The organism is Romboutsia sedimentorum (genome assembly GCF_030131845.1).
GTDB classification, from domain to species: Bacteria; Bacillota; Clostridia; order Peptostreptococcales; family Peptostreptococcaceae; genus Romboutsia_D; species Romboutsia_D sedimentorum.
Window position 1 is genome coordinate 1 of sequence record NZ_JASKYM010000012.1, and the last position, 57,671, is coordinate 57,671.

Annotated in this window: 49 protein-coding genes and 1 tRNA gene (1 of these 50 running past the window's edge); 5 read left to right on the forward strand and 45 right to left on the reverse strand. The window is 28.0% G+C overall.

The window, feature by feature from the left end; all coding sequences use genetic code 11:
- Positions 1-296: 296 nt before the first annotated feature.
- The 14 genes from QOZ84_RS14880 to QOZ84_RS14945 form a co-directional block, all read right to left on the reverse strand.
- The gene (locus QOZ84_RS14880; RefSeq protein ID WP_284133722.1) at positions 297-935 is read right to left on the reverse strand and encodes a glycoside hydrolase family 73 protein; all 639 of its coding nucleotides are present in this window, start codon (positions 933-935) and stop codon (positions 297-299) included.
- Between the two features lie 170 nt (positions 936-1,105).
- Complete coding sequence (locus QOZ84_RS14885; RefSeq protein ID WP_284133723.1) at positions 1,106-2,158, reverse strand: ABC transporter substrate-binding protein; 1,053 nt, start codon at positions 2,156-2,158, stop codon at positions 1,106-1,108.
- Positions 2,158-2,832 (reverse strand): ABC transporter permease, encoded by a 675-nt coding sequence (locus QOZ84_RS14890; protein ID WP_331496605.1) that lies wholly within the window; start codon positions 2,830-2,832, stop codon positions 2,158-2,160. The genes QOZ84_RS14885 and QOZ84_RS14890 overlap by 1 nt, the downstream gene beginning before the upstream one ends.
- Positions 2,833-2,936: 104 nt before the next feature.
- Positions 2,937-3,773 carry an ABC transporter permease gene (locus QOZ84_RS14895; protein WP_284133724.1) on the reverse strand — a complete coding sequence of 279 codons (837 nt, stop codon included), beginning with the start codon at positions 3,771-3,773 and terminating at the stop codon, positions 2,937-2,939.
- A 1-nt stretch (position 3,774) separates the two neighbouring features.
- On the reverse strand, positions 3,775-4,818 hold the full coding sequence (potA, locus tag QOZ84_RS14900) for a spermidine/putrescine ABC transporter ATP-binding protein (RefSeq protein ID WP_026902028.1): 1,044 nt from the start codon (positions 4,816-4,818) through the stop codon (positions 3,775-3,777).
- A gap of 17 nt (positions 4,819-4,835) precedes the next feature.
- Positions 4,836-5,375: a helix-turn-helix domain-containing protein gene (locus QOZ84_RS14905; RefSeq protein ID WP_026902029.1), complete on the reverse strand. Its 540-nt coding sequence runs from the start codon at positions 5,373-5,375 to the stop codon at positions 4,836-4,838.
- 388 nt (positions 5,376-5,763) lie between these two features.
- Positions 5,764-7,107: an MATE family efflux transporter gene (locus QOZ84_RS14910; protein WP_284133725.1), complete on the reverse strand. Its 1,344-nt coding sequence runs from the start codon at positions 7,105-7,107 to the stop codon at positions 5,764-5,766.
- 11 nt (positions 7,108-7,118) lie between these two features.
- Entirely contained in the window at positions 7,119-7,901 is a 783-nt protein-coding gene (locus tag QOZ84_RS14915) for an ABC transporter ATP-binding protein (protein ID WP_026902031.1), read from the reverse strand.
- A gap of 15 nt (positions 7,902-7,916) precedes the next feature.
- On the reverse strand, positions 7,917-8,930 hold the full coding sequence (locus QOZ84_RS14920; protein WP_284133726.1) for a FecCD family ABC transporter permease: 1,014 nt from the start codon (positions 8,928-8,930) through the stop codon (positions 7,917-7,919).
- A 3-nt stretch (positions 8,931-8,933) separates the two neighbouring features.
- On the reverse strand, positions 8,934-9,947 hold the full coding sequence (locus tag QOZ84_RS14925; protein ID WP_284133727.1) for a FecCD family ABC transporter permease: 1,014 nt from the start codon (positions 9,945-9,947) through the stop codon (positions 8,934-8,936).
- 139 nt (positions 9,948-10,086) lie between these two features.
- A complete protein-coding gene (locus QOZ84_RS14930; RefSeq protein ID WP_284133728.1) occupies positions 10,087-11,025 on the reverse strand; it encodes an ABC transporter substrate-binding protein in 939 nt (312 codons plus the stop codon).
- 204 nt (positions 11,026-11,229) lie between these two features.
- A complete protein-coding gene (gene nagB / locus QOZ84_RS14935; RefSeq protein ID WP_284133729.1) occupies positions 11,230-11,979 on the reverse strand; it encodes a glucosamine-6-phosphate deaminase in 750 nt (249 codons plus the stop codon).
- 21 nt (positions 11,980-12,000) lie between these two features.
- Positions 12,001-13,131 (reverse strand): N-acetylglucosamine-6-phosphate deacetylase, encoded by a 1,131-nt coding sequence (gene nagA / locus QOZ84_RS14940; RefSeq protein WP_284133730.1) that lies wholly within the window; start codon positions 13,129-13,131, stop codon positions 12,001-12,003.
- An 11-nt stretch (positions 13,132-13,142) separates the two neighbouring features.
- A complete protein-coding gene (locus QOZ84_RS14945) occupies positions 13,143-13,877 on the reverse strand; it encodes a GntR family transcriptional regulator (protein WP_284133731.1) in 735 nt (244 codons plus the stop codon).
- A gap of 186 nt (positions 13,878-14,063) precedes the next feature.
- On the opposite strand from QOZ84_RS14945, the gene QOZ84_RS14950 reads away from it, so the two are divergent.
- Entirely contained in the window at positions 14,064-14,903 is an 840-nt protein-coding gene (locus QOZ84_RS14950; protein ID WP_284133732.1) for a CvfB family protein, read from the forward strand.
- A gap of 142 nt (positions 14,904-15,045) precedes the next feature.
- A complete protein-coding gene (locus tag QOZ84_RS14955; protein WP_284133733.1) occupies positions 15,046-15,258 on the forward strand; it encodes a DUF378 domain-containing protein in 213 nt (70 codons plus the stop codon).
- 50 nt (positions 15,259-15,308) lie between these two features.
- Here the strand turns inward: QOZ84_RS14955 and ybaK are convergent, their stop codons facing one another.
- The 12 genes from ybaK to hcp all read right to left on the reverse strand — a co-directional run bounded on the left by ybaK (position 15,309) and on the right by hcp (position 29,748).
- Positions 15,309-15,788: a Cys-tRNA(Pro) deacylase gene (gene ybaK, locus QOZ84_RS14960; protein ID WP_284133734.1), complete on the reverse strand. Its 480-nt coding sequence runs from the start codon at positions 15,786-15,788 to the stop codon at positions 15,309-15,311.
- 39 nt (positions 15,789-15,827) lie between these two features.
- Entirely contained in the window at positions 15,828-17,618 is a 1,791-nt protein-coding gene (locus tag QOZ84_RS14965) for an aminopeptidase P family protein (RefSeq protein WP_284133735.1), read from the reverse strand.
- Between the two features lie 122 nt (positions 17,619-17,740).
- Positions 17,741-18,418 carry an ABC transporter ATP-binding protein gene (locus tag QOZ84_RS14970; protein WP_284133736.1) on the reverse strand — a complete coding sequence of 226 codons (678 nt, stop codon included), beginning with the start codon at positions 18,416-18,418 and terminating at the stop codon, positions 17,741-17,743.
- Positions 18,406-19,179: an ABC transporter permease gene (locus QOZ84_RS14975; protein ID WP_284133737.1), complete on the reverse strand. Its 774-nt coding sequence runs from the start codon at positions 19,177-19,179 to the stop codon at positions 18,406-18,408. Before QOZ84_RS14975 ends, QOZ84_RS14970 begins: the two co-directional genes overlap by 13 nt.
- The gene (locus tag QOZ84_RS14980) at positions 19,151-20,149 is read right to left on the reverse strand and encodes an ABC transporter substrate-binding protein (protein ID WP_284133738.1); all 999 of its coding nucleotides are present in this window, start codon (positions 20,147-20,149) and stop codon (positions 19,151-19,153) included. The genes QOZ84_RS14975 and QOZ84_RS14980 overlap by 29 nt, the downstream gene beginning before the upstream one ends.
- A gap of 191 nt (positions 20,150-20,340) precedes the next feature.
- Entirely contained in the window at positions 20,341-22,296 is a 1,956-nt protein-coding gene (locus tag QOZ84_RS14985) for a YgiQ family radical SAM protein (protein ID WP_284133739.1), read from the reverse strand.
- Positions 22,297-22,557: 261 nt separating this feature from the next.
- Positions 22,558-23,424 carry a YitT family protein gene (locus QOZ84_RS14990; RefSeq protein WP_284133740.1) on the reverse strand — a complete coding sequence of 289 codons (867 nt, stop codon included), beginning with the start codon at positions 23,422-23,424 and terminating at the stop codon, positions 22,558-22,560.
- A 594-nt stretch (positions 23,425-24,018) separates the two neighbouring features.
- A complete protein-coding gene (locus QOZ84_RS14995; RefSeq protein ID WP_284133741.1) occupies positions 24,019-24,729 on the reverse strand; it encodes a phosphatase in 711 nt (236 codons plus the stop codon).
- Between the two features lie 73 nt (positions 24,730-24,802).
- The gene (locus QOZ84_RS15000) at positions 24,803-26,068 is read right to left on the reverse strand and encodes a 30S ribosomal protein S1 (protein WP_284133742.1); all 1,266 of its coding nucleotides are present in this window, start codon (positions 26,066-26,068) and stop codon (positions 24,803-24,805) included.
- A 143-nt stretch (positions 26,069-26,211) separates the two neighbouring features.
- Positions 26,212-27,585, reverse strand: coding sequence for an MATE family efflux transporter (locus QOZ84_RS15005; protein WP_284133743.1), 1,374 nt, complete (start codon positions 27,583-27,585; stop codon positions 26,212-26,214).
- A gap of 258 nt (positions 27,586-27,843) precedes the next feature.
- Positions 27,844-27,917: transfer RNA gene (locus QOZ84_RS15010), tRNA-Cys, on the reverse strand.
- A 112-nt stretch (positions 27,918-28,029) separates the two neighbouring features.
- A complete protein-coding gene (hcp, locus tag QOZ84_RS15015) occupies positions 28,030-29,748 on the reverse strand; it encodes a hydroxylamine reductase (protein ID WP_284133744.1) in 1,719 nt (572 codons plus the stop codon).
- 115 nt (positions 29,749-29,863) lie between these two features.
- On the opposite strand from hcp, the gene QOZ84_RS15020 reads away from it, so the two are divergent.
- Together QOZ84_RS15020 and QOZ84_RS15025 are read left to right on the forward strand one after the other, a co-directional pair.
- Positions 29,864-30,502 carry a Crp/Fnr family transcriptional regulator gene (locus QOZ84_RS15020; RefSeq protein WP_284133745.1) on the forward strand — a complete coding sequence of 213 codons (639 nt, stop codon included), beginning with the start codon at positions 29,864-29,866 and terminating at the stop codon, positions 30,500-30,502.
- Between the two features lie 141 nt (positions 30,503-30,643).
- Positions 30,644-31,255 (forward strand): acetate uptake transporter, encoded by a 612-nt coding sequence (locus QOZ84_RS15025; protein ID WP_284133746.1) that lies wholly within the window; start codon positions 30,644-30,646, stop codon positions 31,253-31,255.
- Positions 31,256-31,307: 52 nt separating this feature from the next.
- On the opposite strand, the gene QOZ84_RS15030 is transcribed toward QOZ84_RS15025, so the two are convergent.
- The 9 genes from QOZ84_RS15030 to QOZ84_RS15070 form a co-directional block, all read right to left on the reverse strand.
- Positions 31,308-32,183 carry a cation diffusion facilitator family transporter gene (locus QOZ84_RS15030; RefSeq protein ID WP_284133747.1) on the reverse strand — a complete coding sequence of 292 codons (876 nt, stop codon included), beginning with the start codon at positions 32,181-32,183 and terminating at the stop codon, positions 31,308-31,310.
- A 134-nt stretch (positions 32,184-32,317) separates the two neighbouring features.
- Positions 32,318-33,430, reverse strand: a complete 1,113-nt coding sequence (dinB, locus tag QOZ84_RS15035) for a DNA polymerase IV (RefSeq protein ID WP_284133775.1) — start codon at positions 33,428-33,430, stop codon at positions 32,318-32,320.
- A 271-nt stretch (positions 33,431-33,701) separates the two neighbouring features.
- Positions 33,702-35,210 (reverse strand): DUF1846 domain-containing protein, encoded by a 1,509-nt coding sequence (locus QOZ84_RS15040; protein ID WP_284133748.1) that lies wholly within the window; start codon positions 35,208-35,210, stop codon positions 33,702-33,704.
- A gap of 336 nt (positions 35,211-35,546) precedes the next feature.
- Positions 35,547-35,729: a hypothetical protein gene (locus QOZ84_RS15045; protein ID WP_284133749.1), complete on the reverse strand. Its 183-nt coding sequence runs from the start codon at positions 35,727-35,729 to the stop codon at positions 35,547-35,549.
- Positions 35,730-35,836: 107 nt separating this feature from the next.
- Complete coding sequence (locus QOZ84_RS15050) at positions 35,837-39,085, reverse strand: FtsX-like permease family protein (RefSeq protein ID WP_284133776.1); 3,249 nt, start codon at positions 39,083-39,085, stop codon at positions 35,837-35,839.
- A 2-nt stretch (positions 39,086-39,087) separates the two neighbouring features.
- Complete coding sequence (locus QOZ84_RS15055; protein ID WP_334305505.1) at positions 39,088-39,747, reverse strand: ABC transporter ATP-binding protein; 660 nt, start codon at positions 39,745-39,747, stop codon at positions 39,088-39,090.
- 214 nt (positions 39,748-39,961) lie between these two features.
- Entirely contained in the window at positions 39,962-41,623 is a 1,662-nt protein-coding gene (locus tag QOZ84_RS15060; protein ID WP_284133751.1) for a ribonuclease J, read from the reverse strand.
- 214 nt (positions 41,624-41,837) lie between these two features.
- Entirely contained in the window at positions 41,838-42,863 is a 1,026-nt protein-coding gene (locus tag QOZ84_RS15065) for a BMP family lipoprotein (protein ID WP_284133752.1), read from the reverse strand.
- A 218-nt stretch (positions 42,864-43,081) separates the two neighbouring features.
- On the reverse strand, positions 43,082-44,263 hold the full coding sequence (locus QOZ84_RS15070) for a M20 metallopeptidase family protein (RefSeq protein ID WP_284133753.1): 1,182 nt from the start codon (positions 44,261-44,263) through the stop codon (positions 43,082-43,084).
- A gap of 290 nt (positions 44,264-44,553) precedes the next feature.
- Between QOZ84_RS15070 and QOZ84_RS15075 the strand changes: the two genes are divergently transcribed.
- Entirely contained in the window at positions 44,554-44,880 is a 327-nt protein-coding gene (locus QOZ84_RS15075; protein ID WP_284133754.1) for a hypothetical protein, read from the forward strand.
- A gap of 49 nt (positions 44,881-44,929) precedes the next feature.
- Here the strand turns inward: QOZ84_RS15075 and QOZ84_RS15080 are convergent, their stop codons facing one another.
- From QOZ84_RS15080 to glgB, 10 genes are all read right to left on the reverse strand, one after another.
- Positions 44,930-45,799 (reverse strand): hypothetical protein, encoded by an 870-nt coding sequence (locus QOZ84_RS15080; RefSeq protein WP_284133755.1) that lies wholly within the window; start codon positions 45,797-45,799, stop codon positions 44,930-44,932.
- A 71-nt stretch (positions 45,800-45,870) separates the two neighbouring features.
- A complete protein-coding gene (locus QOZ84_RS15085) occupies positions 45,871-46,968 on the reverse strand; it encodes a YkvI family membrane protein (protein WP_284133756.1) in 1,098 nt (365 codons plus the stop codon).
- Between the two features lie 170 nt (positions 46,969-47,138).
- The gene (locus QOZ84_RS15090) at positions 47,139-48,407 is read right to left on the reverse strand and encodes a dicarboxylate/amino acid:cation symporter (RefSeq protein ID WP_284133757.1); all 1,269 of its coding nucleotides are present in this window, start codon (positions 48,405-48,407) and stop codon (positions 47,139-47,141) included.
- A gap of 398 nt (positions 48,408-48,805) precedes the next feature.
- A complete protein-coding gene (locus tag QOZ84_RS15095; protein WP_284133758.1) occupies positions 48,806-49,210 on the reverse strand; it encodes a single-stranded DNA-binding protein in 405 nt (134 codons plus the stop codon).
- A 185-nt stretch (positions 49,211-49,395) separates the two neighbouring features.
- Positions 49,396-51,255: a glycoside hydrolase family 13 protein gene (locus QOZ84_RS15100; RefSeq protein WP_284133759.1), complete on the reverse strand. Its 1,860-nt coding sequence runs from the start codon at positions 51,253-51,255 to the stop codon at positions 49,396-49,398.
- Complete coding sequence (locus tag QOZ84_RS15105; RefSeq protein ID WP_284133760.1) at positions 51,256-53,679, reverse strand: glycogen/starch/alpha-glucan phosphorylase; 2,424 nt, start codon at positions 53,677-53,679, stop codon at positions 51,256-51,258.
- A 12-nt stretch (positions 53,680-53,691) separates the two neighbouring features.
- Positions 53,692-55,134 carry a glycogen synthase GlgA gene (glgA, locus tag QOZ84_RS15110; RefSeq protein WP_284133761.1) on the reverse strand — a complete coding sequence of 481 codons (1,443 nt, stop codon included), beginning with the start codon at positions 55,132-55,134 and terminating at the stop codon, positions 53,692-53,694.
- Between the two features lie 19 nt (positions 55,135-55,153).
- On the reverse strand, positions 55,154-56,284 hold the full coding sequence (gene glgD / locus QOZ84_RS15115; protein WP_284133762.1) for a glucose-1-phosphate adenylyltransferase subunit GlgD: 1,131 nt from the start codon (positions 56,282-56,284) through the stop codon (positions 55,154-55,156).
- Positions 56,284-57,441: a glucose-1-phosphate adenylyltransferase gene (locus tag QOZ84_RS15120; RefSeq protein WP_284133763.1), complete on the reverse strand. Its 1,158-nt coding sequence runs from the start codon at positions 57,439-57,441 to the stop codon at positions 56,284-56,286. Before QOZ84_RS15120 ends, glgD begins: the two co-directional genes overlap by 1 nt.
- 53 nt (positions 57,442-57,494) lie before the next feature.
- On the reverse strand, positions 57,495-57,671 hold the 3' portion of the coding sequence (gene glgB / locus QOZ84_RS15125; RefSeq protein WP_284133764.1) for a 1,4-alpha-glucan branching protein GlgB. Its footprint extends 1,845 nt past the window's final position; 177 of the gene's 2,022 nt are visible here — the last part of the coding sequence; its start codon lies beyond the right edge, outside the window; the stop codon is at positions 57,495-57,497.

Genomic DNA, 57,671 nt, shown 5'->3' on the forward strand with positions numbered 1-57,671 from the left:
ACTCTTAAATAAAAGTTTATCTAGGGCTCAGATACTGTTATATATCTGGCTTTATGTTTCTTGGTTGTTTCAAATTCTATAAATTAACCTACTGTTTAATTTTCAAAGTTCTTTTGTACTCCTCTTGAGTACTTTATAATATTATCACGCCTAAAAAAATAAGTCAACACTTTTTATATTTTTTTGTAATAATTTGAAAATAATTAGTTCTTTCAAATATATATTAACCATTTATTTAATTTTAATTCATATTTTATATAGCTAAATAATAGTATATTTTCAATACTATTATTTAGCTATAATTTACTATCTAGTTCTTGTAAATTATATTTTTCTATTAACTGTATTAACATATTTGCATACATCAACTCCCCTTTTTCATTTTTCTTAGTGCTATATCCAGCATCTTGAAGAGCTTTTGCTTGTTTCTTATAGTCCCTAGCCTTAAACACTCCATTTTTTTCATATCGTTGATTCTCAACTAAAAATTTAGCATGATCTTCTATAGAACTTTCTAAACTATCATATTTACGAAACTTAGCTTTTATTTTGTCATCATAATTTTCAGATGTTATTGCTTCTACATATTCACCTTTCCAACGACTATCAGCTTTTATTCCAAATAAGTTATTGCTATTTTTAGTTAATTCAGATTCTCCCCATCCTGATTCAAGTATTGCCTGTGCTATTGTTATTGATGGGAATATTTCATATTGTCTATAACTTTTTTTAGCGCCCTTTTCTACTTTGTTTATAAAATCAATTTTACTATTCTCTGTATATATTTCTTTTGATTCATTTGTATTTTTTATGTAATTAACTATATTTAAAATTACACTTATACTTATAATTACACAAACCACACTTCCAATTTTTTTAATATTTTTTTTCATTTTTTTATATCTGCCTAGATGTTTAAGCTTTTTTCTCCCCATCACTTCCTCCTAATATTTTTCTACTATTATTATATTACTGTAATATAATAATATCTTCTATTGATTTTTTTATTTCTATATTTATACGCAAAAATAACATTACATAGTATTTTAATGTCATTATATTTTTCCAATAAAAAAAGAGTAGAAATCTATCTACTCTTTTTTGTTTATTTAGATTTTAACTCAATCCACGCTCTATCATATATTTTTATATTTGAGCCTATATCTATAAAAGTTTCACTTTTCTCTAATATATCTTTTGATGGATATGCTACTTTATTATCAGTTATTTCTTTATCCAATAATTTTAAAGCTCCTGTATTAGGTATAGAATAACCTATATACTCAGCATTTACTTTTGCATTTTCCGGGTCTAATAAAAAGTTTATAAACATTTCAGATTCTTTTTTATTTTGAGCTGTTTTAGGTATACACATAGCATCTACCCATTTATTAGTACCTTCTTTAGGTATAGCGTATCTTAGATTTGGGTTTTGATCCATTAAAGTTACTGCATCTCCAGAGTAAATTATACCCATAGCTACTTCTTCAGCTAAAAGTCTATCCTTACCTTCATCATTTACATAAGCCATAACTAAATCTTTTTGTTTCATTAGAAGTTCTTTGGCTTCATTAACTTCTTTTGGATTAGTTGTATTGATACTATAACCTAATTTTTTCAAGGCAATTCCCATAGTATCTCTAACTGAATCAAACATCATTATATTACCCCTATATTTAGGGTTCCATAATATATCCCAACTGTCTACAGGATCTTTTACCAACTTTGTATTATATAATATACCAAAAGTTCCCCACATATAAGGTACACTGTATTCATTATTTTTATCATATATAGGATTTAAAAAACTTTTATCTATATATTCTAAGTTAGGTATACTTTTAAAATCTATTTTTTGAAGAAGATTTTCACTATTCATTTTTTCAACCATATAATCTGATGGAAAAACTAAATCATAGTTAGTACTTCCACTTTTAACTTTTTGATACATCATTTCATTAGTATCATAGGTTTCATAAAGTACATCTATGCCAGTCTCATCTTCAAACTTAGTTATAAGTTCTTCATCTATATAATCTCCGACATTATATACATTAAGAACCTTCGTCGAATCACTAGATTTGTTACATCCTGTCATCATACCTATAATCAATGCACCTATAGTCAAAAGTGCTACTATTTTTTTAGATATATTCATTATTTATCACCTCTTACTATAGATTGCTTCTTATTAGATAGTAAAAGCAATCCTAAAACTGTAACAAACATTATAGTTGATAATGCGTTTATTTCAGGTTTTATACCTCTTCTAGCCATTCCATAGATTTCTATAGAAAGATTACTAACTCCATTTCCTGTATTGAAAAAACTTATTATAAAATCATCTACAGACATAGTAAAGGCAATTAAAAACCCTGATACTATTCCAGGTTTAATTTGAGGTAATATTACTTTTCTAAGGGCATACATTGGAGTTGCTCCTAAATCTAGAGCTGCTTCTTCTATATTTTGAGGCATTTGCTTTATCTTAGGAAGCACCGATAATATAACATAAGGTATGTTAAACATTATATGAGCCAAAAGCATTGTAGTAAAACCAAACTCAATATTTATAAATGCGAATAAACTCATAAGTGCAACTGCTGTTACTATATCTGGATTTAATACTGGAAGATAGTTAACATTTAAAATCAACTTTCTTCGTTTTGATTTCATCTTGTGTATACCGATAGCACTAATAGTTCCTATAATTGTAGCTATTACAGATGAAAGTATTGCAACTACAATAGTATAATAAAGAGCACTCATAATACTTTCATTATGAATCAATCTTTCGTACCACTTGAAAGTAAATCCGCCCCAGCGAGCCATTGATTTAGAATCATTGAAAGAAAATACAACTAGTGCAAATATTGGTGCATATAAAAATAAAAATACTAAAAATAAATATATATTAGAAACCCATTTCTTTAACTTTAAAATAATAACCCACCGCCTTCTTTGTCAGATTCATCTTCGAATTTAGACATAACAGCCATAGATATAAGTATTACTATCATCATAAATATAGATACTGCAGACCCAAAGTTCCAATCACCTACTGTTGTGAATTGTTGTTCTATTAAATCTCCAAGTAGCATAAACTTTCCTCCACCTAACAGTCTTGATATTGCAAATGTAGTAACAGCTGGCATAAATACCATTGTTATTCCAGATACAACCCCAGGCAAACTAAGAGGGAATATAACTTTAGTAAATACTTGCAAACTGTTAGCACCTAAATCACGCGCTGCATTAACTAAATCATCATCCATTTTTGATAATGAAGTGTATATTGGTAAGACCATAAATGGTAAAAAATTGTAAACCATACCAAGCAATATTGCAAAATTAGTATATAATATTGCTACTGGCTCTACTCCAAATATACCTAAGAATGAATTTAGCAATCCATTTTTACCAAGTATAGCTACCCATGCATATGTTCTTAAAAGAAAATTCATCCACATAGGAAGTATGAATAGTAATATCAACGTTCCTCTTTTACTTATATGTGCTTTTGAAATTATATAAGCTACTGGGTATCCAACTATAAGGCATATTAAAGTTGATGCTCCAGCTAACATAATAGATCTAAAGAATACTTTTAAGTATATCGGATCCATTAATTCTTTATAGTTTGCTAAAGAAAATACTTGTTTTCCATCTACTTCTACTGTAAAACTAAAAATCACTACTAATATTAAAGGGATTATTATAAATATCGCACTCCATATAACATATGGATATGCTAAGATAGATTTTTTCTTCATGTTAGTTTTTCTCTTTTCTCATTATATGGATATCTTCTGGATATATATCCATGCCTAGTTGTGAACCGACTTCTGCATTTTTAGTGTTGTGAAGTATCCACTTTCTATCATTTTCTTTCACTTCTATTTCGTAATGAACTCCTTTAAATACTGTAGATGTAACTATTCCCTTTAACATGCCGTGTTGTGGTTCAACCATTTTAATATCTTCTGGTCTTATTACAACTTCAATATTTTCATTTTTTTCAAAACCTTTATCTACACAATCAAACTTAGTATTACAAAACTCTACTTTAAAGTCTTCATGCATTATTCCATCAAATATATTACTTTCTCCTATAAATCTAGCTACAAATGAGTTTTCAGGTTCATTATATATATCTTGCGGACTTCCCATTTGTTGTATTTTACCTTTATTTATTACTATTATTGTATCCGACATGCTAAGAGCTTCTTCTTGGTCATGAGTTACAAATATAAATGTTATTCCAAGTTTTTGTTGCATTCTCTTTAACTCTAATTGCATTTCTTGTCTTAATTTTAAGTCCAAGGCTCCTAAAGGTTCATCTAATAAAAGAACTTTTGGTTCATTAACTAAAGCTCTCGCTATAGCTATTCTTTGTTGTTGACCTCCACTTAAAGAATCAACTTTTCTATTTTCTTTGCCTTCTAGTGCAACTAGCTTTAACATTTCTCTTACTTTTTTATCTATTTGATCTTTAGGCATTTTCTTTATTTTTAGCCCAAAAGCAATATTTTCATATACATTCATATGTGGAAATAAAGCATACTTTTGGAATACTGTATTTACTGGTCTTTGATGTGGCGAAAGGTTACTTATATTCTTTTCTTCAAATAAAACTTTTCCATCATCTGCATATTCAAATCCAGCTATTATCTTTAATATCGTAGTTTTCCCACATCCACTTGGTCCTAGAAGTGTAAAAAACTCATTTTTCTTTATATCTAATGATAAATTATCTAAAACTGTTAAATCATCATATGTTTTAGATAGATTTTTTAATTCTATTATATTTTCGCTCAATTATTAACACCTCTTTCCTAAAATGACGGCGGGGTACTAACCCAAATTACTTTTGCAGTTGTTTTGCCTGCATTTGATATATAATGATTCGCCCTTGGTTTAAAATAGAAACTTTCACCTTTTCTCACTTTATTTTTTTTATCTCCTATATAAACATATACAGATCCCGTCAATACATAACCGAATTCCTCACCTTCATGAGGTTTTTCTTCTTTATATTGCCCACCTGGATATAAAGTTATTATTACAGGTTCCATTTCATTTTTTTGAGAATTTGGTATCAACCATTTAAAAGTATATTTTAAATCTTCGTCCTCAGTCTCAAACATATCCTCTTTTGTGAATGAAATTCTTTCATCATCTATTTCATTAAAAAACTCCCTTAGATTTGTACCTAATATTTCAAGTATATCTATAAGGGTAGCTATGGATGGTGAAGTTAAATTATTTTCTAATTGAGATATAAATCCTTTTGATAATTCACATCTATTGGCCAGTTCTTCTTGAGTTAGTTGCTTTTCTATTCTCATTCGTTTTATTTTCTCACCAATTTCCACAATTCCACCTCCTATTTTTTTGTTATTATAACTAAACAATATGTTTAAAATATGTAAACAACAAAACCTATTATATAAAATTTGGCACTATAATTCAAGAGTTTTTAAATATTTTTTATTTTTTATTTATAGTGTTAATTCTAGTATTTTAAAGAGTTTGTACTAGTTGATCAATTATATGTGTTTATATTAATATTAAAAAAGTTTAGTATGTCTAATTTTTATAAATCAATTTTCAATTTATATAAATTACTTTTTATATTAATTTAATTTCACATTATTTAGATTTTTTATAATCTAAATTACCAAAATAAAGTTTATAATTATAAATATAACTTCTACACAATGTAGATTTTTTATACTACGTTATTGTATAAAAATAGCACCTCTACAAAGAGATGCCATTTTTAAATTCTTTTATTAAAAATAAAATTACTATTATCACTGCAAGTATATCTGCTATTGGTTGTGATATCCATACTCCATCTAACTTCCATATTTTTGGTAAAATCAAAACTAATGGCGCTAATATTATAAACTGTCTAAGTAAAGTTAAAAACATAGACTTCTTAGTTTTTCCAACCGATTGAAAATATACTGGACCAACTATAGCTATTCCCACGATCGGAAGTGCAAATAAATTTATGTTTATTCCTTTTATAGCTAGTTTTATAAGCTCTTCATCTTCGGTAAATATTCCTATGAAAAATTCAGGGAATATTTTAATAGCCAAAAATCCAAAAGTTAAAATTCCTACAGACATTATCATAGCTAAAATTAGCGTTTTTTTAGCTCTATCATGCTGTTTAGCTCCATAGTTATAAGCTATTATAGTTTGCATACCTTGGCTTAATCCAAATACAGGCATCATAAATAAAAGCACTATAGATGTGATTGCCGTCATAGCTCCTATAGCAAGGTCCCCTCCATATACTCTAAGCGCCGTATTTGACAATACGTGTATTAAACTAGTTGTAAGTTCCATAGCAAAAGGTGCTAACCCTACTGCAATAATAATTTTTACTATTTTAAAATCTAGCTTAAGGTTATGCCTGTGTAATTTTAAAATAGATTTACCTTTTATAAAGTAGGTAAATACCCATATAGATATTATTATCTGAGATATTACAGTTGCTATAGCAGCACCTTTTATACCTAGTCCAAAAACAAATATAAATATCGGGTCTAAAATAAGATTTAGTATACATCCTACTACCATAGTTTTGGCTGCTAACTTAGGATTTCCTTCCGACCTTATAGCATTGTTCAAAGAAAATGATATTAAATTAAATGGCGTTCCTATATAAATAATACCTATATAATCTCTTGCATAAGAAATTGTATGTTTGCTTGCTCCAAACAAATAAAGTATCTTATCCATAAATAAAGTTCCAACTATCATTATTATCAAAGAGATAATAATAACTAGGACAAAGGTGTTTCCTAAAACTTTCTCAGCTTCATTTTTATTGCGTTGCCCAAGTTTTATAGATATATTGGTACTTCCTCCAACTGCAATTAACACTCCAAAGCCTACTATTAATGTAAATATTGGCATAGTTACTCCAAGACCTGATATAGCTAAAGCTCCTACCCCTTCAATAGATCCTATAAATGCTCGATCCACAGTATTATATAAAGAAGTAACCATCATTGCAATTATTGCAGGTATTGAGTATTTTATTAGTAAAGTCTCTATCTTTTCACTTTTTAAAGCCTCTTGATTTTCCATTTTTTCACCATTTATACCATATCATAAGTTATACATACTGGCCTTTGAGTTCTAGGGTCTTTAACTATTTCTGCGTCTATATTAAATAATTCCCTAAGATTTTCTTTTGTCATAACTTTATCCGCGCTACCTTCGCAAACTACACTTCCTTTTTTAACGCCTATCATATGGTCTGCAAATCTAGCTGCATTATTAAGTTCATGTATAACCATAACTATGGTTCTTCCTTCTTTTTTGTTTAAGTTTTCTAATAACTTTAATATCTCTAATTGATGAGCTAGGTCTAAATAAGTTGTTGGTTCATCTAATAAAAGTATATCTGTTTCTTGAGCTAGGGCCATAGCTATCCAAGCTCTTTGTCTTTGACCTCCTGATAAATCATCAATATCTCTATCTTTAAATTCAAGTATCCCCGTTACTTCTAAAGCCCATTTTACTATATCTTTATCTTCTTTCTTAGATTTTCCAAATCCACTTTGATGAGGAAATCTTCCATAAGATATAAGTTCCTCTACAGTTAATCCACTTGGAGCTTGAGGACTTTGAGGGAGTACCGCCATTTCTTTTGCAAGATCCTTTGGATTTTGGGTATGAATGTCTTTTTCATTCACATAAATATTTCCACTTTTAGGATTTATAATTCTACCTATAGTTTTTAATATTGTAGATTTACCACATCCATTTGCTCCGATTATGGTAGTTATCTTACCTTTAGGTATACTTAAATTAAGATTTTTTACAATATCTATATTTCCATAACTTATGTTCAAATTTTTTGTAGTTATACAGTTCATGCTCATTACCTCTTTCTAATTTGATAACATTAAATAAATAAAATACGGTACTCCTATTATAGAAACAACTATTCCTACAGGTATCTCTATAGGAGCTAATAAATTTCTTGAGATTGTATCTGAAATCAACAGCATTAATGTACCTATAAGTGCAGCTGTTGGTATAAGCTTTTTATGCTTAGGCCCTACTAATTTTCTAGCTATGTGAGGTGAAACCAGTCCTAAAAATGAAATACTTCCAGCTACTGATGTTGCAACCCCGGATAGTATAACAGCATATATTATTAATTTTCTTCTTTCTCTCTCAACTTTTATACCCAATCCGGTAGATATTTCATCACCTAAATTAAGTACATCTAAATATCTTGCTTTATAAATAGTCAATATCATAAACAATAATATAAAAGGTAGTACTGCTATTACATATTTCCAGCTACTTCCCCATATACTACCCGCTGTCCATGCCATTACTCTATTAAATTCTTGTGTTGTAAACTTTAACTGAAATATTGTTAAAATAGATGTAAATGCTATATTTATACCTATCCCAATTAGTAACAATCTAGATGAGCTAATGCCATCTTTCCATGCAAGTATGTATATTAAAAATGCTCCAAATAATGCTCCACAAAGTGCAACTATTGGCATTGTAAATATAGTCAAGTTGCTTATCCCGTCATACACATTTCCATTCATAAAATAAATATATATTACTACAAATAATGCTGCACCTGAGTTTATACCTAATATACCCGAGTCTGCTAGGTCATTTTTTGTAACACCTTGAAGTATTGTTCCTGCTATTGCTAATGCACTACCTACTAATATACCTATAACAATTCTTGGTAATCTCAATTTAAATATAGCAATTTCATAGTTTCTTTGCCCTTGTCCAAATAATGTTTTTATAACATCTTTAGGACTTATTGCAAATGAACCTAAGTTTAAACTAACTAAAAACGTTATAAATATTAAAGCCAGCAATATAACACTTATAAGTATAAATTTCTTATTTTTATTTATCTTCATAATTTATCTAGTTTCCTTTCTTACAAGATAGATAAACACCGGCACTCCTAAAAGTGCTGTTAATGAACCTATCGGAGTCTCATATGGTGGATTTATCATCCTCGCAATAATATCACTATAAACTAATAATACTGACCCTAATACTAACGAACAAGGAATTATGTATTTATAGTTTGCTCCCACTATTGCCTTTACAATTTGAGGTATTATAAGACCTACAAACACTATATTACCTGCTACGGCTACAGATGATCCTGCTAAAAGTATCACTATAATTAAACATATAAATCTTACTAAATTAGTTTTTTGACCCAAACCTATAGCTACTTCTTCACCTAAACTTAGTATTGTTATTTTCGGGGCCATTATCATAGATAAAATCGTAGTTGCTCCTCCAACTAAAAATAATAATTTAACACCTTCCCACTTTGCACTTGTTAGTCCTCCTGAAATCCAAAAACTTAATTGTTGAGATAAATTAAAGTACATTGAAACTGCAGTTGCTAAAGAAACTAATAAAGTTCCTAGTGCCGTACCTGCTAATGCAAGTTTAACCGGATCTACTTTACCTCTTGATTTAGAACTTACAAAATAAACTAATATACCGCTTATACTAGCTCCTAAAAATGCAAATAACATTAATCCAAAACTACCTAATGCAAATCCAGGTACTAAAGTTTGTAAAACTAAAGCTATTGCTATTGTAAATGTTGCACCTTGAGTTATACCCATTACAGAAGGGTCTGCAATTGGGTTCCTAGTTATACCTTGCATTACAGCTCCAGAAACTGATAAAAAACCTCCAACCAGTGCTGCAGCTAATGCTCTTGGCAATCTTATATCTTTAATTATGCTTGTATTTATATCAACATCTGATGATAGCAAGCTTTTTATAGTTGTAGAAAAACTTATATCGTTAGCTCCTAAAGATATAGATAATAATAGTCCCGATATAAGCATAACTAAACCTATAAGTATTAATAAAAATGCCTTTTTCTTTTTACTTATATTAATCATTTTTTTCTCCTTTATTTCAACGTTCTTTCAATAACTTATTTTTATAAATATATTTTAATAATTTCATCAACTCTTACTTTATTAATAATAAAAATAGGTGTGAAAAATGTACAACATTATCCCACACCTAAATTATTAATTATTTTATTAAAGCGTCTTTAATTGATTCTAATAACATTTCTCTTCCTATTGGGTTATAACATTGTGTAAAGTATGGGCTAGCATCAAGTATTGTTACATTCCCGTCTTTTACTGCTCTTATTTTAGACCAAACACTACTATTTTCTAAGTCTTTTTTATCAGAATCAGTAGCAATTGCTATTATGTGATCTGCATCTATTTTAGTTAATCCCTCCATAGTAACTGTTGGTAATGTTATATTATCTTGAGCTGGCATATTTTTTGGTCTAGTTAATTTCATATCGTCATTAATCACTGTTCCTATACCTGCATTACTAAATACCATGAAGCTTCCTGAAGTAGATAAAACTGGTAAATATGACTTATTTCCATTTTTAGCTATTATTTCTTTGCCTAGTTTTTGTGCTTTTTCATCATAATTTTTTAGCCATTTATTTGCATCATCTTCTTGATTGAATAATTTTCCTGTATCTATTAATTTATTTCTCCAGTCATTTGCATAGTCTTTTACCATAACAACTGGTGCCATTTGTTTTAACTCATCATATATTTTTTCTTGTCTTTCATTCATTATTATTAAGTCTGGATTAACAGATAGTATTGCTTCCATATCCATTGTGTCCATCATAGAATGACCAACTATTTTAGATCCTTCTAACTTATCAGCTATGTATGATGAAAATTTATCTGTTTGATAAGAATCTACGTTAGCAGTTGCAACAGGCTTATGACCTAATATTAACAATTCTTCTGTAGACCCTGATATATCTACTATCTTCTTAGGATTTGCTGGTATTTCAACTTCCCCTTTTACACTTTGAACTTTTCTCATTTTATTACTTGAGCTTTCTTCTATATTTTTACTAGAGCATCCACTTAAAACACCTATCGCCAATATTGATGTTAAAAGTAAAGCTAATGATTTTCTTTTTCTCATGAACTTTCCTCCCAGTTGTTTTTTATTAATATTTGATATTAATTATCATTACTGTATCTTATTATATCACGTATATCTAATTAGTCAACATTTTTCATCGATTTTTTATCAAAATGATAATATATTTTTGATATAAATTTATATAAGCATAAAAAGGCTATGATGTATTATTTCCATCATAGCCTTTTTATATTTATATTTATGTTAAACTATTTTGTAATCTTCAGGTTTTAACTTACTTGCAGCTTCTTCATCTAATATTAAAACTATATCATTGTGAAATTGTAATATAGATGCAGGTACTTCTGGTACAACTTTACCATATACGGTATTATATATAGCTTGTGCTTTAGATTCTCCACAAGCTAGCAGCATTATCTTTCTAGCTTTAAATATAGAACCTGTTCCCATAGTTATTGCTTTTTTAGGTACATTTTCTTCTTTATCAAAAAATCTCGCATTAGCTTCTATAGTACTTTGTTTTAAATCTACTAGATGAGTCCCTCTTTCAAAGTTTATAGTAGGCTCATTGAATCCTATATGAGCATTGTGCCCGATTCCTAATACTTGTATATCTACGCCACCACAATCTTTTATACTTTTATCGTATCTTTCACATTCAGCTTCTACATCTTTAGCCATTCCATTTGGTATATTTATATTTTCCTTTGGTATATTTATATAATTAAATAGATTTTCTTTCATAAAATAATCATAACTTTGATTATTTTCTTTTGGCAAATTATAATATTCATCTAAATTGAAAGTTGATATTTCTGAAAAATCTATTTGTTTATCATTATACATTTTAACCAATTGCTTATACATTCCTACTGGTGTACTACCTGTTGCTAAACCTAAAACTGAATTTGGCTTTAATGTTACTTGGCTTAATATCATTTGAGCTGCTTTTTTGCTCATTTCATCATAATTTTTACATACTAATATTCTCATTGAATCAAACCCTCTCCTAACCTATTTTTTATAAATTATTTCCCCGTTATTTATACTCATATAGCAATTTAATTTTTCATCAAATATAGCTATATCTGCATCTTTACCTATTTCTAAACTACCTTTTTTATCATCTATTTTTATTGATTTTGCAGGATTTATAGACGCAAATTTTATAACCTTATTTATATCCAAATTTGTATTATTCATGAAATTATAAACCATCTTGTTAAGCGGCATAACACTTCCAGCTAGATTTCCACTTTCAAGTCTTGCTTGATTATCTTTTACTATGACCTTTTGACCGCCTAAAGAATATTCTCCATCATCTAAGCCTCCAGCCTCAATAGAATCAGTTATTAAAACTATTTTATCTTCGCCTTTGTTATTTAATATAAATTGGAACAAGTCCTTTAGTATATGTATCTCATCTGCTATCATTTCACAATATACATTAGTTGTAAGAGCTGCCCCTACTACACCAGGATCCCTATGATTTAATCCATTCATACCATTAAAAATATGAGTTATATTACTTGCACCTAAATTTATAGCTTCTCTAGCTTCTTCAAATGTAGCATTACTATGACCTATTGATAAAGCTATATCTGTATTTTTACGTATTTCTCTTGTAAATTCAAACTCTTTATCCGTTTCAGGTGCATAAGTAATAATCTTTATAACTTCATCATATTGCTTTATTAAATCATAACTTGGAGCTACTATAAATTGTGAATTTTGAGCTCCTTTATAATCATTATTTATAAACGGACCTTCTAAATGAGCACCTAAAATTTGTGAACCTTTTATTTTATTATTCATACAATCTTTTATTGATTTTAATGCATTATTTATCAATTCTTCATCCATAGTCATTGTTGTTGGTAGAAAAGATGTAACTCCATGTCTTGCTATGGACTTAGCTATAGTAGTTAGTGATTCTTCACTACCATCCATAGTATCTTTTCCCATATTTCCATGTATATGTATATCTATTAATCCAGGAGTAACAAATTTCCCTTTAGCATCAATTATTTCACATTCGTTAGGTACTTCATTAGCTATATCTACTATTTTATTGTCAAATATCAAAACCTTATTTTGTAAAATCTGATTTTCTAAAACTATTTTTCCATTGATTATGCATTTCATACTATAGCCTCCTACTCACTTAATATTATTTCATATTGATACTTATCGCTTCTAAATATTGATATAGTGTATTCTATAGGCTGACCTTCTATGGTATATGAATTTCTTTGAAGTTTAAGTGCTAATGCTCCTTCTTCTGCGCCTAATATATTGCACTCTTCTTCTGACATAATTATAGGTTCTATAACCTGTTCTGCTCTTTGTATTTTATAATTATAGTCTTCGCTTAACATCTTATATAACGAATTGTTATCTAACATTCTTTTAGTAAAACCTTTGCATGCATCTTCTGATAAATATACTGTTTCTATACCCAAAGGCTCACTCTCTATATATCTTAATCTAACTACTTTATAAACATTAGTTTCTTCACTAATTATTTGTAATTTTCTTTTTATTAATTCACTAGGAACTTCCATTTCAAAAGATAATATATCTGTTTTTATCTTAATTCCTTTTTCTTTCATTACATCTGTAAAACCTTTAACATTAGAAAATTGATATTTCTTTTTGTTTTTCGCTACAAATGTTCCTTTTCCTTGAACTCTATACAAAAGACCATCTGATACTAATCCTACTATAGCTTTATTAACAGTCATACGGCTAACATTTTGTAAACTACACAATTCTCTCTCTGGCATTATCGAATCGCCCTCTTTAAGTTGTCCATCATTTATCATTTTTTTTATTATTGAACTAAGTTGAATGTGTAGAGGTATTGTACTATTTTTATTTATTTTTTCCATATTTTCCACCAATCTTTATATGGTATATACCTTTTGGTATATACCAATTATACACTATTTTTATAATCATTTTCAATAGTTTCTAGCTATTTTGCATAAAATATTTGTATGTTATATATCCTGTATGTATGGTATTATATTAAATTATAACCATTAACAATAATTAGAATTAAGGAGATGCAAAATTTGATAAAAATAGGCGATTTTAACAAACTTGAAGTAAAAAGAAAAACTGATTTCGGTTACTTCTTAGATGCTCAAACAGGAGATACTAAGGATGATGTATTACTTCACAACAGATTACTTAACAAAAACAAAATTGAAGTTGGAGATGTAGTAGATGCTTTCATATATAAAGATTCTGAAGGTAGACCTTCTGCAACTTTAGTAACACCAAAAGGAAAGGTAGATGAAATAGCTTACCTAAAAGTTGTTGCACATACTGCAATCGGAAGTTTTATAGATATCGGACTTCAAAAGGATATATTAGTTCCTTTTAAAGCTAAAACTTATGAATTAGAAAAAGGTGCTAGATATTTATTCCACATATATTTAGATAAAACTGGAAGACTAGCAGCTACTACTGATATAGATGCACATCTTACTACAGATCACAGTTACAATATCGGTGATAATGTTACAGGTATAGTTTACGGTTTCCAAACAAATAATTCAGCAATGATTTGTATTGATAATAAGTATGCAGGAGTTATACTTCATAACGAATACTTTACAGAATTAAAAATAGGTGAAGAGTTAAACTTAAACATTATAAAAATATATGAAGACGGTAAACTAGGTCTTTCTCCTAGACAAGGTAGAAAAGAAGAGTTAGATGTTCTTGAAACTGCAATAATGAGTTATCTTGAAGGTGCCGATGGACATATGAGATTTAACGATAAAACTTCTCCTGAAGAAATATCTACAGTTTTTAACACTAGTAAAAAGAATTTCAAACGTGCTCTTGGTGTATTAATGAAAAAAGGATTAATAATTCAAGATGAAAACGGAACTAATTTAAAATAATTAATACACAAATGGGTTATCTCTAGCTTTGAGATAACCCATTTTTTAATATAATTATATTTTTTAACAATTATGAATTAAAATGTAATATTTGTAAATAATAGTAAGATAAGATAAATAATTTTATAGGAGGATTTTTTAAATGGAAATAATTTATAATATAGGTGTTATTCTTGTTTTAATAGGAGCAATTAACTGGGGCTTAGTTGCAATAGCTCAATTTGATTTAGTTGCAGCTTTATTTGCTGGCTCAGGTAAATTTGGAAATATAAGTGGTTTAAGCAGATTTATTTATGGATTAGTTGGTATATCAGCTATCTATGTAGGAACTCAATACTTTCTTACTATGATGTAATTAATTTTTCACTAACAATAAAAGGAGGACCATGATCCTCCTTTTATTGTTTAACTTATAATATTTTCAAACTCATTATTTACTATACTCTGCAAATCCATTGGTGAAAGCTCTACTTGATATCCTATTTTTCCAGCACTAACTATAATAGTTTCTAAATTTTTTGCACTTTCATTTATAAAAGTTTTATAAGCTTTTTTCATCCCTATAGGTGAACATCCACCTCTTATATACCCTGTTATTTTATTTATATCATTCACACTAATCATTTCAATATTTTTCTCTTTTGCTACTTTTGCACCTTTTTTTAAATCTAAATGCTCATTAACTGGGATCACATATACATATATAGTTTTACTAGAACCCATAGCTACTAATGTTTTGTAAACTACACTAACATCTTTTCCTATATTACTAGCTACCTCTACCCCGTCAATATGATCCCCTTTTTTTACATTATAGCAATGTACATCATATTTAATTTTTTTAGAATCCAAAATTCTCATTGCATTTGTTTTTATATTTGTCATAAAACATCCCTCTTATGTTTATTTTAAATTTCTATATTATTATATGTTTCTTGTATATTCCTTTAACCACTCTTTTTCTTCTTCATTTAAAAATGGTGCTATCTTTTTATAAACTTCTTTGTGATAGTCATTTAAATATTCTTTTTCATTGTCTGACATTAATCTTTCATCTATTGCATCTAAGTCAATTGGTGCAAATGTAACTACTTCAAACCCCATAAATTGACCATATTCATTTTTTTCTAATTTTTCAACTACTATTTCATTTTCAATTCTTATACCATGAGAACCTTGTACATAAACTCCTGGTTCATTAGTTGTAACCATTCCTTCTTCAAGTATACAGCTATCATCTCTGTCTGGTAATACTCTCCATCTAAATCCATTAGGACCTTCATGAACATTAAGTACAAATCCTATTCCATGTCCTGTCCCACATTTGTAATCTATTCCTAAATCCCAAAGTGGACCTCTTGCAAGAATATCTAAATTATAACCTCTGCATCCATGTAAGAATTTGACTCTAGATAATCTTATCATACCCCTTACAACATTTGTAAAATGAGTTTGAACTTCTTCCGATATAGCTCCTAGTGCTATAGTTCTTGTTATATCAGTTGTTCCATCATAGTACTGTCCACCTGAATCTACTAAGAATAAGTCTTTTGCTTCTAACTTATAGTCACTTTCTTTTGTAGCACTATAATGCATCATAGCAGCATGTTCTCTATATGCAGCTATAGTAGTGAAACTAGGCTCTATGAACTTATCTTGTTCTCTTCTAAATTCTTCTAGTTTTTCTGTTGCACTTAATTCTGTAATTTCTTGTTTACATACCCCTGTTTTTAACCAGTGCATAAATTTAGTAAATGCTACTCCATCTTTTATATGACTATTTCTTATATTTTTTAATTCTACTTGATTCTTTATAGCTTTAAACATAATTGTTGGATTTATAGATTCTATTTTTTGTACATTTTTAGGTATATTATTGTATATTGAATAACTAACCTTAGATGGATCAAGAAGCACTACTTGATTTTCATCTATTTCTTTTACAAACTTATGAACGTCATCATAATTTTTAATTTTTACATTTTCTTTATTCAACTCAGATTTTATTTCATCATTTAGCTTACGTTCATCTATAAATAAATAAACACTATCTAAATCTACGACTACATAAGAAAGTACTACTGGGTTAGATTTTATATCCCCACCTCTTATATTAAATAACCAAGCTATATCGTCTAGAGTTGTTATTATATGACTTGTAGCTTTTTTTTCTTTCATAGCTTCTCTTACTCTAGCTAATTTTTCACTAAAGCTTGCACCAGTATATTCACTACCTAATAAAAATGCTTTTTTGTTAGGTAAGCTACATCTATCTTCCCATATATCATTTATCAAATCATAATTATATTCTATCGATATATTTTTAAATGATAATTTATCACCTAATGTTTTACCTTCTTTTGCACATATTACTTTCCCATCAAATCCTAGTTTTGAATTTTGAGGTAATTTTTCTATTAAGTATTCTTCTACTGTTGGTACATTTTCTTCTCCCATTTTAAATAACTCTATATCACTATTCTTTAATTCATCTTCAGCTTGAATAAAATATCTACCGTCTGTCCATAGCCCAGCTTCATCTAAAGTTATTACAGCAGTCCCTGCAGAACCTGTAAATCCTGATATAAATTCTCTAGATTTAAAATATTCTCCTACGTATTCACTTTGATGGTAATCTGATGATGGTATTAAATAAGAATAAATTCCTTTTTCCTTCATTATTTTTCTTAGTTTTTCAATTCTTTGTTTTATCATTTTTTTACTCCCTCTTATTTTAATCTTTTAAGTATGTATACTACTTACTTTTTAAATAAGCTCGTTAATTCCTTGATTATTTAATATATTATCACAACTGTTAAATATTATTAACTCTTTTTTTATATTAATATAGCTACATCTTCCTTGTTTAAATGGTTACAATCATTTATATTTTTTTTTATTTTTATTGGGCTTCCTCCTAATATAATAATTTTATCACCTAGATATATAGCTTCCTCAATATCATGTGTAACAAATATAACAGTTCTTTTTTCTTTTTTTAATAGCAATTTGAAACTATCAATTATATTTTTTTTATTTTTTATGTCTATAGATTTAAAAGGCTCGTCCATTACAATAACTTTAGAAGGATATACAAATGCTCTCGCTATATTTATCCTTTGTCTAATTCCACCACTTAACATTTGAGGATAATAGTTTTTATATTCACTTACTCCTACTAATTTTAAGTATTCCTCACATAATTCATCTACGTGCGTTTTGCTATACAATTTTTTTATCACTAGCTTTATATTTTCTTCAACGCTTAACCATTCGATCAATCGATCTTCTTGAAATATATAACTTATCCCTAAATTTTTCAAAGAATCAATTTCTTCACCATCATTTTTATTTACGCCACTTATTATATTTAAAAGTGTACTTTTACCACATCCAGATTTGCCCATTATAATATTAACTTCATCTTTATAAAAATCTATATTAAAGTTTTCAAATATTATTTTATCATTATACGATTTATTTACGTTTTTAATATTTAGCTTCACCTTTTCCATGTAAAAGTACTCCTTGATATTTTATTTTGTATTATGTTTATAAATACAGATATTAAAACTATAATTATTAACCAAGCAAATATTGCCGATGTATTAAAATTGATTTTTTCAACTTGTATCATAGTCCCTATCCCGTAGCTTGGTTGTCCGTAAACTTCCCCTGCTATTACAACTTTCAGTGCTAAAGAAATTGTTGATGCTATTATAGGTGTTAGTCTAAACTTTATAGCAGGAAAATAAATTTTTATAATTTTATCTTTTAAATTGACTTTATATACATTAGCCATTTCTATTAAAGATTTATCTAGTTCTATCATAGAACCTAAAATATTTTCATATAAAATTGGAAATGTAATCATAAACCCAACAATAAATGGAGCATTGTTTTTATCAAACCAAATTAAAGCTAATAAAATTACTATCATCATAGGTATTGAATTTGCTAAAGTATTTAAAGGTTTGAAAAAATTTCTTATAACCGTACTTATATATGCTAAGATTCCTATTATAGTTGCAAACATTAGTGCAACTATAAAACTTATTATGCTTCTCCCTGTTGAAAAAATCATATCTAAATAGGACCTTTCTTGACTTAAAATTTCATATAAACTCCTAAGTGTTTGATTTATTGTGGGGAGGTATATATCATTATTTATTTTGATCGCAATAATTTGCCATAAAAATAAGAGGACAACGCAAGATAGCGCCACCTCTATTTCATTTTTTTTAAATTTATTCTTTAATAAAATAAATCCCTTCATCTGGAATCTTTCCTCCTACTGATTTTGCATCAAAATCAAATAAGTTTTGATAATAGTTTTTATAATCATTTATACTGTCTTTTATTGATATAAATTTTAAGTTTGCTCTTTCTAAAGATTTGTTTATAATTTTAGGCTCTACAGATGCTCCTAGTTTTTTAGCATAGTCTCCAACATCACTTCCATTAATATTTGCAAAATCTACACTATCTGATACTGCATTTAAAAATAAACCTATAAACTCTTGATTCTCTTTAGCAAAATCAGACTTAACTATTATAGTCGACTGAGGATATCCATCTTTTGATTTCTTAGTTTGCTTCCATTCATCATTTAAACTTTTTATTATCTTTATATTTGGATTTTTATTCATTAACATTGTAAGTGCTGGCTCTGGCACAAATCCTGTATCTGCTTTTCCTGTTGCTAATAATGGTATTAGCTCACTTGTGGAATTTACATAATCAAAATTTATACTTGCAGGATCTATTCCTTTATCAGTTAATACGCTTTGAACTGTTATATCTGGCGTTAAACCTTTACCACTATTTAATACTTTTCCTCCTACTAAATCTTCAAATCCTTTTATATTTTTAGTAGATACTAAATAAAACGAACCATTTCCTACACTTCCAGCAATTTGATAATTAGAAGTTTTATTATATGCAATAGCAGCCATATTAGATGGTACTATTGCTATATCTGGTTCTTGTTTCATTACTGAAGTAGATAAATTTTCTGGTGTCTTTTCTATTGTATATTTAATTTCATATCCTTCTTGTATGTGTGTATTTTCATTAGCTAACTTAGCTATAGCTATCGATGGAAGTCCATCTGGTATAGATACTTTTACTTCTTTAGATACTACCTGTGTTTTTGATTTTGACGTTTCTTGTGTTGATTTAGTGCATCCCATTAGAAACGTACTTCCTAAAGCCATAGATAGTATTACCGGTATAAGCTTTTTCATATTATCATCCTCTCTTATGTAAACTATACTTTAATAATTTCTATAAATTTATAGAATATCCCTTCTATAAATAACTTTATATTTACCTTAAGATTAAAAAATCAATAAAACTAGTTCTATTCTTATCTATATTTTTGCATAATAAAAATCACCATGTTAACTACATGATGACTTTTATTATTAAGCTTAATCTATTTTCTTTTCTTTTTTCTAGTATTAGAGCTTTTATTAGCTTGTTGACTATTACTTCTACTATCTTCTTTTCTTTTTCCAGCTGGCTTATTGTTTGAATTTCTGTTATTACTATTTTTATTCTTAGAACCAGCTATTCTATTAGCATAAGGTCTTAATTCTTTAGGTTTTATTAGACATCTTTGTCCAATACCTATTAAATCTTCTCTTCCTGCTTGCACTAATGCACTATGAACTAAATCATAATTTCTCGGTGCTCTATATTGAAGTAAAGCTCTTTGCATTGCTTTTTCTGTTTTGCTCTTTGGAACATATACAGGTTGCATAGTAAGAGGGTCTATTCCTGTGTAGAACATTGTTGTAGATAATGTTCCTGGTGTTGGGTAGAAATCTTGTACTTGCTCTGGCTGATACGCCGTGTCTCTTAAGTACTCAGCTAACTCAATAGCACTATTTAATGTAGATCCTGGATGACTTGACATTAAGTATGGTATTAAGTATTGCTTTTTACCTAATTGCTCATTTATAGCAAAGAACTTTTGTCTAAACTTATCATACATATTACCTGCTGGCTTTTGCATATGATGTAGAACTTCTTCTGCAATATGCTCAGGAGCTACTTTTAATTGCCCACTAACATGATGCTCTATTAATTCTCTAAGGAACTTATTATCTTTGTCAGCCATAACATAATCATATCTTATTCCTGAGCGAACAAATACTTTCTTTATGTCTGGTAATTTTCTTAATTTTCTTAGTAATTGTAAGTATTCACTATGGTCTACTTCTAAGTTTTTACATGGTTCTGGATGTAGACATTGTCTGTTCTTACATGCCCCTTTAGTTACTTGCTTTTTACATGCAGCTTTTCTAAAGTTTGCAGTAGGTCCACCAACATCATGTATATAACCTTTGAAATCTGGAAGTTTTGTTATTCCTACAGCTTCATCTACTATAGAATTTTGACTCCTACTTTGTACAGCTCTTCCTTGGTGGAAAGTTATTGCACAGAAAGAACAACTTCCAAAACATCCTCTTGAACTAACTATACCAAATTTAACTTCTTCTATTGCTGGTATTCCACCATCTTTTTTGTATACAGGATGGTAAGTTTTTTGATATGGAAGCGCATATACTGCATCTAATTCACTTCTATTTAAAGGTATTTCTGGTTTGTTTTGTACAACATACTTGTCAGAATGTTTTTGAACTATTGCTTTTCCTCTATAAGGATCCTGTTCATCATATTGAACTTTAAAAGCTTGTACATATTTAATTTTATCATCACAAACTTCTTTATATGAAGGTATTAATACATAATCATCGTATATTTCATCTAAAGAATCTGCTACATAACATGTACCATTTATATGTCTTATATATTTTGGTTCAAATCCATCATTTAATGCATTTGCAACTTCTACTATTTGCTTTTCACTCATTCCATAAATCAGCATGTCAGCACCACTGTCTACTAACATAGATTTTCTAACTTTGTCACTCCAGTAATCATAGTGAGCAAATCTTCTTAAACTTGCTTCTAGTCCACCTATTATTACAGGTACATTTTTGTATGCTTCTCTTATTTTGTTACAGTAAACTATAGTTGCTCTGTCTGGTCTAAGACCCATTTTAGCACCTGGAGAATACATATCTTTTTCTCTATGTTTTTTACTTACAGAATAATGATTTACCATAGAATCCATGTTTCCAGAGTTAACTAAGAAACCTAATCTTGGTTTTCCTAACTTCATAAAATCATCTGTAGTTTTCCAATCTGGTTGTGCAATTATACCTACTTTATAACCTGCACTTTCTAATACTCTTGATATTATAGCTGTTCCGAAACTATGATGGTCAACATATGCATCTCCTGTAACTAATACAAAGTCTAATTCTTCCCATCCTCTATCTATCATATCTTGTTTACATATTGGTAAAAATTTATTTCCCATTAATATCACCTGCTTAATCTATTGTTAGTTTTATTATATCCTAATTAACGCTCATCAAAACTAATTTATTATTTTAGTTGCTAATATATAATTATATCACTAAAATAGATTAGTTTACATCATTTTCAAAAATAATTATTGGTAAATATATTTAAAATATTACTTTTTTTAAACTACATATGTAAAAATTATATTTATTGATGATTAAACTATAAAAAAGACGATTTTTAAAATCATCTTTTTTTATTTCAATTTATGTTTTTATAAGAATTTTTCTTTAAACCCGGCTCCTCTTACTTCTTCAACATTGTTTATTGAAATAAAAGCATCCAAATCTATTTTATAAACTAAGTCTTTTAACTTAGCTAAATCATTTGATGATACTATACAATAAATTAATTTCTTTTTATCATTAGTATATGCACCCTCTGCTTCTAAAAATGTTACTCCACTTTTCATTTCTTGCATAATTATTTGTGCTATCTCTTCACTTTTTTGTGATATTAAAAGTATTGATTTTTGTTTATTGAAACTGTCCTTAGAAATTTCCATAGTTATAGAAGTTATATACATTGATATTAAAGTATACATAACTAACTTAGGTCCAAATAAAAAACCTCCTGCACAAATTACAAAAAAATTAACCATTAAGAATGTATTTTTCATTGCAATGTCAAATTTAACTTTAATTATAGCTGCTATAATATCTAATCCGCCTGCTGCTGCTTTAGCCTTAAATACAAGACCCATACCAACTCCGTTAAGTATCCCACCGTATATACATTGAAGCATAGTGTCATTTATATTGACATATTTATATAAATCCTGTGTAACTCCTAATGTTATAGAAAATAAAAGCATATTTATAAAACTTAATACTAGAAATCTCTTTCCAAAATACTTTTTAGATAATATAAAAATAGGTATATTCATTAGAAAACTAGCTACACCTTGATTTATTCCAAATAAATTATTTAACATAACACAAATCCCAGTTAGTCCACCACTCAATAAATTTGCAGGCGTAAGAAATGCATTTATACCCACTGCACTTAATATTAGTCCGATTACCATAATTGAATTTTGTAAGAATACGTTATCCTCCAAGCTAAATGTTTTTTTAGTCATACTCTCTATCCTCCTTTTCAAACCTATAATATTTTATTTTTCAACTCTAATTTTTAAATAAGTAAACATACCTAATACTATTATATTAAGCTCAGTTATATAGTTGCCAATATTACACACTCCCCTTATATTAAATTTAAGTTTTCTCCATTATCCATAAATATAGCGCTGGCATAATGCACCAGCGCATTTAATTCATACTTTAACTGAACTTTATAAGATTTTTAATTTTAAATATACGTTTTAATCTTTTAAACATAGCAAATCATTATAATATCTTGATACTCTGATTATACAATATTGTCATAGTACTTTTCAACGTATTTATTTACCTATATTAAAAATAAAAATAGTTCGTATTTTCACTTAATTTACTTACTAAATTTATTTGATATAATAATAAAAAAAATGTAATATAAACATAGCTAATGCCATTATATTCAGCCCAATTGCAATAAATGATAATATACCTAAAATATTAAATTTTCCCTTATGATTTTGTAAATAAAAATGGTGTTCTTTACAAAGAACACCATTTTTATTTACAAGATTATTTAAACTGTGTAACTACTAATAAAACCCATCTTCACTTTACTATATATTAAAGAATTCTATTATTTCATCTTCATTATAATTTATAACTAAATGTGTTGGAAAATTATTATCATTTAATATTTTTTCACAATATGTAAATTTGCCGATATCATAAGATATATGAGAATCTGTTCCCATTACAACTTTAACTTCATATTCTTTACAAAGCTTAAGCATAATTCCTAAGTTTTCCCATGCACCTTGTCTAAAAGTAGTTGGTTTTAACGACGAATTATTTATTTCTAGTAAAACATTTTTTTCTTTAGCTTTTTTTACTACACGCTCATAGTCAACTTCATATCGACTGTCATCTAAGTGACCTATTATCTTAACTTTTGGATGATCCATTACCTTAAGTATTGCATTTGTGTTTTCTTCTTTGCTTCCTGCATTTATACATGGATTATGCAAACTAGCTATCATATAATCAATATGTGTTAACATATCATCAGAAACATCAGTATTTCCATCAAAATCTATAATGTTAGCTTCTATACCTCTAAGTATTTTAAGTCCATCAACTTCTTTTGGAATACAGTATATATTATGAAAATAATATGGATGTGGTCCACCTGGCATATTTGGAGCATGTTCTGATATCCCTAAATATTTTAGTCCATTATTTATTGCTGATTGTATATTCTCTTGAACTGTACTATATGCATGACCACTTACTATCGTATGTGTATGTAAATCTATTAATCCTTTCATATGTGAATACCTCCATTTATATATATAAATTAAAGCCATATCGGTTTATCTAATATGGCTTTAATTATATTTATTATTTTTGTAAGTTTTTAAACTTTTCTTTAAATAATTCTCCAAGAGTTCCTAGAGAATCTTCTACTTCTAAAAATTCTGTTATATCTTCTTCTGGTTCTCTTGTAGCTTCTTTTATTGATACTACTAATCTTTTGTTCTTTGGCTTAAAGTCTATAACCATTACATTAACTTCATCTCCAACGTTAACAACATTAGTAACTTTCATAACTCTTTCTTCACTTAGTTCAGATATAGGTAAAAATGCATCTACACCTTCTCTTATTTGTACAAAAGCACCTTTTTCTATAGTTCTTACAATTTTTCCAGTAACTATATCATCTAAATATATTTCATCTTTTATTAAATCCCAAGGATCATTATTTATATCTTTTAATGCTAATGCTATTTTTTTAGTTTCTGTATCTGCATCTAATACATAAACTTCTACTTCTTGACCTTCACAAAGCATATCTTCTACAGATTCTACTCTTTCCCAAGATAAGTTGTTTAAGTGAACTAATCCTTCTATTCCACCGATGTCAACAAATGCTCCGTAAGGCATTATTTTAGTAACTCTACCTTCTCTTTTTTGTCCTGATTCTAAAGAGTTAAATAAAGTTTCTTTTTGCTCTTTTACTTGAGCTTTGTGTGCTTCTCTGTCAGCTTTTGCTTTTGCTCTTGCTTGTTCTTTTTCTTCTTTTATACGAACTCTTCTTTCTTCTCTTTCTTTATCTAAACGTTCTTGTAGTACGTCTCTATGACTAGCTACTAATCTATTTTTCTTAACATCCATCTCTTTTATATAAACTTCTAAATTACATCCTACATATCCAGATGTATCATTAACAAACTTAGTATCTAATTGTGATATTGGTATAAATAGTGATTGTGTATTATATGTAGCAAATACTCCTCTTTCTATGTTTTTTTCAATATTTACAGTTATTATTCTATGTTCTTTGTAAGCCTTTTCTAGTTCTGTAAAATCAGCTTTTTTATCTAATTGGAATTTAGATAAATGTATTGTTCCATCTTTGTGATATACCTTTGTTATAACTGCAGTTATTTCATCACCCACATTATATATATCACTAATCTCTTTTCCTTTAGAAAGATTTAACTCGTTTATTGATATTACTCCATCAAATCCATAGTTTAATTCTAAAACAACTGAATCATTAGTTATTTTAGATATTTTTCCGCTTATAGTTTGTCCAACTTTAACACTGTTAAATTCTTGTTCTTGTTGATCTAATAATTCTTGCATCGATAAGTTATTTGTCATGATTATCAATCCTTTCATTCTAAGTATCATCTATTTAAATATTATACCATTAATGTTTTAAATACTTACATTTTTATTACAATATTTAATATTTACTGTATTTTGTTTTAATTTATATTAATTATTATTAATAATGTCTTATTTTATATCTTTTTTTCATTAGCATCTACTACTGATAAAGTTTTTTTATAAAATACCATAAAGCATATTATAGTTGTAGTTGCTGCAAGTATATCTGCTATTGGTTCTGCTAAAAGTACTCCAAATAATTGATTTTCTATAAACATAGGTAATATAAATATTAATGGAACTAAAAGTATTATCTTTCTAAGTAAAGCTAATATCAAAGATATTTTCGCTTGACCAAGTGCTAAGAATGTCTGTTGACAAGCTACTTGTACACCAAATATAAATATTCCAGCAAAGTATATCTTTATACTCCAAGTAGTTATTTCCATAAGTGCGGGGTCATTATTAAATATACCAACAAATATTTGTGGTAACATCATAAGTGCTAACCACATACCAGTTGTATATAGAAAACATAAACCTAAACACAATTTAAATGTTTGTTTTACTCTATCCATTTGCTTTGCCCCATAATTGTAACTTATTATAGGTTGAGCTCCTTGAGTTAATCCTAGATTAGGTAACATTATTATTTGCATTATACTACTCATTATAGTCATTGCACCTACCGCTAAATCGCCACCGTACTTTTGTAATTGACTATTTAAAGACACTAAAACTAAACTTTCTGTAGCTTGCATTATAAACGGAGATACTCCTAGTGATAATATAGGAAGTATTATTTTAATATCTGGTTTTAAGTATTTTTTCTTTATTTTAAGAATACTTTTCTTACCAAGTAAAAAACGTAGTACCCATATAGCTGAGACTGCTTGTGCTAGTATAGTAGCTAGTGCAGCTCCTTTTACTCCCATCCCTAACCCAAATATAAGAATCGGATCTAGTACTATATTTATAATAGCACCTATTGTTACTGTCATCATACCTACTTTTGCAAAACCTTGAGTATTTATATAAGGGTTCATTCCTAAGCCTATTTGAACAAATACAGTACCTATAAGATATACACTTAAATAATCAGTTGCATATCCTATTGTTGCTTCACTTGCACCAAATTCCCAAAGTATAGGCTCTTTAAATACTAAAAAACCTACCGTTAATATTAATGATAAAATCATTAATATAGAAAAACTATTACTCATTATTTTTTCAGCACCATCATTATCTTGCTCGCCCATTTTAATTGCTGCTAAAGGTGCTCCACCCATACCTACTAAAGCACTAAATGCTGATATTATTAGTATTATTGGGAATGCTACTCCTACTCCTGCCATAGCCATATCTCCACCTGGCATTCTTCCTATAAATATTCTGTCTACAATATTGTATAAGACATTTACTAGCTGTGCGATTATCGCTGGTGTAGCTAATTTAAAAAGAAGTTTTCCTATGTTTTCTTTTCCCAAGTCAGTACTTGTATTGCTCATTTTATCACTCCTAAAATCTTTTATAATATTTTTGTTTATTTTATCTATATTAATAATTTCATATTCACATTTTATTCATACTATTATAACATTTTCGTTTTAATTTATAAACATTTCAAATACAAACATTTAATTTAAAATCCTCTCGTTTATTGCATTATTTTAATGTAATAAACAAAAAAATAACTTTAATCAGTTTTGATTAAAGTTATTTTTTGTTAAGTCAGCTTATCTAATATTACTACTAACTTATTTAATTGGAGGCGACACCCAGATTTGAACTGAGGATCAAGGAGTTGCAGTCCACTGCCTTACCGCTTGGCTATGTCGCCTTATCTCTTACAATATAATTATATGTTTATTGGTATTGTTTGGCAACTACTTTTTTAATTTTTTACTTTAAATTTATATAAAATTATTATATTTATTAATTTATATTCTAAATTATCCTAAGAATATTTTTAAGTCATCTTCAACATTAGTTATTCCAGCTATACCGAAGTTTTCAATTAAAACATTCGCTACATTTGGAGATAAGAATGCTGGTAATGTTGGTCCTAGGTGTATGTTTTTAACTCCAAGATGTAATAGTGATAATAATACTATTACAGCTTTTTGTTCATACCAAGCTATATTGAAGGCTATTGGTAATTCATTTATATCTTGTAATTCAAATACTTCTTTAAGCTTTAATGCTATAAGTGCTAATGAATAAGAATCATTACATTGCCCTGCATCTAATACTCTAGGTATTCCATTTATATCACCTAGTGGTAATTTATTGTATTTATATTTTGCACATCCTGCTGTAAGTATTACAGTGTCTTTTGGTAATGCTTTTGCAAAGTCTGTATAGTAATCTCTTGACTTAGCTCTTCCATCACAACCTGCCATAACAAAGAATTTTTTTATAGCTCCAGTTTTAACTGCATCTACTACTTTATCTGCTAATGCAAATACTTGATTATGTGCAAATCCACCTATTATCTCTCCAGTTTCTATTTCTATAGGAGGTTGGCATTTTTTAGCTTGTTCTATTATAATTGAAAAATCTTTGTTATCTTCAGACTCTCCAGCTATATGAGTGCATCCAGTAAACCCAGCTGCTCCAGTAGTGTATAATCTATTTTTATAACTATCTTTTGGTGTTACTATACAGTTTGTAGTCATAAGTATTGGTCCATTGAAACTTTCAAACTCTTCTTTTTGTTTCCACCATGCATTTCCATAGTTACCTGCAAAATGTGAATATTTCTTAAATGCTGGGTAATAGTGAGCTGGTAACATCTCTGAGTGAGTATATATATCTACTCCGCTTCCTTCACTTTGTTTTAATAATAATTCTAAGTCTTTTAAATCATGTCCCGATACTAATATACCTGGGTTATTTCTAACACCTATATTAACTTTAGTTATTTCTGGATTTCCATAAGTTTTTGTATTAGCACTATCAAGTAAAGCCATGCCATCTACTCCAACTTTTCCTGTTTCTAAAGTTAATGCTATTAATTCATCTATACTTAAGTTGTCATTTAAAGTTTTTGCTAAAGCACTTTGCATAAATGCATTTACACTCTCATCATCATACCCTAAGGCATTTGCATGTTTTACATACGCAGATAAACCTTTTAATCCATATATTATAAGTTCTCTTAAACTTCTCTTATCTTCATCTTTAGTAGATAAAACACCAACCTTTGTTGATTTTTCATCTAATATTGAATCAATATTTGTATCTTCTTTTGAAGTAAATATTGAATTTTTCAATTTAACTAAAACACCAACTTTTACATCCATTTCTTCATTAGAGCTTGCATTCCATAATGATGCTTCAGATAAATTTTCTTTATTATTTAATGTAGCTAACAATTCTTCTTTTGCTTTTAAAGTATTTTTAACTCTCTCATAAAATACTTCATCATCAAAGTTAGCATTTGTTATTGTAGTAAATAAGTTTATTGTTATTAAATGATTTATATTTGATGATACTACTTTACCCTCTTGTCTAAGTCTTGTAGTAACTTCACATAAGCCTTTAGTTGTATATATTAATAAATCTTGCATTCTTGCTAAATCTGGTGATTTTCCACATACTCCAAATTTCGTACAGCCTGTATTACCTGCTGTCTCTTGACACTGAAAACAAAACATTTTATCTTCCATAATTGTTCCTCCAATTTAAATCTATATTTTGTATACTCATTATATGTTATGATTAGTATGCATAGCGGTAACATAGGTTACACTATTATAAAGTAAAGAAAGTTTGGTGGTAATTATGGTTATGAATAAAAATGAAGTTTTAAAGTTCTTTGAAAAATCTAATTACAACGTAGTTAGTTATTCTAAAAATGATATTATTGCGCTAGAGGGTGACCCTTGTGAAAAAGTTGGATTGGTTTTAGAAGGAAGTGTTGATATAAAAAGAATTTTAACTAGCAACAATGTAATCCATCTTTCTTCATTTAGTGCTGGTGAGTTTTTTGGGGAAGTTATAGCTTTTTCTGATACTAATACGTATCCAGCTACGGTAATAGCTTCTACTAATAGCAAAGTTATGTTTATAAGTAGAAATGATTTTATTGGATTTTGCAGTAATCACCCCGATTTTTTAGAAATGTTTTTAAATGCTTTAACTAATAAAATTATAAGCTTAAATAAATCAATTACAGGTTTATCTTTAACTAGTATACGTCAAAAAATTAGTAACTACTTAATTACTGAATATAACATTCAAGGTAGTGTATTTATTAACCTTAACATGACAAAACAAAAACTTTCTGAGAAACTAGGTATTCCTAGACCCTCTTTATCACGCGAACTTATAAATATGAAAAATGAAAATCTTATAGATTACTCTAAAGATGTAATTAAAATTTTAAATTTAGATTTACTTAAAAACATATTAATGGAATAAATAGGTTTAAAACCTATTTATTTTTTATAAAACTGCATTTTTTTATATACTTCTAAAAAAAAACATGATATGATATACAAGTATTTTTTTGTATACAAGATACATTTCTATATAGTATTTAAATTTCTAGGAGGATAAAAAATGAAAAATGAAACAAAAGTAAAAGTTGTAACAGCTGACCCTTCAGCATTAGGACTTTTTGGACTAGCAATGATAACATTAGTTGCTTCATCTCAAAAATTAGGATTAACTTCAGGAGTATCACTAGTTTTACCATGGGCAATATTCTTAGGAGCTACTGCTCAGTTATTTGCATGTATAAATGATTTTAAACATGACAACACATTTGGAGCTACTGCTTTTGGTGCATATGCATTCTTCTGGTATGCAGTTGGATTCACATGGTTAATACAAAACGGAGTATTCGGTGAAAAATTAGCAGCATCTGCTGATATTAAGCAATTAGGATTTGCTTACTTAGGATATTTAATATTCACATTATTTATGACTATAGGCGCAATGGAAACTCACAAGGTATTATTTATAATTTTCGTACTTATAGATTGTTTATTTATAGGATTAACATTAACTTCATTCGGTATAATGGAGCATGCTACTCATCAATTTGCTGCATATTCTGAGTTAGCAATAGCAATATTTTCATTCTATGGTTGTGGTGCTGCAGTTTTAAATGCTCACTTTGGAAAAGTATTTTTACCAGTTGGAAAGCCATTTGGAATATTCAAAAAATAATTATAAAAAGGACATCTTTATATTAAAAGATGTCCTTTTTTTGTTAATTTAACTATTTTTCCTCATAAAATGGTTCTAAGTGTACGATTACTTGAGAACTTTCATTTATTTTAGTTTGAATCATATCTTCAATTTCATGAGTTAGTACATGCGATTTTTCAATACTTATATAAGGGTCAATCAATATGTGCATATCAACATACATATCACTTTCGCTTCCCCTACTTCTTATCTTATGAACTCCTTTTACATCTTTAAAGCTACTCACAATTTCGATGATTTCATCCTCATCTACTATTGATTTATCTACTAATACTCCTGTAGATGATTTAAATATTTCATAAGCTGAATAAATTATAAACCCTGAAACTACTAAAGATGCTATAGGATCAATAATAGATGGCAGTCCTAGTTTAACTCCAACTAATGTAAATAAAACTCCTATTGAGACAAATATATCGCTCTTAGTATGCATTGAATCTGATACAAGTATATAGCTATTTAATTTTTTACCAACTCTATTTTCATAAGTACATACAAATATATTTATTATAAGTGTAACTATCAACACTATTAAACTTTCTACAGTTATAGATGGTTTAACTACATTTGTAAATCTTGAACTTGAAGTAAAAATAATCTTACCCGCTATTACAATTAACATACATCCAATAAACATACTTGCCATTATTTCAAATTTTTTATGTCCATATGGATGATCTTTATCCTTAGGTCTAGATGCTATACTAATACCTATAATTCCAACTATATTAGATGCACCATCTGATAAAGAGTGAAATCCATCGGCAGTCATACTTGCACTTTTTATAGTACTACCTATAATAATTTTTAACATTGCAACTCCAAAGTTTGCAAATAAAATAACCCATAGTACTTGTTTTACTTTTTTATAACTATTGTTTTCCATTTTATCCCCCTCAAACCATTATGATTTATTTTAAAATTGACATTTGACATGTTATCGCACTTGAAATTCGCTTAAGTTTAATAATGACTTTCATTTGTCCTCTTAACTAAAAAATCCACAGAAAAGTTTTTAAACTAATCCATGGACTCATATTTATTCGTTATACTCTCTATATATTCAAATATTGTTATATTTGTGCATTCATCTTTAGAATCTATTAAATTTGATAAAGTTACCCCTAACAATCTAATTTGTTTATCTGTATTAATATTTTTTAATAAATTATATACATTTGTTCTTATTTCATCATGCTTATTTAAAGCATTTTCTAAACTAATACTCCTTGTTATTTGGGTAAAATCTTCAAATTTAACCTTTAGAGTTATTGTTTTTCCTAGCTTATCACAAGTTTTAAGCCTCTCACATACTTCTTCGCATATTTCACTAAGTATATCTACAACTTCTTCATCTTCTACACTTAAATTATGACTTAACGTAGTCTCTGCACCTACTGACTTTCTTTCTCTATGTGGTTGAACTGGTCTATAATCTATCCCTCTTGCAAATTGATAAAACGTGTAGCCTCTATTTTTAAATATGTTTTCTAATTCACACAATTCCAATTTTCTTAAATCATATCCAGTTTCTATACCTAAATTTTTAAGGGCTCTAGCAGTTACCTTCCCAACTCCAAAGAATTTATTTACTGGTAATTTATCCAAAAATTCTTGTTTATTCTTTTGTGTTATTACAGTAAGACCACTTGGTTTTTTATAATCAGATGCAAGTTTTGATAAAAATTTATTATAAGAAACTCCTGCGGATGCACTTAATCCAACTTCTTCTAAAATTTCTTTTTTAATCATCTTAGCTATCTCTGTAGCATATTTTATATTTTTTTTATTATTTGTTACGTCTAAAAAAGCTTCGTCTAAAGATAATGGTTCTACTAAATCTGTATACCTATGAAATATTTCTCTTATTTGATTTGATGCTTCATGATACACATCAAACCTAGGTCTTACAAAATATGCGTAAGGACATCTTTTATATGCATTTTGAGATGACATAGCTGAATGAATACCGTACGCCCTAGCTTCATAGGAACAAGTACAAACAACTCCTCTACTTTGAGGGTCTCCTCCAACAACTACAGGCTTTCCTCTTAAATTTGGGTTATCTCTTTGCTCAACTGATGCATAAAAAGCATCCATATCTATATGAATTATTTTTCTATTTTCATTAATATATATCACCTCTTATCATTTAGTATTTTTCACGATATCGTGACATAATAATATGCAATTTAAATTTTATTTTATAGTTTTTGAAAAATCACTTGCAAATTTTTCAAAAAACCTTTAAAATAGTTATTCCAAGGAACTAACTTGTTTTAGGTACTTGATAACCGTATATTTATATTTATTTTTAAGATTATATAATTTTATATAAGAAAGACCATACTACCTCGGGGGTAATATGGTCTTATATTTTCTCTATTTTTAACTATTTTATAGTTTAGTTTGCATAATAAAGATTTTGTGATGGATATTCAGGATCGCTTGTTACATCTATCCCAAGTTCTCTAAATGTTTGCTCATCATTTTTACTTAATATAGTATTAGAATGTGCTTGAGCTCCTTTTAATAAAGGTAATTTATCAATTACAGCTTGAGCTGTTGGATTTGTAACACCACATATACTAAGTGCAGTTAGTACTTCTTCACAACTTAATTCAGGAGTTCTACTTCCTAGTGTTTTAGTTTTTAAGTTTACAATTGGCTCAAGTATAGCTGGAGATATTAAATGTAATTCATCATCTATTTTAGCTAAATGTTTTATAGCATTTAATGTAGCTGCTGCTGTTGCATTCATTAAGTCTGAACCTTTTCCAGTTAACATAGTTCCATCTGTTAGTTCTATTGCTACGACTGGGCAAGCATCATTTTTTTGTGCAGTTTCTTTTAGTTTGCTGCTATAATTTCTTGAAGGCATAACAACTGTTCTATCTTCAGGCTTTAAGTTAAGACCTTCCATTATCATTTTTATTCTATCATAAGCGCCTTTATCCACTTGACCTTTTTTGTATTCACAAGCAGTTTTAAAGTATCTTCTTATTATTTCTTGTCTTGATGCTTCTGCAACAACTTCATCATCTGTTATACCATATCCAACTCTATTAACACCCATATCAGTTGGTGATTGATATATAGATTCTTTTCCTGTTATTTTTTCTATTATTTTCTTAACAACTGGGAATAACTCTAAATCTCTATTATAGTTTACTGACATTTTTCCGTATTTTTCAAGGTGGAATGAATCTATCATATTAACGTCTTTTAAATCTACTGTCGCAGCTTCATATGCTATATTTAAAGGATGCTTTAATGGAACGTTCCATACTGGGAATGTCTCAAATTTTGAGTACCCAACAGCATTACCTAATTTATTTTCATGATATAATTGACTTAAACAAGTTCCTAATTTCCCACTATTTGGCCCCGGAGCTGTAACAACAACTATCGGCTTAGTAGTTTCTATATAAGGGTTTTCTCCATATCCTTTATCACTTACTATTGTATCAACATCAGTTGGATATCCTTTTGTTGGAGCATGTTTGTATACTTTTATACCTCTACGTTCTAATTTGTTTATGAATACAGTAGTAGCAGGTTGTCCTTCAAATCTTGTTATTACAACACTATTTACATCTAATTCATATTTTCTTAAATCGTCTATAAGTCTTAAAACTTCCATGTCATATGTTATACCGAAGTCACCTCTGATTTTATTTCTTTCGATATCTCCTGCATAAACACATATAACAACTTCAACTTTTTCTTTTATATGTTGAAGTACTTTTATTTTTGCGTTTTCATCAAAACCTGGTAATACTCTCTTTGCATGTAAATCTCCCATTAGCTTACCGCCAAATTCTAAATAAAGCTTATCAAAATTATTAACTCTTTCTAAAATATATTTTGATTGCTCTTCTAGGTACCTTTTGTGATCGAATCCTATTTTCATGTTGCCACCTCACTAAATTATTTAATTTCTTGATAACCATATATTTATATTTATTAATACTTATGTAAAGTGGAAATTAGTACTTAGTAATCTAACGCTACTTTTTTCATAATTTCCACTTTAAGTTTATATTATACATTTAAGATATAAATATTTCAAGATGATTTTACTATCCTTTTAAAGATGATTTTATTTTGCTCATATCATTATTTTTATATTATTAAATGTTTTATATAAATTAAATTTTCAAACAATGAATAAGAACACCCATCATAATCATAATAATTTCTTACGATTATGATGGGTGTTCTATAATTTTTAATTAATAGATTTTAATTAACAGCATCCACCATCAAACATGCTTCCTGAACCACAAACTATTAGTAATAATATTAAAAATGGTATCCAAGCACATATATCAATTTCTGACCAGCATTCTTGGAATGCTAAAAATAAGAAGAATAATACTACTACCCATATTCCACTAAATCCACCTTCACCAAATAATCTGTCTAACATATTGTTAACCCCCTGTTGTATTTAATATTTGTAGAGTTTCTACTCTTAACATATACTATGAGAGTTAATTTATTTTTGACATTAATTTATTAAGACCTATTTTTCTATTAATCTACAGACTTCAACGATTCTACCATCTGAATATTTTTTAATTTGTAATACATTGCAAAATTGACTATAAGTCCAAGTATTATTGTTAGTACTGCTGCTATTATGTAGCTACTGGCGTCTATTATTCTTCCAAACATCATATTATCTATTTCAACTGTAACCATTATAAATTGATGAAGTAATTTTCCTATTCCCAGTCCTACTATTGTCCCTACTACTGTAAGTATTATATTCTCTCTATAAATGTAGGCAGATACTTCATTATCATAAAAACCTAGAACTTTTATTGTTGCTATTTCTCTTATTCTCTCTGATATATTTACATTTGTTAAATTATATAAAACTACAAATGCTAAAGCACCTGCTGATAACGTCATTATTAATACTACATAATTTAAACTTTTTATGGTCTTTTCAAAGTTTTCTTTTACCCCTGTACTAAATCCAACACCACTTACTTTTTCTATATTAGTAAGATTTTTTGATATATTATCTTCAGCTTTTACAGACTCATCTTTTAAAGTTCCTATTATCCTATTGTATCTACTATCTCTTTTAAATAATTCTTTGTAGCATTCTTTAGACATATAGGCATAGTGACCTACATAGTTTTCCGTTATTGCCTCAACCTTTACTTTTGCTTTTTTATCTTTTGAATTTACTACTTCTATATTATCTCCTATTTTAACGTCTAAATCTCTTGATACCTTTTCACTAAGTACTATTCCTGTCTTAGTTAAGTCTATATTATTTTGAGTCTTTCTATCTCTTAATCCTATAACTTTTTTCATTTTATCGCTATCTTTTGGTACTGCTATTGTAAGTTCTTCTTCTTTATTATTTTTTACTATTTTTCCATTTTCATTATTCATAAGTAAATAATTATCTATTAATTTTTCATCATCCACATACTTTTCTATTTTACCTAATTCACTAGGACTTGCATTATTATCAATTGTAACCGTCATATTGTACTTAAATATACTTTTATACTGACCATCTACTATCATTTGTATAGAATCTTGAATACCAAGACCTGATAATATTAAAGCTGTGCATCCTGATATTCCAAGTACAGTCATTAAAAATCTCTTTTTATACCTAAATATATTTCTTATAGTTACCTTTCCTATAAAGCCTACTTTGTTCCATATAAATGGCATTCTTTCTAATAATATTCTCTTTCCATTTTTAGGAGCTTTTGGTCTCATTAACACTGATGGTGTTTCTTTTAATTCTTTATAGCACGCTGAATATGCTGCTATAGTAGTTATTGAAATAGCTGTAAATGTTACCCCTAATGCTAAAGGAATATCAAATAATAACTGAATTTTAGGCAATGTATACATTATTCCATAAGATTTAAATACAACAATTGGGAACACAGTAAATCCTATAGCTAAACCTATAATACTACCTAGTAAACTTGCACTTAATGCATATGTTATATACTTTTTAGCTATTTTTGAAGTCGTATATCCTAAAGCTTTCAATGTACCTATGTTTATTCTCTGTTCATCTACCATCCTAGTCATAGTAGTTAAGCAAACTAAAGCTGCTACTGAAAAGAAAAATACAGGGAATATTTTTGAAAGTGCATCTATACTGTTTGCATTTCCTTCATATTGTACATATGAATAGTGACTATTTCTATCTAATATATACCACTTAGGCTTTTCTATCTTACTTATTTTATCTTCACTATCTTTTATCTTTTTTTCTGCTTTAGATAATTCATCCTTTGCTTTTGTTTTTGCATCTTTTAATTCAATTTTAGCTTTTTCTATTTTTTGTTTTTGTGTCTTTATATTATTTTTTGCTTTTTTAAACTCATTTTTCGATTTAATTTCCATTGAGTTTAAATTACTTTTTTGTGTAGCTAATTTTTCTTTATTTTTATCTAAAGTATTTTTTGTATTATTAAGCTTTAATTCTATTTTTTGTAACTCACTAATTTTACTTGATAATTGTGAATTTCCTTGTTCATATGCCAAATTCATAGAATCGATTAATATTTTATTTTGGTTCAATTCTTTATTTAGTTGTTCTTTTTCTTCTGCACTTAAATTTTCTTCTTTTAATTTATCTTCTATATATATGATTTTTTTATTTAAATCATTTATTTGATTGGTTAAACTATCTAATTTAGTTTTAGCATCACTAATTGCAGTTGTTGATATTTTTTTATTTTCTTCAAAATCATCTTTTCCGCTTTGATATTGCTTATATCCCTCTTGTACTTGTTTTTCTCCATTAGCTATTTTTATTTTTCCTTTTTCTATTTCATCTTTTACTTTATTTTCATTATCTCTTAATTTAAGTTCCCCATTTTTTATTTCATTTGTAAATTTATTTATGTTATTTTGTGCTTTATTTAATTCATTATTAACTTTATTTTTTTTATCTTCATACTGATTTTTACCTTTATTTAATTCTTCATTAGCTTTTTTTATAACTTCATCATACCTATCTTTTATTCTAGAGTCCGATATTTTTTCTATTTCTTTTGTTACTTTGTCTACCTTGTTAAAATATTTTTTTGTATATGAGTTCTCTTTTTTTGTATTATCTAAAGTTAAAAACATTTCACTGTATGAATCCATTTTAAAATCATCTTGTGGAATCATTATTACACTACTTATAGTTCCATCTCCAATTGAGCTACTTCCCTTTTCATAAGAAAGATAATATGGAGTTTCAATTTTTCCAACTACAGTATACTGTGCATTTTTCAAAGTATCACTAAGCTTTTCATCATTTCCTGAGCTTAAATTTATCTTTGAACCTAATGGTATATCAAGTTTATCTACTTTACTTTTTTCAATTACACATTCTCCTGATTTTTGTGGTAATCTACCTTGCACTACTTTAACTTTATTTATGTAATTTTCATTATTTTCCTTTATGTCATCTAATGGTAGTGCGTGTATTTTACTCACTTGTTCTTGCGATTTATATTTTGTAATAACATCCATTGAGTGTGTTGGAAACACACCTTCTATGTTTTCTATTTTTTTAACTTCATCTACATCTTTATCTGTAAGCCCTAATGTTGATAGCAATCTTATATCCATTAGGTTATATTCATCATAGTATGAATCCGATGTATCTTTCATCACCATAGGTGATATTTTTATACCTGAGTAAAATGCTACTCCTAACGCTATAATACACATTATAGATAAAAATCTGCCCTTAGATTTTTTTATATCTCTTATGATATCTTTATTTAAGATACTTTTCATTGCTACCACTCAATCCCTTCTACTGGCATTGGATTTTCATTTATAGCAATGCTTTCTATTTTTCCATTTTTAACTTTTATTACCTTGTCACCCATTGGAGCTAATGCTAGGTTATGCGTAATTATAATTACTGTCATCCCTATTTTTTTACATGTATCTTGTAATAACTTAAGAATTGATTTTCCTGTATTATAATCTAGTGCTCCAGTTGGTTCATCACATAATAAAAGTTTCGGATTTTTAGCCAGTGCCCTTGCTATTGCAACTCTTTGTTGTTCTCCACCTGATAGTTGTGCTGGAAAATTATCTTTCCTATTTGCTAACCCAACAGCTTCCATTATTTCATCTATGTCTAATGGATCTTTACATATCTGAGTTGCTAGTTCAACATTTTCTCTAGCAGTAAGGTTTTGTACTAAATTATAAAATTGGAATACAAATCCAATATCAAATCTTCTATATGTTATTAGTTCTTTATTTGTATAATTATTTATATTATTATTGTCTACTACCACGTTTCCACTAGTGGGACTATCCATACCTCCTAAAATATTTAATATTGTACTTTTTCCAGCTCCACTCGCTCCTGCTACTACTACAAATTCACCTTTATCTACACAAAAATCTACTCCACTTAATGCGCTAATTTCAACTTCTCCCATTTTATATACTTTTTTAACATTCTTAAATTCTATGTATTTGCTCACTTAATTTCCTCTATTCTTTTGATATTGATTAAATTTATTATATCATATATAAATCCTCTAACTTTCAATATTTTAATGCTATTTGTATGTTAAAAATCAGATTAAAAATTTTTATTATTTTTCACATAACAATAAGCTAGATTAAAAATTATAATCTAGCTTTAATTTACTATACTTCCATTATGATAGGGAATACACTTGGGTTTCTCTTTGTTTTATGATATAAAAAATGCTCTACTGATTTTTTTATATTAGTTTTTATAACATTCCACTCTAAAATTTCTTTTTCTAAACATTTTTCAATTTCTTCTTTAGATATTTCTTTTATCTTATTAATTAAATCCTCAGATTCTCTAGCATATATAAACCCTCTTGTTATTACATCTGGACCTGATGCTATAGTATACGTTTCTCTATTTATTGCTACTACTATATTAACCATTCCATCTTTTGCTAACTCTCTTCTATCTCTTAAAACTATATTTCCTACATCCCCAACACCAAGACCATCTACAAATAATATACCTGTATGAACTGTTTTATTTGCATTTGCACTATCTTTAGATATTTCTAACACTTTACCTGTTTCTAGTGTGAACACATTAGATGGCTTCATACCTAATTTTATAGCTAAATCTCTATGGTGTTTTAGATGTCTATATTCACCATGTACTGGCATAAAATATTTAGGTTTAACTAAACTATGGATTAATTTTAACTCTTCTTGATATGCATGACCTGATACATGAATTTCTTCTAAGTCTTCATATATTACATCTGCACCTTTTCTAAATAATTGATTTATAACCCTTGATACTGATTTATCATTTCCAGGTATTGGCGATGCCGAAATTATGAATAAATCATTTGGTTGTATAGATATTTTTCTATGTGTACCATATGCTATTCTTGAAAGTCCAGCCATAGGTTCTCCCTGACTGCCTGTAGTTATTATTGTTATCTCTTCACTAGGATATTTATTTATATCATCTATTTCTATCACAGATTCTTGTGGTATATGAAGATATCCAAGCTCTATAGCTACGTTTGATATATTTTCCATACTTCTTCCGCTAAATACTATTTTTCTATTTTGAGCTATAGATGCATCTGCTATTTGTTGCATTCTATGAATATTAGATGCAAAAGTAGCTACAATAATTCTTCCCTTTGAAGGTGAAAATATTTTTTTTAATGTCTCACCTATAGTTTTTTCCGAAATCGAATGACCTGTTCTTTCTACATTAGTACTGTCAGCCATTAAAAGTAATACACCCTTTTTTCCTAAAGCAGCTATCCTATTTAAATCCATCATTCTTCCATCTATTGGAGTATAATCAATTTTAAAATCTCCAGTATGAAGTATTACCCCTATTGGAGTATGAATAGCTAAAGCACAAGAATCTGCTATACTATGCGTTACTCCTATAAATTCAATTTTCATATTTTCTAACTTAATACTTTGTTGGGTTCTGACTGTTTTTAATATAGATGAGTTTTCTAAACCATGTTCTTTTAATTTATTTTTTACTAATCCTAAGGTAAGTTTTGTTCCGTATACAGGTATATTTATCTGTTTTAATATGTAAGGAATTGCTCCTATATGATCTTCATGCCCATGAGTTAAAAACATTCCTTTTACTTTGTCTTTTCTTTCAACCAAGTATTTTATATCAGGTATTACTAAATCAACCCCATACATATCATCATCTGGGAATGCTATTCCTCCATCTATTACTATTATTTCATCTTTATATTCAATTGCAGTTATATTTTTCCCGATTTCTCCAAGTCCCCCAAGCGGAATTATTTTTACACTATCTTTATCCATATTTATGTTACTCCTTTATATTAAGTATATATATTAATAAATTATATATTTTTTATGTAAATACATATTACTTATAGTTTTGGTATAAATATATATATTAATTCTATTTTTAGGATAAAATTTAATTTATTATACAAAATCCCCCTTATACATTAGGTTTTTATTCTCCTATATATAAGGGGGGGGTATTATTTATAACTTTAGTATATTAGTATTATTTTACCATTTCCTTGTATTCTTTTTCATTTTTAGGTGCTTTTAGCTCACCTTTTTCAAACTTATCTGCTTGTGTATTTACATAGTCTATTATGTCTTTAGAAACTAAGTTTTTAGTAGTATCTGGTATTCCTACTGCACCTTCTTTTAGACCGTAAATAGCTGTTGTTCCACCTTGGAATTTACCATCTACTAATTCTTTAACTGTGTCAAATACGCCTACATCAACTCTTTTTATAGCTGAAGTTAATACGTTATCTAAAGCTAAAGAACTTTGGTCTCTATCTACTCCAATTGCAAATTTACCTTGTTCTTTAGCTGCTTCTATAGCACCTGTTCCAACATCTCCTCCAGCAGTGAATATTACATCTGCACCTTTTGAATACATTTGATTCGCTATAGCTTTTCCTTTTGCTTGGTCTGTAAATGAGTTTGCATACTGAACTTGTACTTCTACGTTAGGATTAACAGCTTTTGCTCCTGCCATATATCCATATTGGTATGCCTCTATAACTGGTAATTGCATACCACCTATAAATCCTATATTATTAGTTTTAGTCATTTTACCAGCTACTAATCCAGATAAATATGCTGACTCTTGAGAATTAAATTGTATTGCCTTTACATTTTCAGGAACTTTTGGATATGTTTCATCAACTAAAGCAAATTTTTGTTCTGGATATAATTTTGATCCCTCTTCTATTGCTGGGGCTAATTTCATTCCAACTCCTAGTATTAAATCTACACCTTCATCTGATAATGTTTCTATATTAGCTGCATAATCCGAATCTTGTTTTGATTCTAAGTACTTAACCTTTACACCTAGTTCTTTTTCTGCTTTTTTAAGACCTTCCCATGCAGATTGGTTAAATGATTGATCATTTACTCCCGCTACATCTGTTATCATACCAATAGTTAATTGATCATCTTTTACTTCGCTCTTTTTATCATTTGCACATCCTGTTAATAATGATGCTGATAGCACTGATGCTAGTGCTAATGCTGCTATTTTTTTTAATTCCATGTCATAACCTCCAAGTATAATTGCAAAAAAAATCCTTTTATCAGCATGATAAAAGGATAGTTATTGTTGTATTAATTTAACCATTCAAATATCTTTTTAGTCTCTCTGTACTAAATTAAAGCCATTTTTTTTATTTAAAATAATTTCTTTAAACGATTATGACATCTTTATACATTTTTGTCAACGTTATAATAATATTTGATTTTTTTATTTTAAAGTTAATTAAAATATCCTACGTTCATAATATGCATCATAGTTCCAATTATCAAACAGTTTTCATCTATATCAAACTGAGCTGTATGAAGAGAGTGTACTTTATCACTATTTTTATTTTTGCATCCTACATGAAAAAATACGCCTTTATTGTTCTGTGTATAAAATGAAAAATCTTCACCACCTAAAGATGGTTTTTCTCTCATTATAAATTTATCCTTTCCTAACAATTCACTTGCATTTTTTATTATAATATCTACCATTTCTTTATTATTTATAACTGCTGGATATCCATCATTGTCTATCAATAAATTTCCTATACATCCAAATGCATGAGATATATTTTCAACAATATCCTTTATTCTATTGATCATAAATTCTCTTGTATCTCTATCTAAAGTTCTTAGCGTTCCATTCATTTTTATTTCTTCACATATAATATTTTGAGCATCCCCACCTTGTATTTTTCCAATAGTTAAAACTGCGCTATCCAGTGGCGATAAATTCCTGCTTATTATACTTTGAAGCGCTGTTATAATATGAGATGATGCTACTATTGCATCTATTCCATTTTCAGGATATGCGCCATGAGATTGTTTCCCTTTAACTACTATATTTAAAGTATCTGTACTAGCATTTAAAGTTCCATATTTAGTCTCTATATATCCGACTTCTATGTGGGGCATCACATGAAGACCAAACATATAGTCTACATTTGGATTTTCAAGACATTTATCCTTTATTAAAAATTTAGCTCCACCTAATGTTTCTTCTGCTGGTTGAAACAAAAATTTAACATTTACATTTAGTTTTTCCTTCATTGAATTTAATACTTTGCACGCACCTAATAACATAGCTATATGTGCATCATGTCCACAAGCATGCATTTTACCATCATTGACTGATCTGTAATCATGATTTAATTCTTCGCTAATTGGCAACGCATCTATATCCGCCCTTATACCTATTGTTGTTTTATTGTTAGAATTTATTATATATGCCATTACTCCATTGTGATTTTTAAAGTCTTTATAATCTATTTTAATTTCTTTTAAATACTCAATTATTTTTTCTTTTGTTTCATACTCTTGTAGTGATAATTCTGGTATTTTATGAAATTCTCTTCTCACATCAATTATCCAACTTTCAATATCTTTACAATATCTAAAAATATTTTCTTTATCCATGTTATTTTCTCCTCTATATTTGCTTAAAATACGCTTTTAATACGCTATCTCTATGTGTTAAATATTTATGCTTAAGAATAATTTATATTCCGATTTAAGCTTATATGTCATACTTTCATTTATTTTTTAATAATAATTTAATATATACTCTTTGAAATATCAGTATATTTTTTATGTATTATGTATTTTTAAGTTTTTTTAGAGGAATACTCTATTTTCTGTAGAATTAATAAATAATTCAGAATTATCAAATTAATAAACAATTCATTTAAAAAAGGTGGGTGTTAGATATGATTGAAATGGTTAAATTTCCTTATAATAACAGAGGGGTTGCAAGATTAGACTCTGATAATGTGGTTCACAACCACCTGTATCATAATTGTCCTATTGGAGAAGTTGATGAAAATAACATTGTTTACAACCTTGATAAAAATCCTGTAGGTAGGGTTGATGAAAGTGGCTTTATTCACTCTCATCACTTAAACGCTTGCCCTATAGGTAGAGTTGATGAAAACGGTTTTATTATGAAAGACGGTGAGTTAATCGCTAAAATTAATAATGACAATGCATTACTTGCTGGGGGAGCTTATTTGTTACTTGTACATGAAAATAGATAAAAAAAGGACAGATTTTCTGTCCTTTTTTCTTGTCTTAATAACTAATCTTTTATTTTATAAACTGATGTACAAAATTAATCATCATTGGTTTAAATATTCCACTATAATCAAGTATTTGAGCTACTTGGTGGTTGTTTTCAGTTTGGCTATTATAATTTGCAATTTTGAAAGTTAAATATCCATCAACTTCTTCAACCACATAACCAACCTCCATAGTAGTTGATATCTCTAAATCTCCCATATCAGCATTTAAGTCTTTTACTAATTCTTTATTTGCACATAAAATCCCATTTGAGTATGTACTTATATCAGTTGCAAAAACTATGTATTTACTATTTGTTTTCTTTTCATCACACTTTATAAATAATCTATTAGTTAAACTACTTTTATTCATATTCATAGGTATTAACTTAGATTCTATAGCTTCATCTAAACTTTCTTTTGTTGTTTTAACAAATCTATCCATATCAAATTTATCTACTTCTATTTTTAATATATTTAATGTCTCTATATTTTCTTGTGGTATATATTTTGCTACATTTTCAAATACATGGTATATATCCTTTATTTCATATCCCTTGTTTATGTACATTTCTTTTATTTCATATTCTTCATCAAATTCCTTAACCAATTTAGGTAGTTCTTGTTTAGTATCTTCATATTTTATGTTTGTTATAAATGGTATTATCTTGTTTGGTTTCATTAAAAATGTTTCTAATGGTTTTATTACTTCATTAGCCTCTTTTATATCACTTTCTTCAAATGCTACTTCTATACCATCTTCTAAAAATGCTACTTCTACTTCCATTTCATATTCTTCTTGATCTATTACGTTAGTTCCTACAGGATACATTACTATTAACCTACTTTTATCAAATATATATCCAAATGAATAGTCTATTTCTAATTTTTTTTTCATATGTTTTCTCCTTAGCGTTTATGATGTAAATATATTATCATAGTTTTAATATATTTTATAGTATATGCATATTATAAACCCTTAACTTTAATATTAATACCATGCATATTTATTTTTAGACGCCTTATAAAGATGGCTACTATTATTATCACACCAAATAATCCAGACAATGGATAAATAAATTTAACTAACATAGCAAATGGTAATCTACCTCCAATAAATCCTAAAACTGTACATATAGTAGCTATTATGATGAATTTTTTGCTCTTTTCTTGTGCGAAACTACTACATACGCTCCAAAGTAAAGGTACTGCAGTTGTATATATCCCAGCTATCAATATTATTGAAAACATAATACCGACTATAGGGCCTATCTTATCTGCCATATATAATGTTGGTATTTCTTTTATATATACATTTTGTATGTCTGACATTATTCCTAGATTAAGAGCTATAGCTGCAATTGCAAATGCTATTCCACCTATTACTCCTCCCCAAATACAGTTCCTTTTATTTTTTGCGGTGGATCCTACACCTACCAAAAATGGTGTTGCTATTATTAAGTTAAGTCCACTATATATAATGCTACTCATCCACCAATTATCTACAGATTTTGTTACATTTAATGTAGATATTATTTCATTAGTACAACAAAATGTTTCATAGTTTCTTGCGATTGTTACTATACCAACGCCAACTGAAATTATTACAATCATAGGTCCTATATTTCCTAATATATCTATTACTTTATTCATACCTAATAATACCGATATCAATGCCAGTATTGCTAAAATAAAAGATCCTATATTTTTATTCATACCATAATATTGATTCATGGAAGCACCGGCTCCAGATATCATGACTACAAAACTACAAAAGAAAAAAACAGGCATGAATACTTTAAAAAAACCACCAACCCAATTTCCACATAAATATGTAAATATATCACTACTTGATTTTAATCTTGCAGTTTTGCCTATTTCTAATAAATTTGCACCACAATACGCTAGTATTATCATACAAATCATATTAGATAAAATACTTATCATTCCATGAGCTGAAAAAAACTGCATTATCTCTTGGCCTGTTGCGAATCCTGACCCTATACACACGGATATGTATGTACCAGCAAATTTCATAATTTCCTTTAAATTACCGCTTTTTTTCATAATTAGCCCCCTCTCTATTTTTTGGTTCAATCCTTTGATAATTTATATGCTTGTTCAACGTTTTTAATATCTTAAATTAGAAATTCATTTCAAATATCACTATTTCTACGCATAAAAAAGACTTACTCAATTTAATATAAGTAAGTCTTTTGTTATTTTAATAAAAGCTATTATGCTATTTTACTTTCAGTATTTTTATTGTATAAATTTAAATCTAAATCTTTTTCACTATTAGCTACTACAAGTGTACAAACATTATCTCCCATTACGTTTACAGTAGTTCTAAACATATCTATAATTCTTTCAACACCCATTATTAATCCGATTCCTTCAAGTGGAAGACCTACTGACTGAAGCACCATTGATAACATTATCATTCCTACACCAGGTACTCCTGCTGTACCAATTGATGCTAATGTTGCAGTAAGAACTATTGTCATCATTTCACTCATACCTAAATCTATTCCATATATCTGAGCTATAAAAAGTGCTGCTACACCTTGCATTATAGCCGTCCCATCCATATTTATAGTAGCTCCCATTGGTATTGTAAATGATCTTGTTGATTTTCCTACTCCTAATTCTTCCATAATTTCTAAACTTACTGGCACAGACGCATTACTTGATGCAGTTGAAAATGTAACTGCTGCAACTTGCGTAAATTTCTTTAAAAATGGCTTGATTTTTTGTTTTGTAAATAATTTAAACAATCCACCATACACAATACTTACATGTATTAATAATGCAAATAAAACAACTGCTACATATTTTAATAATGCAAATATAGCATCAGTTCCAACAGTTGCAAAAGTATCTGCTACTAGTGCAAATACACCATAAGGAGCAAATAGCATTATTATATTTACCATCTTCATACAGATTTCATTACCACTTTCAAATAATATCTTTATAGGCTCAGCTTTTTCACCGACTACATTTATAGCTATTCCTATAAGAAGTGCAAAGAATATTACCTGTAACATATCACCATTTGCTAGAGCTTGAATTGGGTTACTTGGTATAATACTTAAAATTATTTCTACTATTGATTTAGATTCTCCAATTGATACTTCCCCCGAAACCATGCTACTCATATCAAGACCCATACCTGGCTTTAATAAACTACCTAAAACAAGTGATAGAACTATTGCTAATGCTGTTGTGCTTAAGTAAAACAACATTGTTTTCCCACCAATTCTTCCTAACTTTTTAACATCTCCCATAGAAGCTGATCCACATATTAATGAAACAAATACTAATGGTACTACCATCATTTTTATAGCTGAAGTAAATCCACTTCCTACTACTTTAAATATGCCACCTAAGATCAATGTATCTTTTATATATCCTCCTGGCAATTGCTTTAATACTAAACCTACTATAAATCCTAACAGTAAGCCTAATAAAATTTTACTTGTCAATGTTGGTTTTTTTTTCAATTTAATTCTCCACCTTTCGAACATTCCATATACTTATACAATCTATTATACAGTATTATTTTTTTTTGTACATTAAAAATTAAAGTAAATTATAATATTACCACTATTTCAACATTATTTTTTAAAGTTTTATCAGTATAAAACTTAATTAAATTAGAATTTTGTAATTTATACCTTTCTAATTAATCAATTATTTGCAAAACCCATTATTTTATTTTTTTATTTTTTTTATTTAAATATTCGTTTTTTATGTCATATATTAAAGTTTTATATATATATACATTAATAAATAAAGTAGGAGTATAAATACAAAATCATTATTTAACGAACAATAATTTTGTATATATACTCCTACTAAGTCATAATTATTTAATTTTAATGCTATTATTTAAAACTAATTAAAATGGTAACTCTTCTTCAATCTTATCAACATTTATTCCAGCTTCTTCAAATACATTTGATCCATTAAAGTATTTATTTTTAGGTTCTGTAGAGCTCAAAAATTTTACATTATCAGCTTTAACTCTTGTATAATATTTATTTTCGCCATTAGAATTCTTATATTTTTCAATTCTTAGTTGACCATTTACTGCAATCAATCTACCTTTAGTTAAATATTTAACACAATTTTCTGCTTGTTTATCCCATGTTTGAATTTCTATTATGTCTGCTTTTTGATCTTGTGTTTTTTTTGTACGTCTGTCTACTGCTATTGTAAAAGTTGTTACTGCTATATTTTCACTTCCTATGTACTTTATTTGTGGATCCCTGACAAGTTTTCCTACTAAAACTATATTATTCATATCTATCTCTTCCTTTGCTTATTTATTTTATGTAAATACTTTATTTTAGTAAGATTATATACAGATAGTAATTCATTTATACAAAAGTAACTTTATTCATCAACTAATTTATAAAGTTACTTTACATAAAAAACAGACATTATCATTTTTTAAAGTATGATTAATATCTATTTTTTATTTTCATATTATAGTTGTATTAAATTTTTTATATTAAATATTTTGATGTCCTTATTATTTAAATATATATTAAATAATCCTTCTTCTTTAAATAGGCTTTCTAAATATTTTTTAGAGCTATTTTTTATATCTACTACTTCTAAAATATTTTCTTCAAAATTTAAACTTACCTTTTGATTAATTTCACTTCTGTTTATAACTATCAACATTTTTTCTTCTTCTATGTATCTAATAAAAGCAAACACATCTGCATTTTTCGTATCTATAAATTTGGTTTCTCCATGCATTAATATTTCATATTTTTTTCTTGTATTTATAGACTCTTTATAAAATTCAATCATATCTTCATCTTCGTTTTTCCAAGGATAAGTCCTTCTGTTGTCTGGATCTGTACCACCACAAACTCCAGCTTCATCTCCATAATATATATAAGGAACCCCTTCAAAGGTCATCTGAACTCCAACTGCTAATTTAAGCATCTCACAGTCATCGTTAAGTTCTGTTTTGATCCTAGCAACATCATGTGTCCCCAATAAGTTTAGATTTGATTTAAATGCTTCACATGGATAATTTTCTTTTATTTCCATAAATTTATTATTAAGCTGTTTAGAAGTAATGTCATTTTTCAAAAAAGAAAGTAAATTTTGTCTAAATGGATATCCCATTACTGAGTCTAATTGTCCTCCTAAAAGATAACTTCGTCTTTCTCCATAACTTACTTTATTTGATGCATCTTCCCATACTTCACCTGTTAAAATAGCCTCACTATCTAATTCATTCAGTTCCTTTTTAAGAGTTTTTATGAATTCTGTAGGAAGTTCGTCCGCTACATCCAGTCTCCACCCTTTAACTCCCATGCTAGTCCATTTTTTAATTACACTATCTTTATCTCTAATTATATAGTCAATATAACTATCTTCTAGTTCATCTACATTTGGAAGTGCTTTTATATCCCACCAACACTCATATTCATTTGGATGCTGTTTGAAATTGTACCAAGGACTATACTTAGAGCTTTGTGACTGATATGCACCAAGTTCTTCATATTTTCCATATTTATTAAAATACTTACTATCTGCTCCAGTATGACTAAACACGCCATCTAGTACTATACTAATACCTTTTTTTTGAGCTTTATCTATAAGTTCTTTAAATACTTCTTCATCACCAAACATTGAATCTATTTTTTTGTAGTCTCCTGTATCATATTTATGATTACTAGAAGCCTCAAATATAGGACTTAGATATATAATACTAATACCTAATTTTTTCAAATAACCTAATTTATCTATAATCCCTTTTAAATTACCACCATGAAAATCCCATCTGATTATATCTCCATCGCTATCTTTTATATACATTGGAGTATCACTCCAATTCCCATATATAAAGCTATTTTCTTTTGTATCAGTAGGTTTTTTACTTCTATTTCCATTATTAAATCTGTCTACAAATATATGATACATTATCCCATTTTTATACCATTTAGGTACTTTATAATCATCATATACTGTAATTTGATATTTATTTATGTTTTCATGTGTATATTCACACACATTTCCATCTTCCATATTTTTTCCGTAATATTTTTTTTGAATTTCCCCATTTATTTCTATATCTACTTCAAAATAATAAAAATAAACACCAATTTCATCAAATCCATCAAATTCGCCTCGATAATACTTTTTGCTTTCCCTTACTAAACTTTTTTTACTTAATACTACATTTTCTTTTAAAATTACCCAGGAAATATCTTGTATATTATAATTTTCATCACTAGCTACAGATATTCTCATACTTTGTCTTTTTTTTAGGGCTCCAAAAGGCGCCTTATTTTCCCATGAATTATAATTCACTATATTTTCCATTTATCTCACACCCTTAAACCAAATGTATTTTGCATATTCTGATATAGTTCTATCCGAAGAAAACATACCTGAATTAGCTATATTTACTAAAGATATACTATTCCATTTTTCTTTTTGTTTATATAGTTCGTTCACTTTATATTGCGCTTCTATATAATTTTCAAAATCTCTTAATACGAAGTATTCATCATTATATGTTATTAAAGAATCATATATTTTTCTACCTTCATTTCCCATATTAGGTATAAATCCATTTATTAAATCATCTACAACTCTCTTTATATATCGGTTCGAGTTGTATAAATCTAGTGCTGAATATCCTCCATATTTATTGTAATTTAATACTTGAGATGCTTTAAGGCCAAATAAAATTATATTTTCATCTCCAACTTGCTCATATATTTCTACATTAGCCCCATCTAATGTTGCAAGCGTAATTGCTCCATTCATCATGAACTTCATATTGCTTGTTCCTGATGCTTCTTTTGTAGTTGTAGAAATTTGTTCGCTAACATCTGCTGCTGGTATTATAATTTCAGCTAAAGATACTCCATAGTTTTCTACAAATACCACCTTTATTTTATTTTCTATTTTTTCATCATTATTAATCTTGTTAGCTACTGAATTTATAAACTTTATTATACATTTTGCTAAATCATACCCTGGGGCTGCCTTAGCTCCAAATATAAATGTTCTAGGCTCCATATCAAAATTTGGATTTTCTAATAATTCATGATATAAATGAAGTATGTGTAAAACATTTAATAATTGTCTTTTGTATGCATGTAACCTTTTTATCTGTACATCATAAATAGAATTTGGATTAATTTCGATATTATATTCTTTGCTTATAAAATCAGCTAGTCTCTTTTTATTACTATATTTTATATTGTTTAGTTTAGATAATACTTGTGAATTATTCTTATATTTTTCTAATTCTTTTAGTTGTAATGTATCTTTTTTCCATTTATCCCCTATTAAATCCGTTATTAAATCACTAAGATCTTCATTACAATTCATAACCCATCTTCTATGAGCAATCCCATTTGTCTTATTATTAAATTTTTCAGGTTCATCGTCATAGAATTCATTTAACACTTCTTTTTTTAACAGATCTGTGTGCAATGCTGCAACTCCATTGACACTATGGCTACCTACTATGCATAAATTTGCCATACTTATATTTTCATGATTTATTATACTCATTCTTTTTATTTTCTCATGATCATTGTACTTATTATTTAAATTTTGAACGTATCTTCTGTTTATTTCTTCTATTATCATATATATTCTAGGTAGTAATTTTTTCATCATATCTATAGGCCATTTTTCCATAGCCTCTGCCATTATTGTGTGATTAGTATAAGATATAGTGTTTTTAGTTATACACCAAGCTTCGTCCCAAGATAACTGTTCTTCATCAATCAATATTCTCATAAGTTCTGGTATGCATAATGTTGGATGTGTGTCATTTATATGAATAGCTATATTTTTCGATAAATCCAATATATTTAATTTGCTTTTTTTATACTTCCTGATTATATCTTGCATTCCTGCACTAACTAAAAAGTATTCTTGCTTAAGCCTTAATAGCTTACCTGCATAGTTAGAATCATTTGGATATAATGATTGAGATATCTCTTCAGTATAGTACTTATATTTTAATGCTTCTTCATAACTGCCAAAATGATTTTTTGCATTTGATGTTAATGGTCCAAAATCTCTATTTATTACTTCAGATTTAAACAACCTCAGTGTGTTTATATATTCATTTTGATATCCAATTATCGGTATATCATATGGTATAGCCATAACAGGTATATAATTTTTATGATATGCTTTTAGTTTGTTATTTTCCTCTACTAAATAAACTTTTCCTTCGAATTTCACAACAATAGCTTTATTAGGTCTAACAGTCTCCCATATATAAGATCCTTGAGTAAGCCAATTATCAGGTACTTCTACCTGATAACCATTTACAAATTTTTGTTCAAACAAACCATACTTATACCTAAGGCCATAACCATGTCCACTTATATTTAAAGATGCCATCGAGTCTAAAAAACATGCTGCAAGCCTTCCTAATCCACCATTTCCTAAAGCTGGATCGCCCTCTGCATTGATTAGGTCATCTAGGCTAATCCCCATTTCTTGTAACCCATCTTTAATAGTCTTTTGGATATCTAAGTTTAATAAATTAGACTTTAATTGTCTTCCCATTAAAAATTCTATACTAAAGTAGTAAACTTCTTTTTCACAACTTAATCTAGTCTCTATCCATTTTTTAGATATAATATCTTTTATTACGCTACTCAAAATAGTTAACAGCTGCTCATTGTTTGCTTCTTCTATTGATTGAGCATATATACTGTACATTTTATTTTCAAATAATTGCTTGAATTTCTTTTTATTGAATGTGACCATAAAATCACTCCTTTAACCTCGCATTTCTTGATACGTATTTATATATGTTTGAGCTGATTTTGTCCAGCTACTATCTGTTTCCATAGCATTTATAATTAAATTTCTCCATATATTTTTATTTTTATATGTTTCTATAGCACCTTTGATACAATAAAGCATATCATGTGCATTATAATTTTCAAAACTAAATCCATTTCCTTCTCCCGTATACTTGTTATACGGATATACTGTATCCTTTAGACCACCTGTTTCTCTAACTATTGGAATAGTTCCATATCTCATAGCTAACATTTGTCCAATCCCACAAGGTTCAAATAATGATGGCATCAAAAATATGTCACTTGATGCGTATATTTGCTGTGCAAGTGCAGCATCAAATGTGATTCTAGCAGATACCTTATCTGGGTATATTGAATCATAATAATTAAACATAGATTGATACTGATGCTCTCCTGTACCTAAAATCACCATTTGTAAATTTTCCCTCATGATTTCAGGCATAATATAAGATATTAAATCTAAACCTTTTTGTGATACCAATCTAGATACAATTCCTATTAAAGGTATATCTGGATTTTGTTCTAAACCTAGCATTTTTTGTAATTTAACTTTATTTTCAGATTTTCTATCTATGCTATTTACATCATAGTTAATAAATATATCTTTATCAGTTTTAGGATTATTTAAATCATAGTCTATTCCATTTAAAATACCTTTTAATTTGTAAGAATTACATTTTAATAGCCCATCTAGACTTTCTCCATAAAATTTAGTTTGTATTTCATTAGCATAAGTAGGGCTTACAGTGGTTACTTTATCACTAAAAACTATCCCAGCTTTCATAAAGCTTACCCCACCACAATACTCTACATCTCCATTATCCATATACTTATATGGCAAGTCTAATACATCACCCAAAAGTTTATTTGAGAATACGCCTTGATATTGTAGATTATGAATAGTATAAATAGTTTTTATATTATTATATTTTTCTAAACCACTATATTTTTCTTTTAAAATTAATGGGATCATGCCTGTATGCCAATCGTTCATATGGATTATATCGGGATAAAAATCAATAATAGATATAGCTTCTAAAACTGAGTTGCTAAAGAAAGTATATCTTTCTGCATCATCTTCATATCCATAAAGATATGCAATTTCCCCTTCTCTCTTAAAATAATACTCATTATCTATAAAGTAAAATTTAACTCCATCTAACTCCATCTCTAAAAGCCCACAGTATTGATTTCTCCACCCAACTTTTACATTAAATACTGCTACTTCTTTTAGCTGTTCTTTTAAATAATTAGGCATTGTAGAGTATTTAGGTAATATTACCCTAATATCAACACCTTCTTTTTTTAATGCCTTAGGCAATGCGTATGCCACATCTCCTAATCCACCTGTTTTGGCAAATGGCCAACACTCCGATGTTACGTAAAGAACTTTCACTAAAAATTTCCCCCTCTAACTAAATACTTATATTTTTTTCTATAACAATAGGATAATTTTCATCCCCTTTTAATTCTTTTCTTTTTGTTAAGTTTATATTTTTATCAAATATTACATTTTGTAATTGTGCACCTTCTCCTATAATGCAGTTTTGCATTATTACAGAATTATCTATATTAACACCTTTTTCTATGTGTACTTTTCTAAATATTATACTATTTTTTACAGTTCCTTCTATTACACATCCACTTGCTATAAAAGAATTATCTACATCTGCAGTTTCTGTATATATAGTAGGAGATTCATTTTTTTCTTTAGTTCGTATTTTTCTATCTGAATAAAGTAACTCTTTTGCTATCTCTATGTTTAATAAGTCTTTACTTATTTCAAAATATGTTTGCACAGATTTTACACATTTTAAATACCCATCATACTCATATGCACCTATTTTATTATTTTTAACTTCTTCAATTATAAAATCTTCTAGGTATAAATAATCTCCATTATTGCTTAATTTGTATACAACGTCTATGAAATCTGTTCTTTTCATTATATAAGTTTCCATATATATATCTAAGCCTTCAAATGCACTAATATTACTCCCTACATTTATAACCTTATTATCGCTGTTTAAGTTTAACGTTAAATTACCTTTAAAATCAGTTTTAGAATTTTCAATATTTTTATATATCATAGTTATATAATTGTTAGATTTTTTATGGTATTTAAGCGCTTCTGAGTAATCTATATTGCATATCATATAGCTTGGGGCAACTAAAATATATTCTTCTTCACTTTTTTTTATGTAATCTATATTAGATAATATATTATATATATCACCTTTTCTGTATTGATACATATTTTGAGATTCAGTATTTTCTGGGCTAAATATAGATAAACCACCTTTTTTTCTACTTAAGTCCCAATCTTTCCCACTCTCTATATGATCTGTCAATGATCTGTATTTTTCTTTTGCAAATATACCTACATTAGTTATTCCTGAATTGACCATATTAGAAAGAGTAAAATCTATCATTCTATATCTACCTCCAATAGGAGTCGATGCTATTGGTCTACTATAATTAAGTTTATCTATATTTGGGTCTCCCTTTTTATTTAAGTTTATTAACCCCATACATTCATTCCTCATTATTTTAGCCCCCCTTCTAATGCCACTTGTGACTTGACCACTTCATATTCAGAAACTACATTTATTTCATTATTATTATTTTTTATTATTGCATAATCTTCTATTGTTGCACCCTCACCTATCATAGCTTTTTCTATAACTACATTTTTTCCTATTTTTACATTAGGCATTATAACTGAATCTTTTATTTCACTATTTTCACCTACAAAAACACCATGAGATAAAACAGAGCTTTCAATTTTTCCTAACAACATACATCCATCTGCTACTAATGAGTTATTTACAACTGCACCTTTTCCTACATATTGAGGTGGCATAGCCATAGTATTTGTATATATCTTCCACTTAGGATCTTGTAAATCTAATGTTTCTCTATATTTTATAAGGTCCATATTAGCATCCCATAAACTTTGTATAGTTCCAACATCTCTCCAATACCCTTTATATGGATATGCATACATACCTACATCATCTTGTAGCATTGTAGGTATTAAATCTTTTCCAAAATCGTCATAATTTAAATTTTCTTTTTCAGATTTTATAAAGTAATCTCTTATCATCTTCCATTCAAATATATAAACACCCATAGAAGCTAAATTACTCTTTGGATTACTTGGTTTTTCTTCAAATTCATATATACTTCCATCTTTATTAGTATTCATTATTCCAAATCGTGATGCCTCATCCCAAGGTACTTCTATTACTGCTATTGTAGCCTTAGCATTTTTTTCTTTATGATAATCTAGCATCTTGCTATAATCCATTTTATATATATGGTCACCTGATAGTATAAGCACATACTCTGGGTCATAGCTATCTATAAAATTCATATTTTGGTGTATTGCATGTGCTGTTCCTTCATACCAATTTCCTTCTTTTTCATTCATATATGGTTGAAGTACATAAACTCCTCCATTTATTCTATCTAAATCCCAATGGCTTCCCATTCCTATGTGAGAATTTAGTATTAAGGGTCTATATTGAGTTAATACACCTACTGTATCTATCCCTGAATTAGAACAGTTACTTAGCACGAAATCTATAATTCTATATTTCCCTCCAAATGATACTGCTGGTTTTGCAATCCTCTTTGTAAAAACCCCTAGTCTCGATCCCTGACCCCCTGCCAAAATCATAGCTAACATTTCTTTTTTCACTAGTTATCCCCCTTAAAATGTTCATTATTACTTAATTAAAATTTATAAACTTATTATAGCTCCTGCATTTTAATTGAATGTAAACTGCTAATAGATTCTCTATTTATGATTTCTAATTTTTCATTTTTTCCACCAATTAATATCTTTTCTTCTTTATTGATTTCAAGCTTATTAATATTTATATCTTTCCCCTTTATAAATGTTGCTCCTAGTGGAGGCACTTTTATAGT

Bases quoted from the DNA above. Each gene is read 5' to 3' on its own strand.
- QOZ84_RS14880 (WP_284133722.1), bottom strand. From the start codon at position 935: ATGGGGAGAAAAAAGCTTAAACATCTAGGCAGATATAAAAAAATGAAA.
- QOZ84_RS14885 (WP_284133723.1), bottom strand. From the start codon at position 2,158: ATGAATATATCTAAAAAAATAGTAGCACTTTTGACTATAGGTGCATTG.
- QOZ84_RS14890 (WP_331496605.1), bottom strand. From the start codon at position 2,832: ATGGCTCGCTGGGGCGGATTTACTTTCAAGTGGTACGAAAGATTGATT.
- QOZ84_RS14895 (WP_284133724.1), bottom strand. From the start codon at position 3,773: ATGAAGAAAAAATCTATCTTAGCATATCCATATGTTATATGGAGTGCG.
- QOZ84_RS14910 (WP_284133725.1), bottom strand. From the start codon at position 7,107: ATGGAAAATCAAGAGGCTTTAAAAAGTGAAAAGATAGAGACTTTACTA.
- QOZ84_RS14915 (WP_026902031.1), bottom strand. From the start codon at position 7,901: ATGAACTGTATAACTACAAAAAATTTGAACATAAGTTATGGAAATATA.
- QOZ84_RS14920 (WP_284133726.1), bottom strand. From the start codon at position 8,930: ATGAAGATAAATAAAAATAAGAAATTTATACTTATAAGTGTTATATTG.
- QOZ84_RS14925 (WP_284133727.1), bottom strand. From the start codon at position 9,947: ATGATTAATATAAGTAAAAAGAAAAAGGCATTTTTATTAATACTTATA.
- QOZ84_RS14930 (WP_284133728.1), bottom strand. From the start codon at position 11,025: ATGAGAAAAAGAAAATCATTAGCTTTACTTTTAACATCAATATTGGCG.
- nagB (WP_284133729.1), bottom strand. From the start codon at position 11,979: ATGAGAATATTAGTATGTAAAAATTATGATGAAATGAGCAAAAAAGCA.
- nagA (WP_284133730.1), bottom strand. From the start codon at position 13,131: ATGAAATGCATAATCAATGGAAAAATAGTTTTAGAAAATCAGATTTTA.
- QOZ84_RS14945 (WP_284133731.1), bottom strand. From the start codon at position 13,877: ATGGAAAAAATAAATAAAAATAGTACAATACCTCTACACATTCAACTT.
- QOZ84_RS14955 (WP_284133733.1), top strand. From the start codon at position 15,046: ATGGAAATAATTTATAATATAGGTGTTATTCTTGTTTTAATAGGAGCA.
- ybaK (WP_284133734.1), bottom strand. From the start codon at position 15,788: ATGACAAATATAAAAACAAATGCAATGAGAATTTTGGATTCTAAAAAA.
- QOZ84_RS14965 (WP_284133735.1), bottom strand. From the start codon at position 17,618: ATGATAAAACAAAGAATTGAAAAACTAAGAAAAATAATGAAGGAAAAA.
- QOZ84_RS14970 (WP_284133736.1), bottom strand. From the start codon at position 18,418: ATGGAAAAGGTGAAGCTAAATATTAAAAACGTAAATAAATCGTATAAT.
- QOZ84_RS14975 (WP_284133737.1), bottom strand. From the start codon at position 19,179: ATGAAGGGATTTATTTTATTAAAGAATAAATTTAAAAAAAATGAAATA.
- QOZ84_RS14980 (WP_284133738.1), bottom strand. From the start codon at position 20,149: ATGAAAAAGCTTATACCGGTAATACTATCTATGGCTTTAGGAAGTACG.
- QOZ84_RS14985 (WP_284133739.1), bottom strand. From the start codon at position 22,296: ATGGGAAATAAATTTTTACCAATATGTAAACAAGATATGATAGATAGA.
- QOZ84_RS14990 (WP_284133740.1), bottom strand. From the start codon at position 23,424: ATGACTAAAAAAACATTTAGCTTGGAGGATAACGTATTCTTACAAAAT.
- QOZ84_RS14995 (WP_284133741.1), bottom strand. From the start codon at position 24,729: ATGAAAGGATTAATAGATTTACATACACATACGATAGTAAGTGGTCAT.
- QOZ84_RS15000 (WP_284133742.1), bottom strand. From the start codon at position 26,068: ATGACAAATAACTTATCGATGCAAGAATTATTAGATCAACAAGAACAA.
- QOZ84_RS15005 (WP_284133743.1), bottom strand. From the start codon at position 27,585: ATGAGCAATACAAGTACTGACTTGGGAAAAGAAAACATAGGAAAACTT.
- hcp (WP_284133744.1), bottom strand. From the start codon at position 29,748: ATGGAAGATAAAATGTTTTGTTTTCAGTGTCAAGAGACAGCAGGTAAT.
- QOZ84_RS15020 (WP_284133745.1), top strand. From the start codon at position 29,864: ATGGTTATGAATAAAAATGAAGTTTTAAAGTTCTTTGAAAAATCTAAT.
- QOZ84_RS15025 (WP_284133746.1), top strand. From the start codon at position 30,644: ATGAAAAATGAAACAAAAGTAAAAGTTGTAACAGCTGACCCTTCAGCA.
- QOZ84_RS15030 (WP_284133747.1), bottom strand. From the start codon at position 32,183: ATGGAAAACAATAGTTATAAAAAAGTAAAACAAGTACTATGGGTTATT.
- QOZ84_RS15040 (WP_284133748.1), bottom strand. From the start codon at position 35,210: ATGAAAATAGGATTCGATCACAAAAGGTACCTAGAAGAGCAATCAAAA.
- QOZ84_RS15045 (WP_284133749.1), bottom strand. From the start codon at position 35,729: ATGTTAGACAGATTATTTGGTGAAGGTGGATTTAGTGGAATATGGGTA.
- QOZ84_RS15050 (WP_284133776.1), bottom strand. From the start codon at position 39,085: ATGAAAAGTATCTTAAATAAAGATATCATAAGAGATATAAAAAAATCT.
- QOZ84_RS15055 (WP_334305505.1), bottom strand. From the start codon at position 39,747: ATGGGAGAAGTTGAAATTAGCGCATTAAGTGGAGTAGATTTTTGTGTA.
- QOZ84_RS15060 (WP_284133751.1), bottom strand. From the start codon at position 41,623: ATGGATAAAGATAGTGTAAAAATAATTCCGCTTGGGGGACTTGGAGAA.
- QOZ84_RS15065 (WP_284133752.1), bottom strand. From the start codon at position 42,863: ATGGAATTAAAAAAAATAGCAGCATTAGCACTAGCATCAGTGCTATCA.
- QOZ84_RS15070 (WP_284133753.1), bottom strand. From the start codon at position 44,263: ATGGATAAAGAAAATATTTTTAGATATTGTAAAGATATTGAAAGTTGG.
- QOZ84_RS15075 (WP_284133754.1), top strand. From the start codon at position 44,554: ATGATTGAAATGGTTAAATTTCCTTATAATAACAGAGGGGTTGCAAGA.
- QOZ84_RS15080 (WP_284133755.1), bottom strand. From the start codon at position 45,799: ATGAAAAAAAAATTAGAAATAGACTATTCATTTGGATATATATTTGAT.
- QOZ84_RS15085 (WP_284133756.1), bottom strand. From the start codon at position 46,968: ATGAAAAAAAGCGGTAATTTAAAGGAAATTATGAAATTTGCTGGTACA.
- QOZ84_RS15095 (WP_284133758.1), bottom strand. From the start codon at position 49,210: ATGAATAATATAGTTTTAGTAGGAAAACTTGTCAGGGATCCACAAATA.
- QOZ84_RS15100 (WP_284133759.1), bottom strand. From the start codon at position 51,255: ATGGAAAATATAGTGAATTATAATTCATGGGAAAATAAGGCGCCTTTT.
- QOZ84_RS15105 (WP_284133760.1), bottom strand. From the start codon at position 53,679: ATGGTCACATTCAATAAAAAGAAATTCAAGCAATTATTTGAAAATAAA.
- glgD (WP_284133762.1), bottom strand. From the start codon at position 56,284: ATGAGGAATGAATGTATGGGGTTAATAAACTTAAATAAAAAGGGAGAC.